36 protein-coding genes and 1 rRNA gene are annotated in these 48,008 nt (G+C 41.0%); 18 read left to right on the forward strand and 19 right to left on the reverse strand.

What is annotated here, in order from left to right; all coding sequences use genetic code 11:
• The 5 genes from H6G41_RS26900 to H6G41_RS26920 form a co-directional block, all read right to left on the reverse strand.
• Positions 1-182: ribosomal RNA gene (locus tag H6G41_RS26900) — 16S ribosomal RNA — on the reverse strand; the annotation flags it as partial.
• 495 nt (positions 183-677) lie between these two features.
• Positions 678-2,912 carry a glycoside hydrolase gene (locus tag H6G41_RS26905; RefSeq protein WP_190750408.1) on the reverse strand — a complete coding sequence of 745 codons (2,235 nt, stop codon included), beginning with the start codon at positions 2,910-2,912 and terminating at the stop codon, positions 678-680.
• Between the two features lie 331 nt (positions 2,913-3,243).
• Positions 3,244-3,474 carry a NifU family protein gene (locus H6G41_RS26910; protein WP_190750352.1) on the reverse strand — a complete coding sequence of 77 codons (231 nt, stop codon included), beginning with the start codon at positions 3,472-3,474 and terminating at the stop codon, positions 3,244-3,246.
• Positions 3,475-3,926: 452 nt separating this feature from the next.
• Entirely contained in the window at positions 3,927-5,687 is a 1,761-nt protein-coding gene (locus H6G41_RS26915; protein WP_190750354.1) for an ATP-binding protein, read from the reverse strand.
• 172 nt (positions 5,688-5,859) lie between these two features.
• Entirely contained in the window at positions 5,860-6,096 is a 237-nt protein-coding gene (locus H6G41_RS26920; RefSeq protein WP_190546288.1) for a hypothetical protein, read from the reverse strand.
• Between the two features lie 502 nt (positions 6,097-6,598).
• Here H6G41_RS26920 and lepA point away from each other — a divergent pair.
• The gene (lepA, locus tag H6G41_RS26925; RefSeq protein ID WP_190636351.1) at positions 6,599-8,410 is read left to right on the forward strand and encodes a translation elongation factor 4; all 1,812 of its coding nucleotides are present in this window, start codon (positions 6,599-6,601) and stop codon (positions 8,408-8,410) included.
• 63 nt (positions 8,411-8,473) lie between these two features.
• Here lepA and H6G41_RS26930 read toward each other — a convergent pair whose 3' ends face one another.
• A complete protein-coding gene (locus H6G41_RS26930) occupies positions 8,474-8,875 on the reverse strand; it encodes a tail fiber protein (protein WP_206756952.1) in 402 nt (133 codons plus the stop codon).
• A 591-nt stretch (positions 8,876-9,466) separates the two neighbouring features.
• On the opposite strand from H6G41_RS26930, the gene H6G41_RS26935 reads away from it, so the two are divergent.
• Together H6G41_RS26935 and H6G41_RS26940 are read left to right on the forward strand one after the other, a co-directional pair.
• Positions 9,467-10,657: a glycosyltransferase family 4 protein gene (locus H6G41_RS26935; RefSeq protein WP_190750358.1), complete on the forward strand. Its 1,191-nt coding sequence runs from the start codon at positions 9,467-9,469 to the stop codon at positions 10,655-10,657.
• 150 nt (positions 10,658-10,807) lie between these two features.
• On the forward strand, positions 10,808-11,872 hold the full coding sequence (locus tag H6G41_RS26940; RefSeq protein WP_190750360.1) for a cyanophycinase: 1,065 nt from the start codon (positions 10,808-10,810) through the stop codon (positions 11,870-11,872).
• A 49-nt stretch (positions 11,873-11,921) separates the two neighbouring features.
• Here the strand turns inward: H6G41_RS26940 and H6G41_RS26945 are convergent, their stop codons facing one another.
• The 6 genes from H6G41_RS26945 to H6G41_RS26970 all read right to left on the reverse strand — a co-directional run bounded on the left by H6G41_RS26945 (position 11,922) and on the right by H6G41_RS26970 (position 18,262).
• Positions 11,922-13,088 (reverse strand): cysteine desulfurase family protein, encoded by a 1,167-nt coding sequence (locus H6G41_RS26945; protein WP_190750362.1) that lies wholly within the window; start codon positions 13,086-13,088, stop codon positions 11,922-11,924.
• A gap of 3 nt (positions 13,089-13,091) precedes the next feature.
• On the reverse strand, positions 13,092-13,658 hold the full coding sequence (locus H6G41_RS26950; protein ID WP_242038065.1) for a restriction endonuclease subunit R: 567 nt from the start codon (positions 13,656-13,658) through the stop codon (positions 13,092-13,094).
• Positions 13,659-14,194: 536 nt separating this feature from the next.
• Positions 14,195-14,848: a type I restriction endonuclease gene (locus H6G41_RS26955; protein ID WP_190750364.1), complete on the reverse strand. Its 654-nt coding sequence runs from the start codon at positions 14,846-14,848 to the stop codon at positions 14,195-14,197.
• A gap of 104 nt (positions 14,849-14,952) precedes the next feature.
• A complete protein-coding gene (bcp, locus tag H6G41_RS26960; RefSeq protein ID WP_190750366.1) occupies positions 14,953-15,447 on the reverse strand; it encodes a thioredoxin-dependent thiol peroxidase in 495 nt (164 codons plus the stop codon).
• Positions 15,448-15,550: 103 nt separating this feature from the next.
• Positions 15,551-16,015 carry an RpiB/LacA/LacB family sugar-phosphate isomerase gene (locus H6G41_RS26965; protein WP_190750369.1) on the reverse strand — a complete coding sequence of 155 codons (465 nt, stop codon included), beginning with the start codon at positions 16,013-16,015 and terminating at the stop codon, positions 15,551-15,553.
• 36 nt (positions 16,016-16,051) lie between these two features.
• Positions 16,052-18,262: an EAL domain-containing protein gene (locus H6G41_RS26970; protein WP_190750371.1), complete on the reverse strand. Its 2,211-nt coding sequence runs from the start codon at positions 18,260-18,262 to the stop codon at positions 16,052-16,054.
• A 234-nt stretch (positions 18,263-18,496) separates the two neighbouring features.
• On the opposite strand from H6G41_RS26970, the gene H6G41_RS26975 reads away from it, so the two are divergent.
• The gene (locus H6G41_RS26975; protein WP_190750410.1) at positions 18,497-19,837 is read left to right on the forward strand and encodes a GTP-binding protein; all 1,341 of its coding nucleotides are present in this window, start codon (positions 18,497-18,499) and stop codon (positions 19,835-19,837) included.
• An 86-nt stretch (positions 19,838-19,923) separates the two neighbouring features.
• A complete protein-coding gene (gene fni, locus H6G41_RS26980) occupies positions 19,924-20,985 on the forward strand; it encodes a type 2 isopentenyl-diphosphate Delta-isomerase (protein ID WP_190750373.1) in 1,062 nt (353 codons plus the stop codon).
• Here fni and H6G41_RS26985 read toward each other — a convergent pair.
• Entirely contained in the window at positions 20,930-23,674 is a 2,745-nt protein-coding gene (locus tag H6G41_RS26985; RefSeq protein WP_190750375.1) for a HEAT repeat domain-containing protein, read from the reverse strand. The genes fni and H6G41_RS26985 overlap by 56 nt on opposite strands.
• Before the next feature lie 842 nt (positions 23,675-24,516).
• Here H6G41_RS26985 and fusA point away from each other — a divergent pair.
• The 10 genes from fusA (at position 24,517) to H6G41_RS27035 (ending at position 36,457) form a co-directional block, all read left to right on the forward strand.
• Positions 24,517-26,529, forward strand: coding sequence for an elongation factor G (gene fusA, locus H6G41_RS26990; RefSeq protein WP_190750377.1), 2,013 nt, complete (start codon positions 24,517-24,519; stop codon positions 26,527-26,529).
• Positions 26,530-26,626: 97 nt separating this feature from the next.
• Positions 26,627-28,123 (forward strand): NAD(P)/FAD-dependent oxidoreductase, encoded by a 1,497-nt coding sequence (locus H6G41_RS26995; RefSeq protein WP_190750379.1) that lies wholly within the window; start codon positions 26,627-26,629, stop codon positions 28,121-28,123.
• 332 nt (positions 28,124-28,455) lie between these two features.
• On the forward strand, positions 28,456-28,986 hold the full coding sequence (locus H6G41_RS27000) for a pentapeptide repeat-containing protein (RefSeq protein WP_190750381.1): 531 nt from the start codon (positions 28,456-28,458) through the stop codon (positions 28,984-28,986).
• A gap of 206 nt (positions 28,987-29,192) precedes the next feature.
• Positions 29,193-30,164, forward strand: a complete 972-nt coding sequence (locus tag H6G41_RS27005) for a threo-3-hydroxy-L-aspartate ammonia-lyase (RefSeq protein ID WP_190750412.1) — start codon at positions 29,193-29,195, stop codon at positions 30,162-30,164.
• Between the two features lie 351 nt (positions 30,165-30,515).
• Positions 30,516-30,908, forward strand: coding sequence for a hypothetical protein (locus H6G41_RS27010; protein WP_190750383.1), 393 nt, complete (start codon positions 30,516-30,518; stop codon positions 30,906-30,908).
• 156 nt (positions 30,909-31,064) lie between these two features.
• The gene (locus H6G41_RS27015; protein WP_190750385.1) at positions 31,065-31,658 is read left to right on the forward strand and encodes a Uma2 family endonuclease; all 594 of its coding nucleotides are present in this window, start codon (positions 31,065-31,067) and stop codon (positions 31,656-31,658) included.
• 375 nt (positions 31,659-32,033) lie between these two features.
• Positions 32,034-32,624: a LemA family protein gene (locus H6G41_RS27020; RefSeq protein WP_199316338.1), complete on the forward strand. Its 591-nt coding sequence runs from the start codon at positions 32,034-32,036 to the stop codon at positions 32,622-32,624.
• A gap of 5 nt (positions 32,625-32,629) precedes the next feature.
• The gene (locus H6G41_RS27025) at positions 32,630-34,543 is read left to right on the forward strand and encodes a M48 family metallopeptidase (protein WP_190750387.1); all 1,914 of its coding nucleotides are present in this window, start codon (positions 32,630-32,632) and stop codon (positions 34,541-34,543) included.
• A 402-nt stretch (positions 34,544-34,945) separates the two neighbouring features.
• Positions 34,946-35,200 (forward strand): hypothetical protein, encoded by a 255-nt coding sequence (locus H6G41_RS27030; RefSeq protein WP_190750389.1) that lies wholly within the window; start codon positions 34,946-34,948, stop codon positions 35,198-35,200.
• Between the two features lie 3 nt (positions 35,201-35,203).
• Positions 35,204-36,457, forward strand: coding sequence for a murein transglycosylase A (locus tag H6G41_RS27035; protein ID WP_190750416.1), 1,254 nt, complete (start codon positions 35,204-35,206; stop codon positions 36,455-36,457).
• 178 nt (positions 36,458-36,635) lie between these two features.
• On the opposite strand, the gene H6G41_RS27040 is transcribed toward H6G41_RS27035, so the two are convergent.
• The gene (locus tag H6G41_RS27040) at positions 36,636-37,505 is read right to left on the reverse strand and encodes a DUF5895 domain-containing protein (protein ID WP_190750391.1); all 870 of its coding nucleotides are present in this window, start codon (positions 37,503-37,505) and stop codon (positions 36,636-36,638) included.
• A gap of 997 nt (positions 37,506-38,502) precedes the next feature.
• Between H6G41_RS27040 and H6G41_RS27045 the strand changes: the two genes are divergently transcribed.
• Positions 38,503-39,165: a PAP/fibrillin family protein gene (locus tag H6G41_RS27045; RefSeq protein WP_190750394.1), complete on the forward strand. Its 663-nt coding sequence runs from the start codon at positions 38,503-38,505 to the stop codon at positions 39,163-39,165.
• 388 nt (positions 39,166-39,553) lie between these two features.
• Here H6G41_RS27045 and H6G41_RS27050 read toward each other — a convergent pair whose 3' ends face one another.
• The gene (locus H6G41_RS27050; RefSeq protein WP_190750419.1) at positions 39,554-39,904 is read right to left on the reverse strand and encodes a histidine triad nucleotide-binding protein; all 351 of its coding nucleotides are present in this window, start codon (positions 39,902-39,904) and stop codon (positions 39,554-39,556) included.
• Between the two features lie 54 nt (positions 39,905-39,958).
• On the opposite strand from H6G41_RS27050, the gene H6G41_RS27055 reads away from it, so the two are divergent.
• Positions 39,959-41,497 (forward strand): YifB family Mg chelatase-like AAA ATPase, encoded by a 1,539-nt coding sequence (locus H6G41_RS27055; RefSeq protein ID WP_190750396.1) that lies wholly within the window; start codon positions 39,959-39,961, stop codon positions 41,495-41,497.
• Positions 41,498-41,731: 234 nt separating this feature from the next.
• The gene (locus H6G41_RS27060) at positions 41,732-42,604 is read left to right on the forward strand and encodes an S-methyl-5'-thioadenosine phosphorylase (protein ID WP_190750398.1); all 873 of its coding nucleotides are present in this window, start codon (positions 41,732-41,734) and stop codon (positions 42,602-42,604) included.
• Positions 42,605-42,805: 201 nt separating this feature from the next.
• On the opposite strand, the gene H6G41_RS27065 is transcribed toward H6G41_RS27060, so the two are convergent.
• From H6G41_RS27065 to H6G41_RS27080, 4 genes are all read right to left on the reverse strand, one after another.
• Positions 42,806-43,423 (reverse strand): hypothetical protein, encoded by a 618-nt coding sequence (locus H6G41_RS27065; RefSeq protein ID WP_190750400.1) that lies wholly within the window; start codon positions 43,421-43,423, stop codon positions 42,806-42,808.
• A 60-nt stretch (positions 43,424-43,483) separates the two neighbouring features.
• Positions 43,484-45,592, reverse strand: coding sequence for a caspase family protein (locus H6G41_RS27070; RefSeq protein WP_190750401.1), 2,109 nt, complete (start codon positions 45,590-45,592; stop codon positions 43,484-43,486).
• Between the two features lie 96 nt (positions 45,593-45,688).
• A complete protein-coding gene (gene sat, locus H6G41_RS27075) occupies positions 45,689-46,867 on the reverse strand; it encodes a sulfate adenylyltransferase (protein WP_190750404.1) in 1,179 nt (392 codons plus the stop codon).
• A gap of 381 nt (positions 46,868-47,248) precedes the next feature.
• Positions 47,249-47,875 carry a Uma2 family endonuclease gene (locus H6G41_RS27080; RefSeq protein WP_190750406.1) on the reverse strand — a complete coding sequence of 209 codons (627 nt, stop codon included), beginning with the start codon at positions 47,873-47,875 and terminating at the stop codon, positions 47,249-47,251.
• Positions 47,876-48,008: the final 133 nt, after the last annotated feature.

Raw genomic sequence — 48,008 nt, forward strand, 5'->3', positions numbered from 1 at the left:
AGCCTTTCACCTTTCGGCACATCCGGTATTAGCCACCGTTTCCAGTGGTTGTCCCCGACCTGAAGACAGATTCTCACGCGTTACTCACCCGTCCGCCACTATCTCCGAAGAGACCGTTCGACTTGCATGTGTTAAGCATACCGCCAGCGTTCATCCTGAGCCAGGATCAAACTCTCCATTTTGTAGAATTGAGTTTAAGTTTCCGAAGCTTACTTATGACTTCAGAATTCCTGCTATAATTTTTGGTTAAATTTTGAGATTACTCAAAAAACCTTATTGACGAGGATTGGTTTTTTCTTAAGCTTTCAAAGTATTTTTTTGTCTCGGTTCGGTTGCTGCGGCGGTCTCTCGCCTCAGCACTCATCTAACATAGCAATTGTTTTTGCCATTCGTCAAGGGTTTCAACAAAAATTTTTGAGTTCTTTTGGCAGAGGTCTTTTTACGCCTTTGTCCAAAGACATTCGGTCTCCTGTCATCCCCTTTATCCAATAGCAAACAACAAATGAAGGCTGGTTTAGAGCAAGCTCATCTGATGATGTAAGCTATGGTTTACCTTACGCTTAGTACATAATATGTGTGCTTCTTGCGATCGCATATTCAAATACCCTGAGGAAATCTGATAGCAAATTTCTCAGGGTGAGGTAGGTAAATTTAAAAGCGACTTGCTTGAGCTAGAATTAAGGAACAGCAATCGGAATTAAAGCATTTTCTGGCAGATAGCTAGCAAATCTTCCTTCATCTGAGAGGACAAAAATCAGGCGCAGAGGGTAATCGGGTGGAACTTGTAAATCTGCCCAAGGTACTGCTACTTCTAAGCAGGTATTGAAAGCGACTTGAGCACGGCTAAAACGGGGATGCCATTGAAAATTTTCTCCAGCTTCGCGAAACTGAACTGATTGCGTCAGTAAGTTAATCTCTAAATGGTGATGAAATAGATAATTGACTGGGGCAATATCTGGGACTTCGGCTAAAGGTATGGGACTATTAAGCATGATTTTATCAGGATAAAACCATAGCAAGTTCAACTCTGCGGGCAAACCTTTCCCTGGAAAAATGCCGCTTTTTAAATCCATGCGCAAATAAAGATTGAGGTGGTCTACCCCATACCAAAGCCGTTGAATGGGGCTGCTGTTATGCATTGTTCCCCTAGCTCCACCTATTTCTAGGCGTCCAGCTTTGTCCCAGTCCTGTTCATCACCCTTACCATCGATAATGGGATGAATAAACCCTTGTGGGCTGTGATCTGTCCGTGCAGCATGTACTTCTACTGGTTGTCTGAGATAAGGAGGTATAGGTTCATTTAAGGCTTTGTAAATGCCATAGAGATGTTCTCGGAATAATTGGTCAAAAATTGCATCTTGATTTGAAGAATGTCCTTCACCAAACCACCAAAACCAATCAGAACCTTCGGCAGCATATAATGCTTCCCATGCTTCGGGGTTATTTTCTTCAGTAGCTTCGGGGTGACTGGCAAGGGTTTCTCTGGCTTGTGTGAGGTAGTCCCAAGCACGATTTTTAGCTGGATCGCCAATCCAAGTGGTAAAGCTACCATCTACCCAAGAACCACTATGCAGATGTTCTCCGGGGATAGTGGCTGTGGCTGGGAATTTTTCGAGAAATTCGGAGACAGTAACTAGCTTGATGTGAGGTTCTAGCTCTAAACTTTGATATAAGGCTTCTAAGAAGGGTTTACCGTCTTGGGGATAAAATTCCCAGCAATTTTCGCCATCTAAGGCAATTGTAACTAACCAGGGCTGTTCGCTTTGTTTGTCTCTCTGCATTTTAGCGATCGCTTGCAGGTGTCCGACTAAGTCTGCGGCTGCTTGTTTAGCTGGCATTGCTCCGTAGGTGAAGCCAATTAAATCTGATAATCGATGGTCGCGGAAAACAATTGCTAAATCCCCAGAGGGGGTTGTTAGGCGATAGGGTCGGTATAAAAGTTCTGGTTCTTCAACATTCCCAGCTCCATCCCGATGAAAAAAGTGTTTTAGTGTCCATCCTAAAACAGCTTCATCTGAGCAAATCCACTTAAAACCCTGTTTAATAATATACGGTAATATTGCCGAACTAACTGATTGTTCGGAAGGCCATAAACCACGAGGTTCTTGGCTAAAGCGGTCTGTGTATAAATCCCAGGCTTTTTGTAAATGTCGAGGAATATCTTCTGACCACTGAAACCGTAGCTGTGGCAAATTCATCTGGGGTACAGCTACGCGACCAGAATTAGTATCAGCTAGTAAGGGTAAAATTGGATGAGTGTAGGGGGTTGTTGTCACTTCTAGCTGCCCTGCGGCTTGCATTTTCCGGTGTTGGGGAATGATACGACTGAGAATTTCCCTCTGTTTGGAATAAATACGCTGGCGATCGCTTAAAGTAAAATTTCGACCTTGTTTTAACCAACTGGCAATCTCTGGATCATCCCAAAATAGTGGATCTATCCAGGCAAGATTGTGCCAAGCTAACAAATCACTGTAATCTTCCAGTTGCCAATTATCTAAACACCAAGCCTGACCTTTATCCTGCCTTTGGTGATACAACTGGCTATAGCGAGGATGAGGATCAATTAGGGTGTGGTGATTGGCATCAAAAAAATGTTGGACAATAAATTCCCGTTGTTCCTGATTTAATTGTTCAACTGGTGTCAAACTGGCTGTGAGATAGGGATCTAACGCTGTACCTGCTATGTAATCTTCCAGTTGCAATATTAATGAGGGAACCAGATTTACTGTTTGGTGTAATTTAGGATATCTTTCAAGGAGTAACACCAAATCTAGGTAATCCTTGGTGCCATGCAACCTGACCCAAGGTAAGCGGTACTGTTGGCTGGAAGATAACGAAACGCCGCTGGCAGGAGATTTGTACAGCGGCTGATGTTGATGCCAAATAAAGGCGACGTAGAGAGGTTGGGTCATAGGAATAATAGAGCATGGGGTATAGGGCATTGGGGAGCCAGTCCGTTGAGGAGTCAGTCGCGTGATGCGGCAATGCAATTTTGGGGGTTTCCACCATAAACAATTGCCCAAAGGGTTTCCCAACTTAGCGAACTGGCGTGAGATTACCTCCGTTGTAGCAACTAGTGTCCGGTTTTCCGGCTTGTAGACACCAGCAGGCTAGCAAGTAGCGTTATGGGGCATAGGATCTAGACTATGGGGTATGAAGCATAAGACGATCAAGGATTGTTTTTGTCTGTCATCTCCAATCCCTAGCTCCTAGTCCCCAGCCCCTAGTCCCTGTCGCTAGTCTTTAGATGACTTGCTCTACTTCGGCAATTTCTGGAATCATTTCCCGTAAGCGGCGCTCGATACCCATTCTTAAGGTCATGGTAGAACTAGGACAAGAACCGCAGGCTCCCTGCAACCGCAATTTGACTATAGGCCCATCAAGTTCTACTACTTCCACGTTGCCGCCATCAGATATCAAATAAGGGCGCATTTCATCTAAAACTGTTTCCACGTTTTCAAGTGTTAGTTCCATAGTTTTTGTCCTGTAAATTAACTGAGGGTATGGGAAACTAGTCTATAGTGGAGCTAAAGCACAACTAAAAAGCCAATTCCCAACATTTTCTTTTTTTGCTTTTAAAACGATCCTAGATCTAATTGCAGCTAGTTGTTAGTGATTGGTAGCCACTTATCTGTTTGTGATGACTTTGTAAATATCTTAAGGCTAAGCCATTCAGCACACACGGACTATATAGTGTTGTATGTTTATGGGAAGATTAGTTTTAGAATAGCGCTAAAGCTAAAAATATAATTATTTTGAATGATTACCTGTGACTTTTGATTTCCACAGAACAGTGATATTTATATGGATATAAGAGTTACAGAAGAAAGTATTGTGTGATTTATAGCCTGTACTATTTTGTGGTTTCGGCAGTATTATCCGATTAATTCTTGATTAATGGGATAATTGCCACTTTCAACCTTGGGCTAACAAAGACTGTTAAGAAAATCGTTGTCACTTGCAGAAACAATAACTGGTTGTTGATATAGGGGAACTGTAAATGTAACTGTCGAGCCTAGTCCTTCACCGAGACTGTAAAAGTGTACTTCACCACCCATAGCCTCGACTAACTTCTGTGAAATTGCTAATCCCAAACCTGTGCCCCCATACTGGCGGGTGCGAGAACCATCAACTTGGGAAAATAATTGAAATAATTTGTCTTGTTTGTCTAAAGATACACCAATACCTGTATCTGCTACGCGCACTCTGACCATGCCAGGGAATGGTTGCCCTTGAAATTTAATCTTTTTGAGGACGATATCGGCACTGATGGTAATTCCACCTTCTTGGGTAAATTTAATGGCATTACCTACCAAGTTGAGCATGACCTGTAGGAGGCGTTGGTAGTTACCTTGAACAATAATTTCATCTGAGGTAGTAGGCAATTGCATCTGGAAGCTCAAGTTTCTCATTTGAGCTTGGGGACGCATAAAGTTGTCTACATCACTAAATAACTCAGCTAATTGGACTGGACTGCAATCTAGCTCCATTTTGCCTGCTTCGATTTTGGCAATGTCTAAGATGTCATTGATGATATTTAGCAGGTGAATTGATAAGTGGTGCGCTTCTTGGAGAAACTGATTTTGTTCTTCTGGATCATCTGCCATTCCTTCTAAAATCAGCTTCAGAAAACCAATCATCCCATTGAGGGGGGTACGAATTTCATGGGACACGTTAGCCAGAAATTCGCTTTTGAGACGAGATGCGTCTTCAGCTTTTTGACGGGCTGATTCTAATTCTTTGTATAAGGTAGCATGAGCGATCGCAGTTCCCAACTGATCCGCTACTTCTTTGGCTAATTCAATTTCAGATTCTGTCAATGGGTAGCATTCCTCTGGGACTGTCAAAGCTACCAATCCATTGGCTTGGTCTTGATAAGATGTCGCTACTACTAAAACTTTCTGTTTTGGACACAGAGTATACTCAGGCGATTCCATGACTACTGGTTCTAAAGTAGTCAAAGCATGGGCGAAAGCAGGCTCATCAGCTATATCTATGTCTTGATTGAGCATGAATTTGCTCTGGTGCTGGTGATACTCTGCTTTCACCTGAATTTTGGAGCTACAAGGCTGGTGAGAACAAATAATGCAGCGTTCTAGCCGCAACACTTTACCCAAACTATCAACTGTTTGTTGCCAAATTACATCTAGATCCAGATTGCGGCGAATATTTTTCGTAATTCTATTCACCAGTTTCTGATGTCTTTGCGAGCGTACAGTTAACTCTATCTGAGTTGGTGTTTTTGTAATTACATCTATTGTGGTTCTGTTGACTTTAGCTTGCAGTAAGCGTCCCATCACTAAAACAGTGGTGGCTGCTTTCCCTAACTGGGGCATAATCGGAGTGATTATTAACTCCAACTCAAATAACTCTTGACCATAACTAAACCAACATTGCAATTTTTCTGGCACTAGATGTGTCAAAATCCGATGTAATCGTTCCAAGTAAGCTACTTTATCCACAGGGACAAAGGTGGACTGATCGTTAAACTCATCAACTATGTGCTCAGGATTTAACCCCAGAACTTCACTGTGCTGCCAATAAAAAGCCAGGTAACGTCCTGACTCATCTTGTGTATATACCAACTCTGCTCCTAGAGTTGGTAATAAATAGTCAGTGGGATGATTGATAGAGCTACGATTCTGGGAGTATATGTTCGGCAATTGAGAATTAGCAGTAATAGTCATTATCGAGTTGGATAGACAAATAGCAGCCGACGACATTATTACTAAAGCTGCTTAAAGTGTGGCATAAATTATTACAGCTTTGAAGTCTTGAGTTGAAGTTTTAGTCTTTTTCTGAGCCAAAGTGGCAAATTTTACATTTTTTTGATTTTGATTTTACAATTTTTTTATATATTTAGTCGTTCCATTCTCCCCGAGGTGGAATAGGCGAACGTACAGGAGTACGCGTCAGTTCATCATCTCTAGGAACTTCACCTCGTAACCATTGCCTAATTGCTACTTCAATAACTTTGCTGGGGTCATTGGTTAAATGCTGAATTTGCTCTACTAACTCGGAGTCCAGGCGGACAGCAATTTCTACCTTATCGGCTTGTCTGTGTTCCGCATCGGTAGCTTTTTCTTTCATATTCATAGGTTTATATACTCAATAATTTTTGTGTCAAAAGCTTTGTAAAGCAGTACTATTATGAATTTCGGATTAGTTTCTTGAACAAATGCAAAAATTTATAGTTACATAGTTCCCCGAAATTTTACCAAATTAACAGATGCTGCATACAAGTGGGAATTGTTGATGAAATTTACCAGACAATAGCTCTATAAGCTTTGTTAGTCAATTAATCGTTACGAGCTATTACGGGTTGACTCACATACGCTCCTACACTGTGTACTTATACATATTTATTGTACGCTTCTGGTAGATCAATACCAGCAAGTAACAATAGACTTTTATCGATTCTTCAAAGGGAATGGTTAGGAGCTGGGGGGCTATTGGCTAGGATGATGAAAAGAATGCCCAATGACAACTGACCAATGACAAATAACAACTGACAACTGACCATTGACTAATAAAGCATTAAAATACATTAAGTAATTTGCTCTGTTAACCTTGGTTGCTTTTTCAGCAAAAATGATATATGACTGACGTTCCCGCAGTTCGCATTCGCAATTTTTGTATTATTGCTCACATCGACCACGGGAAATCCACCCTTGCCGATCGCTTACTCCAAGCTACTGGTACTGTTGAAGATCGGCAGATGAAGGAGCAGTTTCTCGACAATATGGATCTGGAACGGGAGCGCGGCATTACCATTAAGCTGCAAGCTGCCCGAATGAACTACACTGCTAAAGATGGTCAGCAGTATGTGTTGAATTTAATTGATACGCCTGGACACGTAGATTTCTCCTACGAGGTGTCCCGCTCTTTGGCTGCTTGTGAAGGGGCGCTGTTGGTAGTGGATGCTTCCCAAGGCGTAGAGGCGCAAACTTTGGCTAATGTGTATTTAGCTCTGGAACATAATCTGGAAATTATCCCGGTTTTAAATAAAATCGATTTACCAGGTGCAGAACCAGACAGAGTCATTAGCGAAATTGAAGAAATCATCGGCTTAGATTGTAGTGGGGCGATTTTAGCCTCAGCTAAAGAAGGTATTGGGATTAATGAGATTTTAGAGGCGATTGTTGAGCGCGTACCACCAGCGCCGAATACTGTAGATCAGCGCTTGCGGGCGTTAATTTTTGATAGTTACTATGACAGCTACCGGGGTGTAATTGTTTACTTCCGGGTGATGGATGGAAGCTTGAAAAAAGGCGATCGCATTTATTTAATGGCTTCTGAAAAAGAATATGAAATTGATGAGTTAGGGGTTCTTTCTCCGACTCAGAAGCAAGTTGATGAACTTCACGCTGGGGAAGTAGGTTATTTAGCTGCCGCCATTAAAGCTGTGGCTGATGCGCGGGTTGGGGATACAATTACCCTAGCTAACGCTAAGGCTCCAGAAGCTTTACCAGGGTACACAGAAGCTAACCCGATGGTCTTTTGTGGGATGTTCCCCATCGATGCTGACCAATTTGAAGACTTGCGGGAAGCTCTGGAAAAGCTGAGGCTAAATGATGCGGCGCTACATTACGAACCAGAAACTTCGAGTGCGATGGGCTTTGGTTTCCGGTGTGGGTTCTTGGGTTTGCTGCACATGGAAATTGTCCAAGAACGTTTGGAAAGGGAATATAACTTAGATTTAATTATTACAGCTCCTTCTGTGGTTTATAAGGTGACGACTCTCAAGGGTGAGGAACTGTATATAGATAATCCTAGTCATTTGCCTTCTCCCAACGAGCGCGAGAAAATTGAAGAGCCTTACGTTAAGGTAGAAATGATTACGCCTGAAACCTACGTAGGTACTTTGATGGAGTTGTCGCAAAATCGCCGGGGTATTTTCAAGGATATGAAATATCTCACCCAAGGGCGAACAACTTTGACATACGAGCTACCTTTGGCGGAAGTGGTGACAGACTTTTTTGACCAAATGAAATCGCGATCGCGCGGTTATGCGAGTATGGAGTATCACCTGATTGGTTATCGCGAAAATCCTTTGGTGAAGCTGGATATTATGATCAATGGCGATCCGGTGGATTCTTTAGCGATGATTGTGCACCGCGATAAAGCTTACAACGTTGGGCGCTCGATGGCAGAAAAACTAAAAGAACTTATTCCCCGCCATCAATTTAAAGTACCCATTCAAGCGAGTATTGGTAGTAAAGTCATCGCCAGCGAACATATCCCAGCTTTGCGCAAAGACGTACTAGCCAAATGCTACGGTGGCGATATCAGCCGGAAGAAGAAACTTTTGCAAAAGCAAGCAAAAGGTAAAAAGCGGATGAAATCTGTGGGTACGGTGGATGTTCCTCAGGAAGCTTTTATGGCTGTTTTGCGATTAGATCAAAGTTAGTAGACATTTATTCTCGTAGTGAAGGCTTGAGTCTTCACTACGAACCCCATTAAAAAAATTCACTTAGCCACGGTCAGGCCAAATTCCTACTAAAGCGACGCAATAACGCAAAGCAATATACCCAGTAGGTAAAGCAGTTGTATTTGTCGGCTCGGGTTTAGTTACTGTAGCCAAGCCTTTCTGTCCTAAAGTGTAAGCTGGTAAACCATTTCCTTGTCCTAAACCAATTGGTTCTCGTCCTCTCAAATCTGGTAGGGCGAAGGTTGTGCGACCGTCACCACCATAAGTAGTTCCCAGCAGAGCGAATAGAGCCTGATTTTGACTAACTTGTAACATTTGTCCATTGGCTTCTGCCCAACCATTTGGACAATAAGTATTACCTGATAACATGACTTCACCAATATATGGGTCTATACCAGCAGATGCGGGTTGAACAGAGACACCAAATATTACGCTTACGGACACAACAATAGTCAGAAGAAAACTTGTTACTATTCGGTACAAGTGCTGTAAATACGAGTATTTCATTGTGATTTCTCCAAAATTATAACTAGTATTGCTACTTAAATAGACCGAGACCCAACTTTAGTCACAGTTAACTATCACCTCTTATTTATCTGAATTTTTAGAGGCTGTTGTGACTTGCTAGTTAGTATCAGTGCAATAAGTAGTTGTGTATAAAATACAGCAATTATTGAATTTGAGTTTGGAAATAAATATAAAATTTTCTGTGTATTTAAATACATATCTTACTCGCTTATAGGCGAATATCATCTGCTAATGCAAACTGACGCAACTAGGACATTTCTAGATTGCGTCAATTAGCTATGAGCTTTTTTAAAAAATTACAAAAACTGTTAATTAATTAGACATAATTAAGCTTAACTATATTTTTCTTGTTGTTTATGCTCTATCTATCATATGTAATCATGTTTGGCAAGTTATTTTATAATTTTTAAAATTTGCGTCAATTTACTCGTTGCAATTGCTATCTTTTTCTTCTGAGATAAATTTTAGTTTTTTGGAATATTGATTAAACATTGGGGGGTCTAGTAAATGAAGATATTAGTATTAAGTTGGGAGTTTCCACCGAGGATAGTTGGTGGGATTGCGCGTCATGTAGCAGAGTTATATCCAGAATTGGTGAAGTTGGGACATGAAATTCATTTGATTACGGTGGAACACGGTCAAGCTTCGATGTACGAATTGGTAGAAGGAATACATGTACATCGAGTCCCGGTAGCTGCTAGTAGAGACTTTTTTCACTGGATAGTCAACTTGAATGAAAGCATGGGACATCATGGTGGCAAACTGATTCTAGAAGAAGGCCCTTTTGATTTAATTCATGCTCATGATTGGTTAGTTGGTGATGCTGCGATCGCACTCAAGAGTAACTTTAAAATACCCCTAATTGCGACAATTCACGCGACTGAACACGGACGCTATAACGGTCTTCATACAGACACCCAACGCTATATCAGTGGGAAAGAGAATTTGTTAGCTTTCAATGCTTGGCGAATTATTGTTTGTAGCGAATATATGCGCCTGGAAGTGGAAAGAGTATTACATAGCCCTTGGGATAAAATTGATGTAATTTTTAACGGAATTCGGCCAGAAAAGAAACAGCATCATGAAGGCTTTCATGCTGATAATTTTCGCCGCCAATTTGCTGAAGACAATGAAAAAATTGTCTACTATGTTGGGCGCATGACTTACGAGAAGGGTGTGCCTTTATTACTCAATGCTGCACCCAAGGTACTGGGGGAAATGGGTGGTAATGTTAAATTTGTGATTGTTGGCGGCGGTAATACTGACCATCTCAAGCGTCAAGCTTGGGATTTAGGAATTTGGCATAAATGCTATTTTACTGGTTTTCTTTCTGATGAATACTTGGATAAATTTCAGACTGTAGCTGACTGTGCAGTTTTCCCCAGTCTTTATGAACCCTTTGGTATAGTTGCGTTAGAAAGTTTTGCCTCGCGCGTTCCCGTAGTAGTTTCAGATACTGGTGGTTTTCCCGAAGTCGTGCAACATACAAAAACCGGGATTGTTACCTGGGTAAACAGTCCTGACTCCATTGCTTGGGGAATTTTGGAGGTTTTGAAAAATCCTGGTTATCGCCAATGGCTGATTGATAATGCTTATGAGGATTTAGAGAGACGCTTTAGCTGGACAAAATTAGCCCTGCAAACTGAAGCTGTGTATCAGCGAGTAGTGAAAGAGCGATCGCAGGTAGACTGGTTTTAAATTGCACAAGCAACGAAAAAATCAGTAGAGAATAAAAGATTACCCTGCATTTTTAGGGTTAAAAAACAGTACAAGCCTTGTACGCTGGGAATTTCACCCCTTCTGGTGAGAGAGTTAGCAAATAATTGCAGTTTGCACCAGAAGGTTAGCATGACTAAGGCCTTTCCAAATATAGCAAAGTGGTTAAAAAGTTTAGGAACCATGTTGCTGAAGATGGGAACCACCTTCATAACCCATATTACAGCAAACTTGAGACGCTATTTTCAGGACATTACCGAGGATGTCGATTCTTCTTTAGCTCCCTTACCTACTTTACCTGCTTTATCTGCCTTGCCTCACCTAGCCGGGCCTGTGCTTAACTTGGGTGGTGGTGGCCCTGATGTTGAGGAGGCGATTCAATGGATGATTCACCAGGTGAGGGGTGGTATTAACTGCGCTACTAAAGTTAATGTTGTAGTTCTCCGCACCTATGGTAATCACGATTACACTCGATTGATTTATGAGATGAAAGGCGTAAAGTCGGCAGAAACGCTGATTATCAGTAATCGCAACGATGCTAACAGAGCGGAGATTGTTGATAAAGTCCGCAAAGCAGATGTAATTTTTATTGCAGGCGGCGACCAATGCCAATACATCCGTAACTGGAAAGGCACTAAGCTAGAGGCGGCTGTTAAATCTGTTTACGCCAGAGGTGGAGGAATTGGCGGTACTAGTGCGGGGGCGATGATCCAAAGTGAATTTGTTTATGATGCTTGTGCTTCTTCCGAAGAAGGGATTGAAACCAAAGATGCGCTGGAAGATCCTTATCAGGATATTACCTTCACTTACAACTTTTTTAAATGGCGGCATCTTTCGGGAACGATTGTAGACACCCACTTTGACAGGCGCAAGAGAATGGGCAGAATTATGGCTTTTATCGCCCGTCAAATTCAAGATGGCAAAACTCAACGGGCTTTAGGTATCGCCATTAGTGAAGAAACATCGGTAGTTATTGATAAATATGGTTTGGCAAAAGTGATGGGTAGGGGTGCAGCATATTTTGTTTTGGGCGATCGCCCCCCAGAAGTTTGCAAACCCCGCACACCTTTAACATTTCACGACTACAAAATTTGGCGCGTTCCCCGTGGCGATACCTTTGATTTAAAGAACATACCCAGTAGAGGTTATTATCTGCGGAGTGTGAAACGGGGAAGGTTTAATTCAGATCCATATTAAGGGGCTAGGGGCTAGGGGCTAGGGAGTTATTTTCTCCCTTCCCTTGTCCTCACACCAAAGTTGTCTGCTTGCGCAAACTCCTAATTGTGGCGATCGCATGTTTGGCTACGATATCAATCTCCTCTGGGGTATTGAAGCGCCCAATGCCAAAGCGTACTGAGGCGTAGGCTAGCTGTGGGGGATGTCCTAAGGCGGTGAGAACGTGGGAAGGTGCTGTGACGGCGGAGTTACAAGCGGAACCGGAAGAAACTGCCATGATTGATTGTAATCCTAACCCAAGTGCTGCACCATCTACGCCATCAACGCTAATACTCAGGTTTCCTGGTAGGCGTTGGGTAAGATGTCCGTTGAGGTGAACGCCTTCGATTTGGGAAAGTTGTTCCCACAGTTTTAGCCGCAGTTGTGTCTGTCGTTGGTTCTCTGTTGCTTGTTCTGCTAAAGCGATTTCTACAGCTTTACCGAAACCGACGATTTGCGGTGTATATAATGTACCCGATCGCATTCCTCGTTCATGTCCGCCGCCATGTTGTTGGGGGGCGAGTTGGACTCTGGGGTTGCGTCTTCTGACGTATAATGCACCAATACCTTTTGGGCCGTATACTTTATGTGCTGTTAGCGACATTAAGTCAATTTTTTGGGCTTCCACATCCAAGGGCATTTTACCAATAGCTTGGGCGGCGTCGGTGTGGAATAAAATATTGCGATCGCGGCAAATTTCCCCAATCGCTGATAACGGCTGCAATACGCCAATTTCGTTATTTGCAGCCATTACTGACACTAAAATTGTCTCTGGGCGGATCGCTTTTTCTAAATCAGTTAAATCAATTAATCCGTCTTTTTGTACGGGAAGTACTGTAATTTCAAAACCCAATGTTTTTAAATATGCACAAGGGTCGAGAACAGCTTTATGTTCTGTCGCCACAGTAATAATATGCTGTCCTTTTTGGAAATAAGCTTCAGCTACACCTTTTATCGCTAAATTATTCGCTTCTGTCGCCCCACTGGTAATGACAATTTCTTCTGGTGAGGCTTTAATAGCTGCTGCTAGAATTTCTCGCGTTTGTTTCACCGCTGCTTCTGCTTCCCAACCATAAACATGACTAATACTTGCTGGATTACCAAACTTTTCTGTGAAGTAAGGAATCATTGCTGCTAATACTCGTTCGTCAACGGGGGTGGTAGCATGGCAATCAAGGTAGATGGGGCGATTAGACATATATCAACTCAAAATTTGACTTAATTTTTTTAATATCCTGAGAAATGGATACAATTCATTCTCTCGCTTGGATAACGTAAACCTATCGGATAAAGCATACTCAGACTTATCTTGCTGAATTAGCTTGATAAACTGGAAATCTTCTCCACTCGTTACACAGCCAAACACAGATTTGTCTGGATGAGGATTAGCCAGCATATAAGCGATCGCTTGCGGTATAGCTTCTAAAAGGTAAAAACTAGGTATTTTAGATTCAATTATTAACAACCACAGTTGTTTTTGAATAACTAAAACGTCAATGCGTCCTCTAACAATTTCGTCTTTATCCTCAATTGCAATTTCTATCGACTCTTCCGTCGCTAATAAAAATGGCTCACGATAAAATCCAGCTAAATCTAGTAAAGGAGATAATACCACCATTTTGACCGCGTTCTCTAAAATTGGTGGGCGCTTTGCCAATCTGAGGAAATTAGCTTTAACTCTGTCGAGATATTCCTTTTCTAAATCTGTGACTTCGGGGAGAGAATCAAACCACTCTTGAAACAAGTTCTCACTGTCTGACTGTCGCAAACCAAATCTTTCTTTTCAATAGGCAATACCTATATTTTGGGCTTGGATGACTTGAACCATTATTGATAGAATAAAGGCGCTATGATTATTTTATAGCTTTACAAAACTTCACAATACTATAATTAATTAGGCAAATTAGGCAAAATAAACCACGTCCATCTTGAGAACTGGAGCTTTTTAAACAGCGAGTTGAGATATGTAGTCCTTAATATATAAGCTTTCAGCCAATAATATAAAAACTACAGGTTTCAACCTGGATGAGGTTTATCCTTTGTATTTAGAGAGTCATGTATTGCGATGGCATACAGTGAGTTTACTATGGCTCAAGTTAGAGAAAAATTTGGCTTAATTATCCCAGAACCAGATAATTTATTTGCTGAAGTTTCTAGTATCTAACCTAGTCAAATATTACAAATATTTCTAAAATAAATTTTAGCAACAGTAATTAATACAAGTTGGTTACTAGTTAATTATCCCAATTTTATTAGAGTTATCTAAAATTTTAACTTTCAGATTGTTAATTTATCGTGCTGAGTTTAACAAACTTGTCCTAGTTTTTTCAATATACTTAAAACAGTATATAGTTCATTTTGGCTACTATATAAAGTAAATCTATCCGATAATCCATAAATTGGCTGATTATCTCTGCTGAGTTTGATAAATTGAAAATCTTCGCCATTTAGTACTAATGAGTATACTGGCTCCTCAGGATTTGGTGCAGCTAGCATGTAGGTAAATGCTTGAGGAATAGCTTTAGCTAAAGAAAAAGCAGACCTTTTGGATTCAATTATTAGTAACCATAGTTTATTTTGGATGACTAATACATCAATCTTGCCTTTAATAATTTCTTTTTCTGCTTCTGCTTTATTGGCATTACCTATAATGACTTCTTCACTAATTTCTATACTTTCTTCCGTTGCAATAGTAAAAGGCGGACGATAAAAGCCTGCTAAATCTAATAGGGGAGATAAGACTACTAATTTTACTGCCTCTTCTAAAAGAGGTACATTTTCCAGTAAACTGAGGTAGTTGGTTTTTACTCTATCTAAATATTGCTGTTCTAACTCGGTTATCGTGGGTAAATTATCACGCCACTCTATAAAAAACTGAGCGTCTTCAGATTTTGTGAGAGCAAAGTTTTCTTTTAAGTAAGAAAGAGTTACATTTTGCCCTTGGATAATTTGCACCATAGGTTATTGAACAACCTAATATTTTAATAGCAATAGCTGGAATCATTAATGCTAATTTGGTGCGTTGCGTTAGGCGACAACACACCATAAATTAAACTTGCAATCTAAGATAATGCAGTTGATATGGTTGCCAATTCTTGCAATTTATTTAAAACTTGTTGAGCATGAGCTTTAACTTTGACATTCGACCAAGTATAAGCGATTTTCCCATCAGGATCGATGAGAAAAGTTGAGCGCACAACACCCATATATTCTTTACCCATAAACTTCTTTAATTGCCAAACTCCATAAACTTCGGCTAAATCGTGTTCTGGATCGCTTAACAGGGTAATTGTTAAGTTATGTTTAGCAATAAACTTACAATGGGATTGGCTAGAATCTGGACTTACGCCGAAGATTTTCGCGCCCATTGCGCTAAATTCTTGATTTAAATCGGTAAAATCTTTAGCTTCTGTGGTGCAACCTGGGGTGTTATCTTTGGGGTAAAAATAAAGCACAACCCATTGACCGCTAAAATCCGTTAGACTGACGGGGGTTTCGTGTTCGTCAGGAATGGAAAATTCAGGTGCTGGTTGTCCGATTTGGGGAATATTACTCATAATTGGGAAAAGAGCGATCGCTTGATAATTTTACCTAAATTCAGCTATCGCATGTAAGCATCGGTAAGTGTGCTTGTATCTTAGCTATTATTGCCAGCGCACTTCATGTTTTTTGTAATAAAGTGCTTTTTTCTAACTCTGTGATGCGCTGCATTTGTTGCAGATTCCAGTCATCGTTGGAGTATGGGGTAGAAAACCAAGCCTCGAGAATTTCTTTAGCGATCGCATCTGTTGTTGCGCGTAGACTTAATACTAAGACATTAGCATGGTTCCAAATACGTGCCCCACGAGCCGTCTCGGCATCATGACATAAAGCAGCGCGAATACCACTAACTTTATTAGCTGCAATTGATGCACCTGTACCAGTCCAACAAAAGACAATTCCTTCGTCTGCTTGGTGTGTGGCTACAGCTAAAGCCACTTTACTACTGCTAATAGGCCAATCAACTTCTGATTCATGTTTATCCAAAGAACCAAAGGTGATGATTTGATGTCCGCGCTGTTTGAGTTCTGCAAGTACTATATCTGTTAAGTGTGTACGTTCATCACTGCCAATAGCAATTTTCATCTCAGCACCCTCAGTACTTTAGTAAATCAGGATTGATTAAAATTTTAAGTAGCCCATAGATACTATACAATTTCTCCCCTGTGCTTTTGCTTGGTATAGCCCCATATCAGCAGCAGCAATTAAGGTATTTTGCGGTAATTGCTGAGTGGGAGTAATAGACGCTAAGCCTAGACTGAGTGTAATAAATTCACTGGCTGGGGAGGTGGGATGAGACAATTTTAAACCTAGAACATGACGCTGAATATCTTGAGCGATCGCGATCGCTGATTCGACATCAGTATTTGGTAAAATCACCGCAAACTCTTCTCCACCATAGCGCGCCACTAAACTAGCAGGATGTTGAACTGCTTCTGAAATAGCTTGCGCAATTTGTCTGAGTGCATCATCTCCGGCTAGATGTCCAAGGGTATCGTTATAAAGCTTAAAGTAATCGACATCACACAAAATCAAAGAAATTGAGGCGGGTTCTTTTTGCGATCGCTGCCACTGGCCATTTAAAGTATCATCAAAACAGCGTCTATTGGCTAGTTGAGTCAGACCATCAGAAGAGGCTAGGCGTTGTAATTCTTGATTTGCGTCTTGTAATTGCTGATAAAGTTCCGATTGTTGAATTGCGATCGCCGCTTGACCGGCAAGCTGGTTAAATAAGTTAATTTCGGATTGTTGCCATAATCTTGTGTTACTACATTGATGTGCAATTAACAATCCCCATAAATATTCTTTTTGCAAAATTGGTACTACCAAGTTGGCTCTGATTTGTAAACTGCGTAACATCTCAATGTAACAGGGTGTTAGTCCAGCGATTTCAATATCCGCGATCGCTCTACTATTACCTTGTTGGTAGTAAATTGCATGATTAGATTGGAAACAAGTATCAATAATACGCATTCCCAAAATAGACGTACAGCCTGGTGCTAAAGATTCAACAGCAACTGAGCCACTCCAATCTTTCTCGAATTGATAAATTAATACTCTGTCTACCTCAAACAATTGCCGCACTTCATCTGCTGTGGTTTGCAAAATATCGGCTAAATTCAACGATTCTCGAATCCGCTGTGTGACAGTTGCAACAATTTTTTCCGACTGAGTTGGATGTTGAACAAACTGCTCTAATTGTTTATGCGCTGACAATATTATGATTGATTTATTGACATCAAATTGGGGCGTTGTCTTCGCAGGTATTACATTGGGTTTAGCAATCAAATAGCCTTGAGCTAGAGTTGCACCTCGTTGTTTTAACCAATTTAATTCTTCAATATCTTCAATTCCTTCAGCAACGGTCTGGATATTTAATTTGTTCGTAATTTCTAGCAGTTTTTCAGTAATATATCCTTTATAGATATCTTGATGAACATTGCGAATTAATTCCATGTCTAACTTGACAAAATCTGGGCGTAACTGATGCAGTAAATTTAAGCTAGAATAGCCAGAGCCAAGGTCATCAAGTGCGATTAAAAAGCCCGCATCTCGGTAGTATTTTAAGACGGTTTTCAGATGCTCTAAATCTTGAGGATTATCTGATTCTACAACTTCAAATACTACTCGTTCGTGAGAAATTTCTGCCCGGTCTATTGCTTCTACTGTACTGCGTAGACAGGAACTTGGATCGTAAACTGCTGTCGGGGAAAAATTGATAAATATATTGCCACTAACTGCATAGCGGCTAAATTGATTAATGCTATTGAGGCGTGCAAATTGGTCAATTTGTGGTAAAAGTCCAGCTTCTGTTGCTAACTTTAAAATTGATTGTGGAGAGATAATATTTCCTTTTTCATCTAACCCCCGCAATAACGATTCATATCCATAAATCTGAGATGTATCGTTAATTAAAACAATTGGTTGAAAATAACTGATAAATCTTTCCTTACTTAACATTTCTACCAGCCATTCTGCTTGACCAAATTTGATAAAGCGTTGCAAGGAGGTCATATCACTAAAATCGTGAAGTTGCGGCTGGATAGAACCCTGAATAAACAAAACTTGAGTTTCTTTTAACTCTCTCGGTGCCAATAATTGAGCCAGGTTAACGGCAATTTCTTGTGCTTGCCCGTATTCACAATACCAACTTAAACCAGAGCGCTCTGGCATTAATTCATAGTCAACAGCAATATGCTTAAGATATGAGGTGACTTTTTTTAAAGTATGGGGAATAGGAAACCAGAGAAAGAGCCTGCCTGCTTCCCTAGTCTTGTTGCACGTCATTGGGCGACAAGTACAAATTTTGGAATTAGGACATTCTTGGCTCATGGAAGATCACCTCGATAGATTTTTTCCTATTATTCCCATTTTTACTAAATGTCAAAAAAAAACACACTTTCTATCAATGAAGATTTGATGTGTTAGTGATTGAGCTACGCATCCTCTACGGGTATTAGTTTTAGCAATTTACTTTGTAAACTTTTATCACAAGCTGCGATAAGAATTTAGCGCAAAATAGAAATGTAATTTGTTCTCAATTTCACCTTGACTGAAGCTAACCCAGTGCGCAATTTGCAAGAAACTCATTTAAACCGTGCTCGTGCTAGTCTCCGACAAACCTTGTCTTGGTATGGATATCTTCGCAAGTCAGGACAACTTGCATCTAACCCAGAATTAGCGGGTTTGGTGAAGCCAGAATTAGAAGCTTTAAGTACTACACTCAACAAGTTAGACTCAAATGTAATTAGAATTGCTGCCTTTGGTTTGGTCAGTCGGGGCAAATCGGCAGTATTAAACGCTTTATTGGGGGATAAAATTCTCCAAACTGGCCCCCTCAATGGGGTAACGCAATGGCCGCGTTCTGTATGCTGGCAACCAGGAGGTAAAATACAAGTAGAATTAATTGATACTCCTGGACTAGATGAAATTGAGGGAGAATCACGGGCACAAATGGCGCGGGAAGTAGCGCGACAGGCAGATTTAATTTTATTTGTCGTCTCTGGGGATATTACCAGAACAGAGTATCAAGCATTACTAAAATTACGTCAATCACAAAAACCCCTAATTTTAGTATTTAACAAAATCGATTTGTACCCAGATACAGATAGGGCAGCGATTTACGAGAATTTACAGCAATTAGGAGCCGGACATCCCCAAGCCCAACCTTTATTACCCGATGAAATTGTCATGGTAGCGGCGGAACCAGCACCAATGGAAGTACGGGTAGAGTGGCCTGATGGTCGGGTAAGCTATGAATGGGAGACGCCACCTACCCAAGTAGACGAACTCAAACAGACAATTTTAAATATACTTAATCGGGAAGGGCGATCGCTCTTAGCTTTAAATGCACTCATCCAAGCTAGGGAAGCAGAAGCCGCGATCGCCCAAAAAACAGTTGATTTACGCGAACAAGAAGCGGAAAATATTATTTGGCAATTTACTAAGTATAAAGCTTTGGTAGTTGGGCTAAATCCCATTGCTGTTTTAGATATTTTAGGTGGTACCATTACTGATTTATTATTAATTCGCGCTCTAGCTAGGCTGTATGGTTTACCCATCACCAGCTATGAAGCCGGAAAAATCCTCAAAACGATTTTATTGAGTTCTGGCGGCTTATTACTCAGCGAATTAGGTACTAGTTTATTATTTGGCTTAGGTAAAAGTACAGCCGCCCTGACTAGCGGCGATAATCCTGTTAATATTACTGCTTCTTTCGGCAGTGCGATCGCTCAAGGTGGAATTGCCGGTTATGGAGCCTATGCTGTAGGTAAAGCCGCCCAAGTTTATCTGCAACAAGGCTGCACCTGGGGACAATTAGGCGCTAACACCGTCATCCAAGAAATTCTCTCCCAAGTCGAACCGAATACCATCGTCTATCGCCTGCGCCAGGAGTTAGGCGGGTGAAGGGAGCAGGGGTGACAAGGGAAGGAGGACAATTGTACAGACGCGATTCATCGCATCTCTGGCAAATGACAAATGACAAATGACAAATGACAACTAACAACGATACCAGCACCTCAGCACAAACTCAATCTCGCAAGGCGGAACATATTCGCATTTGCTTAGAAGAAGATGTTCAATGTCACGAAATTACCAATGGATTAGAACGCTATCGGTTTACTCATTGTTGTTTACCAGAAATTGACCGTAATGATATAGATATCAGTACCCAGTTTTTGGGTAAATCTCTGGGCGCACCGTTGTTAATTTCTTCCATGACGGGGGGAACTGAACAAGCAGCAATGATTAATCGGCGGTTAGCAGAAGTCGCCCAAGTTTATAAATTAGCGATGGGTGTTGGTTCCCAACGTGTCGCGGTGGAAAAACCCCAGGTAGCTGATACTTTTGCGATGCGTAAGTATGCGCCAGATGTGCTGTTATTTGCTAATTTGGGCGCTGTGCAACTTAACTATAAGTATGGTGTAGAGGAATGTTTGCGGGTAGTCGAGATTCTGGAAGCTGATGCTTTGATTTTGCACCTCAATCCTCTGCAAGAATGCATTCAATCTCGTGGGGATACTAATTTTCACGGACTACTTGATAAAATAGCAGATGTTTGCTTTAAAATGCCAGTACCAGTGATTGCTAAAGAAGTAGGTAATGGTATTTCCGCCGCAATGGCAGAGAAACTGCTAGCGGCTGGGGTAGCGGCGATTGATGTGGCTGGCGCTGGGGGTACTTCTTGGGCGAAGGTGGAAAGCGAACGGGCGGATAATATATTACAACGCCGCTTGGGTAGGACTTTTGCGGATTGGGGTTTACCTACAGCAGATTGTATTACAAATATTCGCGCGATCGCACCCGATGTGCCCTTGATTGCTTCTGGCGGGTTGCGTCATGGATTGGATGTCGCAAAAGCGATCGCTTTGGGTGCAGATATCGCTGGGTTAGCTATGCCATTTTTGCAAGCCGCTGTTGCTTCAGAAGCCGCACTAGTGGATTTAGTTGAGTTGTTAATTGCCGAAATCACCACAGTTTTATTCTGTACGGGGAATGCTAATTTAAATCAATTGCAGCATTCTGACAGTCTAGTGCAATCAAAGGCGATGTGAAATTATGTCCTAAGGCTTGGATGGCAGTTTGGCGTACATGAGAATCTTCATCTGCGATCGCCCGATTTTGCAGCATAACTATAATATCGGCGTCATTTTGAAAATTCTGCACTAACTCTTCTAAGGCGACACGGCGCACATTTGCATCTTCATCAACACTTGCACGGTGTTGCAAAAAGCTGATGGTGTCTGTGTCATGTGGAAAATTAAGCGCTAATTCTTGCAAGCTGGCGCTGCGTACATGCCAATTTTCATCAATAGTGGCGCGTTCTTTCAAGCAGCCAATAATATCAGGCTCATCTTGAAAGTTACGCGCTAATGCTGTAACTGCGGTGCATCGCATGTGCCAATTTTCATCAATGGTAGCGCGTTCTTTTAACCAATATTTGATCTTTAACTCATCTTTCCAAGTAGTAGCAATTACCGCCACTGCTTGCGTCTGAATTTCGGCAACTAGTTTAGTGCTATCCGCAGGAAATAAATATTCATAATAGTACAGTAAATCATATTGTGATAAAGTTTTTAACTGCTCAAGTAAATTATTAGCTATTGACGTAATTACCGCCCTATTTTTAACTTCTCCCAAGCACTTGGCGGCTAAAAATAAGTTGATAAATTTCTTGTTTGCTCCATTTTGAGCCATTAAAAACTCAATAATTACACCGACAAATGTGGCGTCAATCATGCCCGCAATCAGTCGCAATACTTCATGCCAAGATTCATCCTGCCAATATTTACCAAATACCTCAAATTTAAGTTGTTTAATAGAAAGTGTTTGCGTTTCTTTAAATTTCCATACAAATTCCCAAGCACAGAAATATTCTAAAAATGTGCGATGAACAAAGCCATAGCAATCTGCACCTAGAAAACATAACATAAAGTTGCGAGTTCGCAGTTGATTAATCAATATTTTGGCTTTATCTCTAGGATTACTGACTTCAATATTTTTCAAATATTCAGTAAAAATCTTCTCTAAATTTCTCGCACTTATCAAATTGCCAGCCAACCCTTGTTTACTGCTTTGCATACAATAAGCAACTTGTCTTAGCATCGCTTGTTTATCATAATAATCAATAGTTATGGGCGTATATCGCTCATTTGTAATTGCACGTTCTACATCCCATTTATACAGCAACAATTCTGAGGCCTTTTTATATAATTCGGCTCTATCTCTTGGTAGTTCTTGGTGACGATTAAGAACTGCCATTATCGTCAATAGCAGAGGATTACCTGCTAACTCAGTAATTGCTTTATAAGTTTTAATTGCTGTCTGCAATCTTTGTTTTCTTCTTAGTTTCTCCGTTTCTGAATTGAAAGTTAAATTATGCCAACGGTTAATAAAATCTTGAATTTGCTCGTTGCTTAAATCTTGCAACATAAAGTGGCGAAATTGTGCATCTCGTAAACGTTGGGGTTTATACCCAATCGTGCGCGAAGTCACAATTACCTGCACCTGAGGATACTCATTAGTAAAGCGATGGATAGCTGTAATTAAATCATCTCTTTGTCCAGTATCAAATACTTCATCTAAACCATCAAACATGACTAAAGCATTACCAGCTTTGAGTTGTGCTTGTAATTGATGCTGATTAAGGTGAGAAATCGCACCCGGACTTTGATGGAAAAACTCTAAAAAATTTTTACAGTTTCCTTCGTTATAATTCCTGATATAAGCACGTAACTCAATTAGTAAGGGAATCGGCGGTAGAGAACATCCTGATTTACCGAGTTTATCAACAGTTTTTTCTACCCAATCTAAGGCTAAATACTGCAATAATGTAGATTTACCTGAACCCGGATCGCCGAGAATGACTATATATTTATAAGTTTCTGGTTGATTGATAATTTCCAGCACCGAACGCATTGGCTGTTCTAGATAAGCTCGTTTATACAGTTCTAATTCTTCGGGAATAATTACTGCTGATTCTAGTTGCTGATTTTCTTGTAACCCCCGCAGATGTTCTTTAGGTAGTTCGTAAACTTGGGGTAATACTTGGTGTACTTCTCGCACATTAGGCGGAATAAATATCCGCCATAATCGTAGTTCATTATAAGCACAACCGCTACTATCTAAACTATCTAATTTTAAATTGATATAGCACTCGCGAATTGCTTCTTGATATTTTTGCAGGTCAAAATCTGGAATAATACCCGCGACTGCTTGTGTATTTTGCGCAATTGCTTTCAAATTACGGGTATTGAGTAACTCACGTAATTCTTCTGATTGAGCAAGAATCTGCTGACATTTTCTTAAGTAACGAGCCGTTACTAATTGCCAATTAAATTTAGCCGGTAAATTAGGTAAATACAGATAACGCCAAATACTTTCCAAGCTTTGATAATCTATCTCCTCACAATCAATGTCAAAACCTTTACTTAAGATTTCTTGCACAGACTTATTGTCAATAAACTGCTTTAGCGGTTCATACAATATACTGATATCTTCATCCGCTAGCTGGCGCAACTTTAATTCATCTTCTATCAATTGCAGAAACTCTCTAAGCGCTTTAGCAACAGCTTTCTGCATTTTATCTTGCTGCAATATTGTTGCTACCTTCTGCAATCTATTTTTCAGAAAATCCTTAGCATATTCTTTAGTTATGTCTTTAAAAAAGTCTTCATTGATAATAGACCTAACTAGCAAGCCTACAGCGTTTTTCGCTACCAAAGCAACTATCCATTCCAGCATAAAACTTTCGCCTATAATCGCTCTTGACTACGAGTATACACACCAGCGTTAGTAATTTTCTCTGATATTTAGGGGATTAAATAAATAATATTCCCTAAGAGATATATCACTTGCAAATACTCTTTACTTTATTCTTAAGATGTGGCGTTAGTAATATAAGTTCCAATCATTAAGGATATAAGTATTTAAATAATCGGGGTAATATAATCAACAAAAATAACTAGTGAAATAAACTATTTAAGTTTAAGTGGTTTTTATCTAAAAAATAACTTATACTCTAATTCTCCGCATTTTTTGGCATGAAGAATTTATATGTCAATACTTGTGTTTAAACTAAATTGATATTTGCGTGTGATAATTTTTCTCTACAAATTTATAATTTTTAGCAAAAACTAAAAATATGGTGATTTGGGAAAGCCGGAAATTTGCTATATGTATAAACATATTACAAAATGCCAGTATTTCTGGAGAAATAAATAGCTTTTGGTAGTCAATTAAGTATTTATTCCCTGAAAATATTAGTATTTTTAACGTAAAAAATACATAAGTTTTATTAACAAAAGCGGTGACATTTTTGTTTAATTTTGTCTGAAGTTCCATAATAGGACTGAGAGTCATCGAGAAAGGAATGGTTGACTATGTATCTAACCGATCTACCTCATCCCTCTAAATAAGTCTTGCAGCCTAACCTGATTTTTGCTACCTCATCATCCCTCGGCTTTCCCAGCAAGCAACCAGAGATTGTTTGCAATCCCAGTTACTTTGTAGTATGCTTGTAATACAAAATAGCCTTACTGCTGAGGCGGTAATAATTTGTTGCATCAATAATCAAGGAAGTTATTATGGTTCCCCGAGAACGCATCCGAAACATTGGTATTTCTGCTCACATCGACTCTGGTAAAACTACACTGTCAGAGCGCATTCTCTTCTATACAGGCAGAATCCATGCAATTGAAGAAGTAAGGGGAGGTGGCAAGGGTGCAACGATGGATTTTATGCCAGAAGAAAAATTACATGGTATTACCATCACTTCAGCCGCGACAACTTGTCAGTGGCACGATACACAAATTAATTTAATTGATACACCAGGACATGTTGATTTTACGATAGAAGTGGAGCGTGCCCTGCGGGTATTGGATGGGGCGGTAATGGTGTTGTGTGCGGTGGCGGGGGTGCAATCCCAATCGATTACTGTGGATCGCCAGATGAAGCGCTATCGCGTACCCCGGATTGCATTTATCAACAAAATGGATCGCATCGGTGCAAATCCATTTCGGGTGGTGCAAGCTATGCGCGATCGCTTGCAGTTGAATGCCATACTACTTCAATATCCCATTGGTAGCGAAGATCAATTTCAAGGGGTAATTGACCTAATTGAAATGGAAGCTTCCTATTTTGAAGGCGAAAACGGCGAAAATTGGGTGAAACAGTCAATTCCTGACGCCCTTGTAGAAGAAGCGCAGCAAGCCAGAGAAAAGCTGCTGGATGCTTTGTCATTCTTCTCTGAATCGATGACAGAGATGTTATTGGAAGGTAAGGAAGTTCCCAAAGAATTAATTTGGCAAACTATTCGCCAAGCTACCTTAACCTTGCAACTAACACCAGTATTGCTGGGTTCAGCATTCAAAAATAAAGGCGTGCAAAATTTATTAGATGCGATCGCCTATTATCTCCCATCGCCAGTAGATCGGGAAATCGTCAAAACTGTAGAGTCTGTTAGCTTGTACCCCAATCCTGACGATCCTTTAGTGGCGTTAGCCTTTAAACTCACTGTAGAATCCTTTGGGCAGTTAACCTACACCCGAATTTATTCCGGGACATTAAAACAGGGCGATACTGTTTACAACGCCCGTACTCAACAACGGGTGCAAATTGGGCGCTTAGTGAGAATGCACGCCAACAAGCGCGAAGAGGTGAAAGCTGCGGAAGCTGGGGATATTATCGCCCTGCTGGGTATCGATTGTGCCTCTGGTGATACCTTTTATTCTGGAGAAACACTAGTATCTTTAGAAAAAATGTATGTGCCAGAGCCAGTAATTACACTGGCAGTCACGCCGAAAAAACAAGAAGATAGCGATCGCCTTTCTAAAGCTCTCAACCGCTTCCAAAAAGAAGATCCCACCTTTAAGTTGAGTATAGATCCCGAATCAGGGGCGACTCTGATTTCTGGGATGGGGGAACTGCATTTAGAAATCTACTTAGAGCGCATTCAACGGGAATATAACACGGAGGTATATGTTGGTAAACCCGCAGTTGCCTATCGGGAAACAATTGGTCAAAAAGCATACTTTGATTATCGACTGAGAAAACAAAGCGGTGGTTCTGGACAATACGCCCATGTCAGTGGTTGGATTGAACCCACAGAAGAACTCTTTGTATTTGAAAACCGAGTAGTTGGCGGTGCAATTCCCAAAGAATATATTCCTGGTTGCGAAAAAGGTTTCCGCGAAGCTATGCAATCCGGGCCTTTAGAAGGTTATCCTGTCACCGGGGTAAAAGTCGTTCTCGAAAGCGGTTCCTATCACTCGGTGGATTCGTCAGAATTGGCTTTTCGTTCAGCTTCCCATCAAGCCTTAGAAGAAGCGATTAGCAAAGCCAAAGCCTATATTCTCGAACCAATTATGCTTGTAGAAGTGGAAACACCCAACGAGTATTTAGGTAGAGTTCAAGGCGATATCTCTTCCCGTCGCGGTTTGCTGTTGGGTTCCCAAACTATGCAAACATACTCAGTGATTCGAGCGGAAGTACCCCTAGCGCGGATGTTTGGCTATTCTACAGACTTGCGATCGCAAACTGCGGGAATGGCAACTTTCACAATGGAATTTGCCTGTTACAGACAAGCTAGTAACCAATAGTTGATATAACAAGAAGGTAGACAATATTGTTTACCTTTTTGTTAATTTCCGGAGTTTTTACTACTGCGGTAAAAATGCCAACTTATCTTGCTTGCGTATGAATATTCCCCAAAGTCAATCAATAGCAGATGGGTTCACAGATACATCCATCAACAAAATCTACGATGTTATCATAGTTGGTGCTGGCCCTATTGGTTTAGCTACTGCTGTTGGTTTACGCAAACGTGGTATTGACAATATTCTCGTCATAGACCAAACTCGTGCTTTTCGTCAAGTTGGTCAGGTTGTGGATCTTCTGCCTAACGGATTAAAAGCTCTAAAATATTTAGATGAGCGCGCATATCAAGCAGTCAAAACAGCGAGTCTGACTTTCACTAATTACCAGCCTTCTGAAGAAGAGAAAACCACCGCAGTCATTGAACCAAAACTTCCCAAACCTTCACTAGAATGGGCTTCAAAAAACTTTCAGGGGCAGAAAATTCGCGCAATTCCTTTGAGTTTTGATGTTTGGTTTAGTGAGTATGGCGAAGGTCGAGTTTCCATTTCTTGGTATAATTTACAAAGTGCCTTAAGGCAACTACTTCCAGAAGACCAGGTTAAACCGAATCACCGTTGTATTAATGTAGTAGATGAGCCAGAATTAGGCTGCATTCGCATCGATTGCGTTAGTAGTGCGAGTGTTGAGGCTAATCCCTATGCATATTGGTCAGATCAACAAAATAATCATGATACCCAGTCTCAAAATTCAGACAGTGCGCCTCAACCATCACTGACAAAATCATTCCGCGCTAAGTTAATTGTTGCCGCAGACGGCATTAACTCTACAGTGCGTAAGATACTTTATGCTGATAGCTCTAACCTAGCTTTTGCCACACCAGAATATTCTGGGTTTGCGGCAATATCTTGTCGAGAAATACCCGATATTCCCCAGGAAGTGCGATCGCATATTGAAGAAAAATTTTTGGCTGGCTCGCCAATTATTACAGTAGCTAACTATGATCTGAGCAATCGCGCTTTTAGCGAAACGCCCAGAATGTTGTTAATGAATAGACAAAGTATGGGCTATTTACTGCATGTAGCTGTACCTTTGGAGTCAGTGTCAGGGAAGTCTGGTAGTGATTTGCATAACTTAGGGCTGCAAGAGTTAGAAAAAGCTGGATTTCCCCAGGTACTACAAGAATTAGTGGAATTATCTCCACCAGAAAATATTTTGCAACGTCCTTATTACATTCATCGTGCTGCTATAGATGAAACCATCTTACCAAGTTGGAGTGCAGGACGAGTTGTATTAGTTGGTGATGCCGCACATGGTATGCCTCCTTTTATGGCTCAAGGAGCTAATCAAGGATTAGAAGATGCAATGATAATGACAACATTAATTACTAATATTGCTCAAGAAAATCATTGGGATAACCAGCAAGCCATAGCCTCAGCTTTCGATAAATATGAACGTCTTCGTCGCCCGTTTATGGAATATATTCAACAGGCAACATTAACCCAATTTCCCAACTCTTCAAACCAAGCCTGGCAAGAATATAGTAACAAAGTCTACAGCCGCAACTTTGAGGAAATAACTTCGGAATTATTAGTTTAATTTACATATAGCAATCCTAAATCATTTGTGAAATTTATTAATTCTCATTTTTTCTCTTTTCCTTGGCGTACTTGGCGACTTGGCGGTTCATTAGAAAAATATTTTCACAACTCAGATGGGATTGCTATATTTAGGTGTAACCGTTTCATTATTGCTTTGGAAATGCCTACTATCCAAGGTATGAAATCAAATAATAACCTTAGCTAGTGATAAGAAAAAAATCTGCTAGATATGATAGTTTAAGCGTATTTTTCAAGCCTCTGTTGCCAAGGCTAAGTCATAAATTAATTGCCGTGACTTTCAACGTAACAAAAATAAGTGGAGCATAATCTATGCAGGCAGATGAACTCCTAAAAAACTATGCCGCAGGTACAAGAGACTTTACGGGTATTAACCTCAGCGAAGCAAATTTGCGAGAAGTGAATCTCAGTGGTGCAATTTTCGATAGAGCAATTTTAGATGGTGCAAATCTGAGTCATGCAAATTTAAGCCACACTAGCTTAGTTAAGGCAGATTTAAACGGAGCAAATTTGAGTGATGCTAACCTCACTGGGAGTAATTTAACTGGTGCAATTTTAGATGGCGCAATTTTAGATGGTGCTGTTTTAGATAGCGCAAATTTGAGTCATGCTGATTTAACTGTCGCCAAATTAATTGAAGCCAATCTCAGCGAAGCAGAGTTAACTGACGCCACTTTAATTGCGGCAAATCTAGATAAGGCTGATTTGAGCGGTGCAGACTTAACAGTAGCCGATTTGACTCAGGCGAATTTGGCGCAAGCAGACTTAAATGCAGCCAATTTAAGCGGCGCTAATTTAGAAAAAGCGAATTTGGAAGGCACCATTTTGGATGAGAATAGTTAAATTAGTTTTTTGTCCTTTGTTATAGCAATTCAACAAAGATTTGCGGTATATTAATTAGTTTTGCTTTAGCAAAGTGTCGTCTAAACAGCAGCATTCATTCCAGAATAGGAATTGACAAAAAGATGCCAAGCACTAAATATTGGGTGCTTGGCATAAATACTATTTCCGATAAAAATAATAAGCGAGAATATTTCATCCTCCCAGCAATGCTACAGGAAAACTCGCTCACCATTACTGATGTACAAGCTGCTTACAATCGGCTTTTCGGGATTGCCCACCAAACGCCAGTGCTAACTTCGAGAACAGTTAATGAACTAACTCACAGTCAGGTATTTTTTAAATGCGAAAACTTTCAACGTACAGGGGCTTTTAAGTTTAGAGGCGCATATAATGCATTAACACAGTTATCTGCAACCCAAAAACAACAAGGGGTGATTACTTTTTCATCGGGGAATCATGCACAGGCGATCGCACTGGCGGGACAATTACTCAATATCCCCACAACTATTGTCATGCCCGATGATGCACCAGCAGTCAAGCAAACAGCTACTCGCGGTTATGGAGCGGAAGTCATTCTCTACAATCGACACAATACTAACCGAGAAGAACTAACCCAAAGTTTAGCCAGCGATCGCAACTTGAAACTCATTCCCCCTTACGATCATCCTCATATCATCGCCGGACAAGGTACAACCGCTTTAGAATTAATCCAAGAAGTAGGCGAACTCGACTTTTTATTAGTACCTTGCGGTGGTGGTGGTTTACTCTCCGGATGTGCGATCACTACTAAAGCACTCTCACCAAAATGTCGGGTAATCGGCGTTGAACCAGAATTAGCCGATGATGCTACCCGTTCCTTTTACAGCAAAACTCTGCAAACTGTCCATAACCCCAATACAATTGCTGATGGCGCACGTACTCCCAGCTTGGGGAAAATTACTTTTCCCTTAGTCCTCAATTACGTTGATGATATGGTCAAAGTATCAGAATCAGCAATTATCCGCACCATGTTTTTTCTTTGGGAACGCTTGAAAATTGTTGTTGAACCCACAGGAGTACTAGCCGCAGCCGCCGTACTAGAAGGTGTCGTAACCGTCCCAGTGACGAGAATTGGGATTATTATTAGTGGTGGAAATGTGGATTTAACGCAAATTTGTACAATGAAAATATTGAATTGAATTCTGTTTTTAACCAAGAGATATAGCAATTTTATTTGATTGATAGACACAAAAAATCGAGTAGCTAGGATAAATCCTTGTAACTCATTTAGGATGGCTATGAGCTTGTAATTAAGTTGCCAAAATGATACCAATTTGAAAAAATAAGGCGACAAATGGTAGGGGCATGTTACTGCCATGCCCTCTAGAATATATTGATGTTTTCATCATGACAATCACATTGCTGGAATACAACTCAAAACCTGGATTTTATCCTCACAACCTAGAAATGTATTTGTGAATTCATTTGCTTGGCATTAAATTCTATTAAAATAAAGCTGAAACTATATGTACAAAAATTTTTAACAACCCATGTCGGCTAAGAAACTAGAAATTTTAATTAAAAAAGCAGTAAAGAAGGCGCTTAAAAAAGAAATAGGCAAGCTAACAAAGGAAAATCTACCGATTGTCGTTAATCAAACTAATCAGCCATTAGACAATTTTGTAGAAACTTTGGATACATGGGAAGAAAAACGTCCTACAGAAGAAATTATTGATAATATATATCCTGCTCGTTATGTCAGTTTACCTGCCAAAGAAGATGCAGAACTTGAGCGGAAGTTACGAGAACTAAAGTTTAAACAAGAACTAAGAAAAGATTGGATATTATTCTTGTTAAAAGATGTAATAGTATATTCTGTTACTGTGTTTTTTATATTCACCGCTGCTGGTTTTTATTTATTCACACTAATTCAGAGATATTAAGTTGCTTATTATATCCTGTACTCAGAGTTATACTTATGGTAAGTAATCAATCATAAAATATCATTTTCCTATGGAATGAAAATATCAAGGTCGCCATTCAGGATTATCTTCTTATTGCAGTAGGGTATGGCAATCTATAGATAAAACCAACAAACTATGACTCCCCAAATTCTAGATAAATTTACTACCCTCCCAGAACAGCGCTTTCTATTACCTGGCTATTACAGTTGGGAGGAATTTGAGAAGATTGAAGCGTTAACAGCAGATGCGCCAGGTTTGCGGATTACTTTTCTTGACGGGTGTATAGAATTTATGACTCTCGGTGAAGAACATGAAGCTATCAAAAGTGTGATTGCTATATTTATAGCACTATACTTTTTTGAAAAAGGTATAAATTTTATCCCTGTAGGTAGTGCTACCCGTCGAGCAAAGGAAAAGAGTGCTTCTTTTGAACCTGATGAATCTTATTATATAGGTGAGAAAAAAGAGCATCCTGATTTAGCTATTGAAGTTAATATTACTAGTGGCAGTCTCGATAAACTAGAAAAATATAAGAGATTTAAAATTACTGAAGTCTGGTTTTGGGAAAATAATCAGTTATTTTTATATGGACTAAATAATGATAACTATGAACAAATTACTCAAAGTAATTTACTGCCAGAATTAGATATCAATTTATTAGTACGTTGTGTTTTGATGCCTTCAATTATTGAAGCTAGAACAGAGTTTATTAAAGGAATTAGGCAGTAATTTAGCTATCTTCAAATCTCTGTGTTCTCTGTCTTGAAAAGTTCTGATGCCTTCGGCAACACCTTCGGTGTACGGAGGAAACCTCCGCTCAGACTTTTCGCTGCGCCTCTGTGGTTAGATGAATGATAAACCTCTCCAGAGACGGGAGACACAGAATAATGCGATCGCCTACAGCAACATCAATATCAGTAAATATTCGTAATTAATTATACAGGCGACGAAGCAAACTTGCGGAAAGTAGACTCTTTGATATATCCAGAAAAACTTGACTGGATATAACGGCTACTTTGATGGGTAACTCTGCAAACAACTATTTTTGCTTGCTTGTCAGGTGTTGCATTTCTCCATTCGCAAGTTTTTTGGAACTTTAAAAATATGATCGGTTTTTTAATATTTTTGGTTGTTGTAGTTGCCACTGTGGTTGTAATTATCATTAGTAGCTACAACGATTTAGTGAAGTTTCGCAATCGCTATAAGAATGCTTACGCCCAAATTGATGTGCAATTACAGCGGCGCTATGACTTAATTCCCAATTTGGTGGAAACTGCTAAAGGTTACATGAAATATGAGCGCGAAACCTTAGAAGCAGTAATTGCAGCACGGAATTCTGCGGTAAATGCTAGCAGTCGCGCAATGCAAAATCCTGGCGATCCACAAGCGATGCAGCAATTAGGTAATGCTGAGGCGGCGTTGACGGGTGCGTTAAGTCGCTTGATGGTACTTTCGGAAGCTTACCCAGAACTCAAAGCTGATAGCGCCATGACTCAGGTGATGGAAGAATTATCTTCGACGGAAAACCGAATTGCTTTTGCGCGTCAGGCTTTTAATGATGCTGTGACACTCTACAACACCAAAAGCGAATCGTTCCCCAGTAATTTAATAGCCCGCAATTTTAACTTTACTAATGCTGAATTACTCCAAGAAGCGACACCAGAAATGAAAACTGCTCCCCGCGTGTCTTTTTAGTGTCTATGAATTTCTTTGAACATCAGGATATAGCACGCCAAAACACGCAAAAGTTAATTGGGTTATTTGCTTTGTCGATCGCAGTCATGGTTGTAGCAATTTATATTGCTATGTTGTTTGTGTTGCGCATGGCTCCCAGGATTTGGTGGCATTCTGGCTTATTTTTCTGGGTAGCCACTCTCACCATAATTGCGATCGCGCTTGCTAGTACTTATAAAATCTTCTGTCTGCGTGAGGGAGGTAGCATGATTGCGCAGCAGTTGGGGGGACAGCTACTAATACCAGAAATGGCAGACGAACAAGGGCGACAATTATTAAATATAGTCGAGGAAATGGCGATCGCATCTGGTATTTCTGTCCCCGCAGTTTATCTGTTGGAATCAGAATCTGGTATCAACGCCTTTGCTGCTGGGTTTACACCTAACGATGCGGTAATTGGCGTTACCCGTGGTAGTTTGCAACACCTGAACCGGGATGAATTACAAGGAGTCATCGGCCATGAATTCAGCCACATTCTTAACGGAGATATGCGGCTGAATTTGCGCTTAATGGGGCTTTTACACGGGATTTTATTTATTTACTTAGCCGGGGAATTTCTGTGGCGCTGGCGTGTGCGCGGTTCTAGCGAAGAAAAAGGTTTACCCCTGTGGGCGTTTGGTTTAGCATTAATGGCTATTGGCAGTATTGGGTTATTGTGCGGACGCTTAATTAAAGCTGCTGTCTCTCGTCAGCGAGAATTTTTGGCTGATGCTTCAGCAGTACAATTTACTCGTAACCCTTTAGGAATTACCGGAGTTTTTGTAAAACTTCAACAGATGGATTCGCGTTTAATTGCTCCCGGAGCAGAAGCCGCCAGCCACATGTTTTTTGGCAATGCGCTCAAGCTGGAATTTTGGGAAGATATGTTTGCTACCCATCCACCCTTAACAGAACGCATCCGCCGAATTGGGAGTTTAAACCCCCAAGATTTAGCCAAAATGCGATCGCCAATGCGTCATCAAAGTCATGGGGATGGGCTAGCAATGGGCTTTGCTGGTGGTGGAAATCATACCGCCATTACACCAGAACAAATAGTTAACCAAGTGGGAAGCGTTGCGCCTGAGCATTTCGCCCATGCTCAAGCCTTATTAGCTCAGTTACCAGAAAGCTTACGTATGGGGGTAAAGGAACAGCAAAGCGCAACTGCGATCGCTTTTGCCTTAGCCTTAGAACTCGAAAATTCCGAAATTCAAGAACGGCAAATAACTTGGTTAAAACAAGTCCAACCACCGGAATTAATCGAGAAAACCCTGGAATTTAGCAACGAAATCAATCAATTAGATCCCAGCTTGCGTTTACCTCTGGTCGATTTGATGATACCCACATTCCGGCAAACTTCCGCGAAAGAATGCCAAAGATTGTGTAAATGCGTCCAAGGAATCATTATTGCTAGGGGAAGTCTATCATTATGGAATTTTGTGTTGCAGCTAGTACTGTGGCATCGACTCGAACCTTGTATAAATCCCACGGCACACACAACAGTAGAATTCACATCTATAGACCAGATTTGGTCAGATAGCATACTAGTACTGTCAGCATTAGCCAGAGTCGGACAAACTCAACCCGATGAAATTGCCTATGCTTTCCGTTCAGGGGTTTTTCGCCTTCCCGGAGCCGGACAGCAAGAAACACCAGATACACCAGTTAATGGTAGCTTTACTGATATCAAAAAAAGTATCGATCGCCTGCGCCTTGCAACTCCCAAACTCAAACAAGCCCTGGTGGATGCCTGTGCCCACACCGTTTTACTAGATAATAAAGTGACACCATCAGAAGCAGATTTGCTCAGAGCGATCGCTATGACACTAGACTGTCCCATACCCCCCTTCTTAAACTCTCAACGCGGCTTTCCCAAAGCCAAGTTAGGGGCTAGAGGCTAGGGACTAGGAAAAATATACTTTTTAGCCCACAGAGGTGGGCTTTGTTTTTATAGCCTCAGGCATTGGGCTTTTTTAATTCTCCCCCTGTTCAATTTTCTGGGAACCGTATCCGGGTAAGCCACCGTCATAGCCGAAAGTAAGCTAATGCGCATCTAAATTGCATAAATACTAATAAGGGTTGTTAATAGTCAACACTTCGACAGGCTCAGTGCGGCGCGGTCAACGGTCAACAGTCAACAACCCTCACAATGGATTGTGCAACTTAAAAGCAGAAGTAGAGAGTGTTGAGCGATGAACTCAAAACTCTCCAGAATATCTGTAATGCTACCGTATAGTTCCCCTTCTCATTCTGGGATATGGTGGTTAACAATGGGTTGAATGTGTTTTAAATAATTCAACTTTATGCCTAGAACTCCGAATGAATACTCAGTTCACCTTCTACTAGAAAGTGGTCACCGCGAAGAAGTACGTTTTCCGACTATTCAAGAGTTTCAGAAGTGGTATAGTGGCGAACTGGTGCCAAAGTCTGCTTCTAATGACTTTATTAGCGTGCCGATCAAGAATATTCAAGGGGAGTATATGGTAGTACGCCCAGCTCGGATTATTGCGATCCGAGTAGAACCGATTTTTAGCTCTAGTGTTGAAAGATTTGGCTAAATGATGAGAAAAACCCTTGCCTTGTGCTCCTTAAGTCTAGGACTTGCCTTTGTCAATGCCCTCTGGTCAGCTGTAGCTCAGGTTCCTGATTTACCTGCGCCAGTACAACCAACGCCAGTGGTACCTATCCCCGTACCACCTGCACCTGAGGTACAGCCAGCACTTAAACCTGTAGACTTAGGAAGCGGTTGTACCCCAAAGTCTGCTTGTTTGGGTTGGGATGAGCAAATTTGGGGTAGTAGGGGTAAACGCGGCGATCGCCAAGCGCTGTTAAAAGCGATTGATCATAGTCTCAGTTATTTACAAAGGGATAGGGCGATCGCTATTTATCAACAATATCCAATTCCAGAAATTACATTGGATCGGGTACGTCGCAGCTTATTACGCTTTCGTCAGTTAGTAGTTCAATCTAAGTCGCCCGCACAACTGCAAGCTGCTGTTAAGCGAGAGTTTACCTTTTACCAATCTGTAGGCAATGATGGCAAGGGTACTGTTAAATTTACTGCTTATTATGAGCCTGTTTATACAGCCAGTCGTGTAAGGACTGCTCAATATAAATATCCCCTATATCGCTTACCACCAGACTTTGATAAATGGGCTAAACCGCACCCAAAACGCATTGAATTAGAAGGACAAGACGGTTTATTGGGCGATAAAAGCCAGTTACGCGGTTTAGAAATGTTATGGTTCCGCGATCGCCTCGACGCATACATGGTTCACATCCAAGGTTCTGCCCAAATTCAGTTAACCGATGGTAAAAAAACATCGATTGGTTATGCAGGTGGTACAGATTACCCTTGGACAAGTATCGGTAGAGAACTGGCGAAGGACGGTAAATTACCACTAGATGGATTAACGCTACCAAAGTTAATTAGTTTCTTTAAGCAATCTCCCCAAGAGTTAAATAACTATTTGCCACGTTGGGAACGGTTTATTTTCTTTAAGGAAACCAGCGGTACGCCAGCCACAGGTAGTATTAATGTACCTGTAACACCAGAGCGTTCCATTGCTACCGATAAATCTCTTATGCCTCCTGGTGCGTTAGCCTTAGTTCATACATCTCTTCCCTATCCTAATAAATCGGGTAGGCTAGAGTATCGCCGAGTCAGCCGCTTTGTCTTAGATCAAGACACAGGTAGCGCCATCAAAGGCCCGGGTCGAGTAGATTATTTTATGGGAACCGGCAAACTAGCAGGCGATCGCGCTGGCATTACAGGCGGTAACGGTTCATTATATTATTTATTACTCAAAGAATAGGGCATTGGGCATTGGGCATGGGGCATTGGGCAATTCAATTTTGAATTTTGGATTTGCGATAGCGCAGCGTTAGCGAGTCCGCGAGCGTCTTTTGGATTGGGTTTGAATCTAAAATCTAAAATCTAAAATCTAAAATTCCTTGTCTCCCCTGCTCCCTGCTCCCTACCCTCCCTGCTTCTTAATAGGGCGGATAACCAAAATCATCCTCATCAGCGTAAATGTAAGAACTAGAAACACCCGCCATTTCTATCTTAGGTGTTTCTATTTTCACGGCTTCCTTACCAAATTCTTTGTAATCTTCAAAAGCCTTACAAATTATTGCAGACTCAGGTGCATCAGAAGCTATAAGATATTGTGTTAATGTTGTCACTGTTGGATGTTTAAAATCCACAGTAGAAGCCACTAGTACTGTATTAGGTTCAATGCCCCTTTCTTCACTTTCAATTATGGGTGAAAAAATTCCGTGAGCATGAAATAACGGGCCTTTTGGCGTAACAGGTTGCTTTCTGTATCCAGCATAAGCTCTTTCCAATTCAGCAACGAAACCGCTTATAACCTTACCTTGTTGATATTCACAATAGGTTTTACTAAAACTTGCTCCTGCTGCACCATTTAAAGTTAATTGCAATGGTGTGTGATGCAAGAATTTTTTATCTTCTCCAACTATAAAAATTAAATAGCGTGTAAAAGTTTTAAATTTAAGCTTATCTGCTAAAAAAGCATCGTAATTATCTTTAAGCGTACCTAGTTTCAGACCAGTTTCTCTATCTTTAACCGATAACGGGCCGCGCCGCACTATCACTAAATTGGGAGTAGGAGTAATAAATATAGTTTCCACTCCAGAGCTAAATTCATGCTCTACCTGTTGCCAATTATCATCTGGTTGAAAGCCTACAGCCTGTGCATTATCAAGTTTAATTGCTAAACCGTAAGATTGTATACCATCTGTGCCATACCGAGGATTAATCATCTGACACCAGGGGATGACTTGAGAAGGCGGTGCATTAAATTTTTCGTCTTCAAAGTCGAACTTAGCAGATGCTTTCATCGTTTTGGGCTATCGAAGTGGTTTGCTAAACAAGTGTATCAGTAGTCAACAGTCAATGGTCAATTGTCAATTGTCAGTAGTCAGTTTTAATTCTTAGCTTTACCGCGTCTGTTTGTCCTCCTTGTCTTGCTTTCCTGGTGTATGATGATTTGCGCCAGCGGTAATACTTTTGTATCATTCTTTGGGAATCTTGGACAGATCCTAAAGGGGATTTTCACAATTGCTGAGTTTGTTCTTGTTGTGCTGGCGTAAGTATGTTTACCAAAAAACTAGATCTAAAGCCGCGTCAACTTCTTAAGCTTCAGTGCATTGCTTCTAGGATGGCTTTTGTTGTTGTAGTTTATGAATCAGTTTTGAATCAGCTAATTCATGGGAATTGAGATATGTGCAACTTCACATTAAATTGTTATTAGGACTTGAGTACTGCATTTACTTATTGACATCCTCCCACCACTGATTCGGAGTACCGAATGCAGTGTGGTATTAAAACAAATGCGTAAACGTAGCCCAACCTAGGCATCGCCAAAAACAACAAAGCCTAGCTACACAGAGGCTTATTGTTAAACATCGCCATTTTTGAGCCAGCAATATATCTTTTTACTTGCGGAAAACACTAAAATGAGTGCGTGATTTACCGAAATGAGAACTTGTTAAGGCTTAACGAGAAGGTGAAATGGTATTTCATCTGCGGAAAACACCAAAATGAGAACTTGTTAAGGCTTAACGAGAAGGTAAAATGGCTTTTTGCTTACTAAAAACCTATAAATGAGTACTTGATTTCGATAAATAAAAAGGCGATCGCTCTTTTTGTTTACACAAAATACATAAATGAGTACTGAATATGTGTAAATAATAAAGCTGGTGCATTTTGCGCATACATGAAGATAACCCGCAAATGCAATCGCCTGAGGGCGAAATATTTTAAAATTGAACAGGGACGAGAAAACTTCAGCCCCAAATGCGGTCGCTGCAATTAAAGTTGTAATTTCGCTTGTTGATGGTAGAATCCTTGGAAAATCGACTCTTAGTGAAAGAAAAATTACAAGCCAAGCTAGAGCAGCTGCAAACTAAAAGCAAAGGCTCACCTGTTACTAATTTAAAGCTAGACCAAGCCGTAGCCGCAGAAGTTGAACAACTGACGGTGGAACTCGAAAGCCTCAATCCCAATCCTTCGCCCCTTCTCTATGCTACTGGGTTGTTGAATGGTGCTTGGCAATTGCAATACTCCACTGCAAGAGAAATTCGCGCTTTAGATTCATTGCCCTTTGGTTTAAAGGTAGGTACAGTTTATCAAGTAATTGATGTTGCCAATAAAGCGTTTTTTAATCTCGCTAATGTGAAACATCCTCTGGGGGTAATTTCTGGCTTTGTCAAAGTCACCGCTAGCTTTGAACCAGCACCGGAAGATGTATCGCCACCAGCAAATAAACGCATCAATGTTTATTTTGATAAGCGTTACTTAGCAATTGAAAAAATTGTGGGGATTAATACGCCTAAACTCAATCCATTTAAGGTAGTTTCCGCCAATAATCCGCAAAATCGAGTTGCTAGCCTTGACATTACCTACCTGGATGAAACCTTGAGAATCGGTAGGGGTGGCGATGGGAGTTTATTTGTTTTGCGTAAGGCTGATGATTTTGTTGATACTATCAAATCTTAATGAGTTATGTACATTTACTATATCTAGATTTGCTAATTCCCGTCATTCCGCCAAGAACTGAAGTTCTTGGCTAATAGCATAAGTCCACTTAAGTGGACTGAAATCATTTAGTCTACTAAAGTAGACTTTATTTATTAGCCTGGAATTGATTCCCAGGCTTTTTAGCGGGGAAGCACGATCAGATTTGCTAAATGTGACTAATAAATATGCTTCAACCTGTGGGCGATATATCGGGTAGGCGATTTGTCAAAATATCAAAATTTCTGACTCACCCGACAAACCGCCGTCACCCTCAAGGGTGCGGCTAACGGTACAAAGTCTGCCTCCGCAGCCTGAATTTAGCCCAGTTTGGTGGGCTTTGTAACGATAGCCCCATGCCCAATAATCATCAACCAGGCGGCCATTTCATCGCCCGCCCGCCAAGAACGTGGAGATGCAAATGATACACAGTTTGCCCGCCATCGTTACCACTATTAATCACCACCCGATAACCATTTTCTAGCCCAACTTGTTCTGCAACCCGCTTGGCTGTTAATAACAAATGTCCTAATACTGCATGATCTTGTGATTCTGCATCAGCTAGTTTGGGAATGGGCTTTTTTGGGATCACGAGAAAATGCACCGGCGCTTGCGGTTGAATATCATTGAAAGCTAAAGCTAAATCATCCTCATAAATAATGTCGGCGGGAATCTCGCGCCGAATGATTTTGCTGAAAATTGTCTCTGTGGTTTCACTCATGTCAATTGATTTACTCATCTGCTAGAGATTTTAAAGGTTTATTTTATATAAGAAATGCTAGCTAGAGTCTGGAGTGCATCAATTGTTGGCATCGACGCCGTTAAAGTAGGTGTGGAAGTCGATGTATCAGGGGGATTACCAGGAATTGTTTTGTTGGGACTTCCAGATTCAGCGGTGCAAGAATCAAAGGAGAGGGTAAAGGCGACGTTAAAGAATGCTGGTTTTGCTTTTCCTCAACGGAAGATTGTGATTAACTTAACGCCTGCTGATTTACGTAAGGAAGGCCCCAGTTTTGATTTACCTATTAGTGTAGGCATTCTCGCCGCTTCGGAACAAGTTAATGCTGATTTACTAGGTGATTTTTTATTCTTAGGGGAAGTTTCCCTTGATGGTAGTCTTCGTGCTGTGGCTGGTGTTCTCCCCATTGCAGCGACAGCGCAAAAAATGGGAATTGCAGGTTTAGTTGTTCCCATTGATAACGCCCAAGAAGCAGCGGTAGTAGAAGGTTTAACTGTTTACGGCTGCAAAAATTTATCTGTGGTAGCCGATTTATTAAATCGTCCTTCCGCCCACAAACCAGTAAAACTTGATGAAACTATCAAAACTGCTGAGAATCCAGGGCTACATTTTGCTAATGTAGATTTACAGGATGTGAAAGGACAGGCTCACGCTCGTCGGGCTTTGGAAATTGCCGCAGCTGGCGGACATAATCTCATATTTGTCGGCCCTCCGGGAAGCGGTAAAACTATGTTAGCAAGACGATTACCGGGTATTCTTCCGCCGCTAACCTTTGCAGAAGCTTTGGAAGTGACGCGGATTCATTCGGTAGCTGGGTTATTAAAAAATCGCGGTTCTTTAGTTCGCGATCGCCCTTTTCGCAGTCCTCATCATTCGGCTTCTGGCCCTTCCCTTGTCGGTGGTGGTAGCTTTCCCCGTCCTGGCGAAATTTCTTTATCTCACCGTGGTATCTTATTTTTAGACGAATTAACGGAATTTAAACGGGATGTCTTAGAATTTCTCCGCCAGCCTTTAGAAGATGGCTATGTGACGATTTCCCGCACCAGACAATCAATTACCTTACCAGCGCAGTTTACCTTAGTAGCGAGTACTAATCCTTGTCCTTGCGGTTACTACGGCGATACAATTCAACCATGTACTTGTTCTCCCCGACAAAGAGAAAGTTACTGGGCGAAACTTTCCGGCCCTTTAATGGATAGGATAGATTTACAAGTAGCCGTGAATCGCCTCAAACCAGAAGAAATTACCCAACAACCCACAGGGGAATCATCGATATCAGTAGCTAAACGAGTCCAACAAGCACGCGATCGCGCTTTGTCTCGCTTTCAAGGCGAACCAAATCTGCGTTGTAATGCCCAATTGCAAAGTCGCCACTTACAGAAATGGTGTAAACTCGATGATACTGCCAGGAATTTATTAGAAGCAGCGATTAGAAAATTAGGCTTATCAGCTAGAGCCAGCGATCGCATTCTCAAAGTAGCCCGTACCATTGCAGATTTAGCCGGCGAAGATGAGTTGCAAGCTCATCATGTCGCTGAAGCCATCCAATATCGGACAATTGATCGAATGCAGTAAATATAGCGGTTTTCCTTTAAATGCAATACAAAACACTAGCCCCTAGTCCCTAGCCCCTAGTCCCTTTCCCCAACCCGACTGTATTGCACTCAACTGAGAAGCGCTATATAAGGTTTCTGACAAATTAAGCGATGGCGCCACAACTTTCTTGTCAGCAGGAATCTGAAGATGATTGCCGAACCTTAAACACATTCCGCTAAAATAACTTGGCACCCTTGGAAGGAGTGAGGAATTATGGCAGAAGTGAAAATTGGCATTATTGGTGGCAGCGGTTTATACAAGATGGATGCACTCAAAGATATCGAAGAAGTGCAGATAGATACGCCTTTTGGCTCGCCTTCTGATGCTTTAATTCTAGGGACATTAAATGGTACAAGAGTAGCATTCTTAGCACGCCACGGTCGTAATCATACCCTATTGCCTTCAGAATTACCGTTTCGTGCCAATATTTATGCAATGAAGAAATTGGGTGTAGAGTATTTAATTTCTGCGAGTGCGGTGGGTTCGTTGAAAGCCGAAGCCAAACCCTTAGATATGGTAATACCGGATCAATTTATTGACAGAACCAAAAATCGGGTGTCAACGTTTTTTGGTGAAGGAATTGTCGCCCATATTGCTTTTGGCGATCCAATTTGTCAGAATTTAGCTGGTGTAGTTGCAGATGCGATCGCTTCTTTAAATTTACCAGAAGTTACTCTCCATCGCGGCGGTACTTATGTATGTATGGAAGGGCCTGCATTTTCTACGAAAGCAGAATCAAATCTTTATCGCAGTTGGGGTGCAACAGTCATAGGTATGACAAATTTACCAGAAGCAAAGTTAGCTAGGGAAGCAGAAATTGCCTATGCAACTTTAGCTTTAGTAACTGATTATGATTGTTGGCATCCAGATCATGATAGCGTCACTGTAGAAATGGTAATTGGCAATTTACAGCGTAATGCGGTCAATGCACAAAAGGTAATTCAAGAAACTGTGCGCCGCTTGAGTGAAAATCCCCCTCCTAGCGATGCACATTCAGCTTTGAAATATGCAATTTTAACTCAGTTGGATAAAGCACCCGCAGCGACAAAAGAAAAGCTGAGTTTGTTACTGCAAAAATATTTGTAGATAGCTATATATAGCAATCCTAAATCATTTGTGAAATTTACCGATTCTCAGTTTTCTCTCTTATCCTTGGCGTACTTGGCGTCTTGGCGGTTCATTAAAAAAATATTTTCACAACTCAGATAGGATTGCTATATATGAGCTTTTAATCAGGCATTTTGATAAATTAAAATTTATGCTCTCTTTGCCTGATTATTCATCTCATCAATCCCAATCAGTAGTATCTCGAAACGAATACCACTTACCAGACAAGTGAAAAGTCTGGTAATTTCTTGTGCCAAAAGGACTTCCTTTTGAATTGGGTTGATAAACAAAACCATAGGAAATAATGTCAAATATCCAACGGCTAGAATAGACGCGAAAGTAAACGCCACCTCGAGAATCGGCTGCATATTCATCAACATGATATAAACCAAGGTGTCGATTCAATTTCATGTCGCCAACGCCAGATACAGGAGCCTGCACCAGCATTCGCTCAAATGCTGGTTGTGATAATATAAAAGCTACACGACAGGGAATATTAAATTCAACGAGAATATAAGAAACAAGCAATATTGCACCTAAAATTCCTAAACGTTGCCAGGGAATTCTCACATGCGGAAATTTGCTGATGAGTTGCTTTAAATTTCCATTTGGTGCTAGAAGTATTAAGATTAATAATAATATCATCCCCAAAGCCGCAACTATTGGTATTGCAAAGAAAAACAGCAAAAAGGGGACAAAAGATAAATCATCTAGCGCACCTGGATAAATGCTAGTACCAAGAACCAATACACAAATAGCTATAGTTGTAAAATAGACAATATTGCACAGTAATTTCATTTATTTGCCAAAACTCATAATCTCTAGTAGTCTACACAACTAAGTGGCGAGATTTCTTGTTTAAGCGACTTGAAAATTAAAGCTGAGAGTAGCCCAATGATTGACATCTAATACGTAAGAATCGGCTGCTGTACCGTTGATTTCAGCTTTGACAGGACTAGTGTTATGTAAATCTTGTAAGATAGCTTGGGCTACTTCTAAGGGGTTTAATAAGGGGCCGATTGGTTGTTGATCTGTGGTGCTATTTTTAGCAGTTTCTAAGGTAGTCAGAGTTTCGTTGAAGGGATTGGTGCTAAAAATTAGTTGGTGTTCGCTTTCATAAGCTGGCCCGGGAATCACCCAACCCGAAGCAGTAGCGCTTTGTGGCAATATAATTGTTTCACCAGGAGCGATGACTATTTGTTTAACTAGGGGTTTTGTCGCTACATTGTTGGCTTCTGGGGGAGTTTCCCAAGGATAAAAAGCGATCGCAGTTCTGTTATTCTTTAATCCTACAAGCATAAAATACAATGCGCGATCGCCTAAATTTTGGATGCGATACTGCATTTTACTGCCAATGGGCACAATTGTCGTGCTAATTAACTTGTTTGTCGCCGTATCCCCTGCGAAGCTACGCATAGTTTCCCGTTGCATAATTGCACGCGGTGATAAACTGTTGACAATTTCTAGGCTGGCTTTGATTGCTAAACGGGAAGAACCTTCATTTTCCGTGAGTCGCCATAACTTAGCGGCTAACAAAGTCGGTAATTTTGGCGCTAATTTTTGCACAGCAACTTTTACCGCTTCCCCAGTATCCCCAGGATTGTTGAAAATTGCTTCGCCGCCTAGAGAAAATAAACTGTAGCGAGTGGGAGTAGGTAAAAGTTTACTAAACAGATAATCAGCCGGTTGTTCTCCCGCCACCACAGTGGAAACATGGGAGACTGTAGCAAAGGCGCTAGTCGCGTCTACTCGTTCAATTCTTTCTAATGCGGTATCCAGAGCAACGATTAAATTAATGTTGCGGGGTAAAATTCTCACTGCTTCTTGGACGAGTTGCCCAACTTTCACCTCAGTAGTATTATTAATAGTGGAAAATTGTGCTTTGGCTGTTAAGCCAGTACGCGATCGCAATATTAGCTGTTCTCCACTCACCAAGCTAAACCGAGAGTTAACCCCGTAATGTTCCAATACTTGTGGTGGTATCCCCCCTAACCATAAACTCACGCTTTTACCGTCGTCTTCTTTGGTGATAATCGCTCCTTCGCCGCCAATAGAGCTATCAGGCAGCAAATTATCACCAATAACAGGATTTTTCTTGCTGGTAATTAACCCTGGCTGCTGCTTGCTTCCCAACTTACCTATAGAACTTTCCACTTGTCCAAGACTAATTTGAATTGTCTTGCTGGGAGTAGCTTCCCATAAATACTGAGTTAAGGCGTAGGTAAATAACCCTGCACTAAAACCAGATAACAGCAATTCCCTAGCTGATTGCTTGGGATCTGTAGTTGCTGTTAATAGCAAGGGTGGGGTAAGTTCCTCTTTACTCCCGGTATTTTTCGCCTTCAGTTGTTGGAGAAATTCTAATTCGGCTGTGGCTAACTTCCCATCCTCAACTTCGGGACGGGCGCGAATTCCTAACCCTGTCCCAATTGTGGGAGCATAGTAACTATTATCTAATACGGCGGTGACACGATCTGTAGGGAGCGATCGCAATAATAATAACAGCGTTTCTTCTAATAAATAATTGACATTTTTATTATCTTGTGCATCCGAACCCACCAGTGCATTTTGTACAGTGTCCGGTGCTAATTGAATCCGAGTCCCATAACCGCTAAAGTGAAAGACTACAACATCCCCAGCCTTAACTTGCTTACCGAGATGTTCTAAAAAAGCAGCTTCGATAAATTCTCGGCTAGCTTGTTCTTCCGTCAACGTCAAAATATTGGCAGATGGAAAGCCAAAGCGGTGCATTAACAGTTCTTTTTGCAGTTCGACATCAGTTAAGCAGCCGCTAAGTTTAGGATTTTGCGCGTATTGATTAATCCCTATTAATAAAGCAAATTTACGCAGACTAGGTTGGGCTAAAGCTTGATAATAGCGATTTCCCCAAGTCAACCACTCAGCCTCAGTTATACCCAAAACTGCGAGTATTGAACCAATTCGTTGTAAAAAACTCCGACGTTTCATAAATTCGCTATCAGCCCTCAGCCCATCAGCATAACAGCTTAAAGGGCTGAAGCCTGTAGTGTAAAGTAAAGTGGGTACAATTTCGCTTTATTAACCTTAGACTGGGACTTGTACCTTCATCGCCCTTGCTAATTCCGCCGCTACCTCTGGACGAGAAAATTCTGGAGGAGGTAATTCACCCCGACGCAGCATTTCTCTAACTTTGGTTCCCGACAGATGAACTCTTTCTTCTGGCTTGCTGGGGCTGGTTTTAGTAGTCGCCATTTGTTTGGTGCGCGTACAGTAAAACGCATGTTCAAACTTCATGGGGACAATTCCCAACTCCTGAGGTTCAAACTCATCAAAGATATATTGTGCGTCGTAAGTGCCGTAATAGTCACCCACACCCGCATGATCGCGCCCGACAATAAAGTGAGTACAACCGTAGTTTTTGCGCACTAAAGCGTGGAAAATCGCTTCTCTAGGGCCAGCATAACGCATCGCTGCTGGATTAATTGCCAAAATCACTCTATCTAAAGGATAGTAATGTTCCAGCAAAATCTCATAGCAACGCATCCGCACATCAGCCGCGATGTCATCTTCTTTTGTCGCCCCGACTAATGGGTGCAAAAATAGACCATCAACAGTTTCTAAAGCGCACTTTTGAATATATTCATGGGCGCGGTGGATGGGGTTGCGAGTTTGAAACCCAACGATAGTTTTCCAGCCTTTATCTTTGAACATTTGCCGAGATGCGGCAGGATCGATTTGATAGGCGGGAAATTGAGGATGGGGATTGCGTTGTAATAGCCAGATATCACCTGCGAGATTAATCGGCCCTTGGTTATAGACTACCTGTACTCCCGGATGTTTAGCATCATCAGTGCGATAGACATTAACAGCTTCGCGGGTTTTGTCGTAGCGATATTTTTGTGTGAGGTGTAAAACGCCAATATATTCGCCATTGGGATTATCCAGACGAACAAAGCCACCTTCTTGGAGAGGGGAAGCGACTTCTTCAGTTACTGACAGTGTAATTGGGATTGACCACACAACACCATTAGCTAGACGCATTTCGCTAACTACGCGATCGTAATCTTCCTGGTTCATAAAACCTGTGAGTGGACTAAACCCACCGATCGCAATCATTTCTAAATCAGAAACAGCGCGATCGTCAAGTTGCACTCTGGGTAAATACTCAGCCTTAGAGAGAAATTCCTCTCTTTGTTCTGGTGTGGCGATGCGATTAACTAACTGTCCACCGTGCGGCGCAATAGCATCTGGATGGTAACTCAACGTAATCCCCTCTTCGAGTTAAGGTAATTGTTTCAAACTATGTACTAACTTATCAAAATGCTGACACCCAGAGAAAAAGAGTTTTAAGAATTGTGGATAAAGAATTAAGTTACCCTGAAGCTAATGCACTCTACAGCCTGGAATTATGACTGCGGTATCTCCTGTAGTTAAACCTATTAGCTTGATGCGATATTTTGGCGGGTATTATTAGCGGTGTCTAGCGTCGGCTGTGGCGCGGCTGTAGGGGTATCCTGGGGGCTTATTCGCTGGAATACTTATACATTGGGCATTTTAGCGCGGATATTCGCTTTTTCACATCACCCCTCACCTACACAGGCATGGGGCATTGGTCAACCGTCATTGGCTATTGGTTGTTTGCTGTTAGCTATTGTTTGCTTGAAAAATCTGTTGAGCAGTCAGATTTAATTCGGGAAATGTTGGCGACTCTATGCGGTCTGTACCTCTAAATTGTTTACCTTGATATTCGCCCTCATTATTTAAAGAGTAAATTGTGATTGTTGGTTGTTTGGGGTCGCCTATTAATAGCTTGCTACCCAAAGCTAAATAATCCACTATCCAATATTCTTTAATACCCATTTCTTCATAATCGGCAAACTTTTTGTGATAATCATCACGCCAGTTAGTACTAACTACCTCAATCACCAATGGTATTGATTCTGGTTGAGTTAAGATAGACTCTTCTTGCCAGCGTGGTTCATTTACTAAATTGGAAAGATTCATTACAAGAACATCTGGGAAGTATCCAGACTGTTTATTTTCTGCCTGTACTAGTGCCTTATTCGATATACCGTATTTGAGCTTAAGTCTTACAAATTCGTATCCTAAAATCGCTGCTAAAAAAGCAATAATTTCTTCATGTTTTCCTTTGGGTTGTGGCATTTGAATAATATCCCCATCGTATAATTCGTAGCGAATATTTTCTAGTTGTGTTTTTAAAAATTCTACAAATTCATCAAATGTAACTAGTTTTTGTAGAGATTGCGTCATGATTTTTACCTTTCTTTTAGATAAAGTTTATTTGGTTCTTTAGTACTTGTTATGCTAAACTAACAATCAAAATGCCAGTTTAACAAGCATCTAATTCGGAAGTTTTCAAAGTTTCTAAATCCATAAGCCGAGC

This window comes from Tolypothrix sp. FACHB-123, from assembly GCF_014697075.1.
Taxonomy (GTDB): domain Bacteria; phylum Cyanobacteriota; class Cyanobacteriia; order Cyanobacteriales; family Nostocaceae; genus Aulosira.

Bases quoted from the DNA above. Each gene is read 5' to 3' on its own strand.
- H6G41_RS26905 (WP_190750408.1), bottom strand. From the start codon at position 2,912: ATGACCCAACCTCTCTACGTCGCCTTTATTTGGCATCAACATCAGCCG.
- H6G41_RS26910 (WP_190750352.1), bottom strand. From the start codon at position 3,474: ATGGAACTAACACTTGAAAACGTGGAAACAGTTTTAGATGAAATGCGC.
- H6G41_RS26915 (WP_190750354.1), bottom strand. From the start codon at position 5,687: ATGACTATTACTGCTAATTCTCAATTGCCGAACATATACTCCCAGAAT.
- H6G41_RS26920 (WP_190546288.1), bottom strand. From the start codon at position 6,096: ATGAATATGAAAGAAAAAGCTACCGATGCGGAACACAGACAAGCCGAT.
- lepA (WP_190636351.1), top strand. From the start codon at position 6,599: ATGACTGACGTTCCCGCAGTTCGCATTCGCAATTTTTGTATTATTGCT.
- H6G41_RS26935 (WP_190750358.1), top strand. From the start codon at position 9,467: ATGAAGATATTAGTATTAAGTTGGGAGTTTCCACCGAGGATAGTTGGT.
- H6G41_RS26940 (WP_190750360.1), top strand. From the start codon at position 10,808: ATGACTAAGGCCTTTCCAAATATAGCAAAGTGGTTAAAAAGTTTAGGA.
- H6G41_RS26945 (WP_190750362.1), bottom strand. From the start codon at position 13,088: ATGTCTAATCGCCCCATCTACCTTGATTGCCATGCTACCACCCCCGTT.
- H6G41_RS26955 (WP_190750364.1), bottom strand. From the start codon at position 14,848: ATGGTGCAAATTATCCAAGGGCAAAATGTAACTCTTTCTTACTTAAAA.
- bcp (WP_190750366.1), bottom strand. From the start codon at position 15,447: ATGAGTAATATTCCCCAAATCGGACAACCAGCACCTGAATTTTCCATT.
- H6G41_RS26965 (WP_190750369.1), bottom strand. From the start codon at position 16,015: ATGAAAATTGCTATTGGCAGTGATGAACGTACACACTTAACAGATATA.
- H6G41_RS26970 (WP_190750371.1), bottom strand. From the start codon at position 18,262: ATGAGCCAAGAATGTCCTAATTCCAAAATTTGTACTTGTCGCCCAATG.
- fni (WP_190750373.1), top strand. From the start codon at position 19,924: ATGACAACTAACAACGATACCAGCACCTCAGCACAAACTCAATCTCGC.
- H6G41_RS26985 (WP_190750375.1), bottom strand. From the start codon at position 23,674: ATGCTGGAATGGATAGTTGCTTTGGTAGCGAAAAACGCTGTAGGCTTG.
- fusA (WP_190750377.1), top strand. From the start codon at position 24,517: ATGGTTCCCCGAGAACGCATCCGAAACATTGGTATTTCTGCTCACATC.
- H6G41_RS26995 (WP_190750379.1), top strand. From the start codon at position 26,627: ATGAATATTCCCCAAAGTCAATCAATAGCAGATGGGTTCACAGATACA.
- H6G41_RS27000 (WP_190750381.1), top strand. From the start codon at position 28,456: ATGCAGGCAGATGAACTCCTAAAAAACTATGCCGCAGGTACAAGAGAC.
- H6G41_RS27005 (WP_190750412.1), top strand. From the start codon at position 29,193: ATGCTACAGGAAAACTCGCTCACCATTACTGATGTACAAGCTGCTTAC.
- H6G41_RS27010 (WP_190750383.1), top strand. From the start codon at position 30,516: ATGTCGGCTAAGAAACTAGAAATTTTAATTAAAAAAGCAGTAAAGAAG.
- H6G41_RS27015 (WP_190750385.1), top strand. From the start codon at position 31,065: ATGACTCCCCAAATTCTAGATAAATTTACTACCCTCCCAGAACAGCGC.
- H6G41_RS27020 (WP_199316338.1), top strand. From the start codon at position 32,034: ATGATCGGTTTTTTAATATTTTTGGTTGTTGTAGTTGCCACTGTGGTT.
- H6G41_RS27025 (WP_190750387.1), top strand. From the start codon at position 32,630: ATGAATTTCTTTGAACATCAGGATATAGCACGCCAAAACACGCAAAAG.
- H6G41_RS27030 (WP_190750389.1), top strand. From the start codon at position 34,946: ATGCCTAGAACTCCGAATGAATACTCAGTTCACCTTCTACTAGAAAGT.
- H6G41_RS27035 (WP_190750416.1), top strand. From the start codon at position 35,204: ATGAGAAAAACCCTTGCCTTGTGCTCCTTAAGTCTAGGACTTGCCTTT.
- H6G41_RS27040 (WP_190750391.1), bottom strand. From the start codon at position 37,505: ATGAAAGCATCTGCTAAGTTCGACTTTGAAGACGAAAAATTTAATGCA.
- H6G41_RS27045 (WP_190750394.1), top strand. From the start codon at position 38,503: ATGGTAGAATCCTTGGAAAATCGACTCTTAGTGAAAGAAAAATTACAA.
- H6G41_RS27050 (WP_190750419.1), bottom strand. From the start codon at position 39,904: ATGAGTGAAACCACAGAGACAATTTTCAGCAAAATCATTCGGCGCGAG.
- H6G41_RS27055 (WP_190750396.1), top strand. From the start codon at position 39,959: ATGCTAGCTAGAGTCTGGAGTGCATCAATTGTTGGCATCGACGCCGTT.
- H6G41_RS27060 (WP_190750398.1), top strand. From the start codon at position 41,732: ATGGCAGAAGTGAAAATTGGCATTATTGGTGGCAGCGGTTTATACAAG.
- H6G41_RS27065 (WP_190750400.1), bottom strand. From the start codon at position 43,423: ATGAAATTACTGTGCAATATTGTCTATTTTACAACTATAGCTATTTGT.
- H6G41_RS27070 (WP_190750401.1), bottom strand. From the start codon at position 45,592: ATGAAACGTCGGAGTTTTTTACAACGAATTGGTTCAATACTCGCAGTT.
- H6G41_RS27080 (WP_190750406.1), bottom strand. From the start codon at position 47,875: ATGACGCAATCTCTACAAAAACTAGTTACATTTGATGAATTTGTAGAA.